Below are 56421 nucleotides of genomic sequence, written 5' to 3'. Positions count from 1 at the left end.
AGCCACCATGCTGCACGATCGGCTTCAGATCCTCGAAATATCCGTCCAGCGCCGGATGGGCGAGGCGCGTTTCATGGCTGCGCATCCAGTTGACGTTGCCGATCACCGTGTTGATCTCGCCATTATGCGCGATCATGCGGAAAGGCTGCGCCAGCTTCCATGTCGGGAAGGTATTGGTGCTGTAACGCTGATGATAGATCGCAAAGCGGCTGACGAAACGCGCATCCAGCAGATCGGGATAGAAATCCGTCAGGTTCTCCGCCAGGAACATGCCCTTGTAGATGATCGAGCGCGTGGAGAGCGAGCACAGATACAGCTCGGAAATGCCATCGGCAGCCGCCTGCTTTTCAATACGGCGACGGATTACGTACAGATCGCGCTCGAACTCCTGCTCCGACACGCCACGGGCGTTCCAGATCATGATCTGCTCGATTTCCGGCCGGGTCTGGTTGGCCTTTTCACCGATGCAGGCATAGTTGATCGGCACCTGACGCCAGCCATACAGGCCATAACCGAAAGCAAGAATTTCGGTCTCCACGATCTGACGGCAACGTTCCTGCGCATTCAGATCGGATTTCGGCAGGAACACCTGACCGACCGCAATCTTGCCCGGATGCGGATCATGCCCGCCGCGGCGCACCGCCTCGGCAAAGAAGTCCTGCGGAATTTCAATATGGATACCGGCACCGTCACCGGTCTTGCCATCGGCATCCACCGCGCCGCGATGCCACACGGCCCGCAACGCCTCGATCCCTGCTTCCACGACATCACGGCGGCGCTTGCCGTCCAGCGCGGCCACCATGCCGACGCCGCAGGCATCATGCTCCTGAGCGGAAGAATAAGTGTCGCGCAGAGCGGCGACATTCGCATCCCACTCTGCGACAAAATTCGTGGAAACGACGTTCATGGGCCGGGTTTCCTTTGCGTTCTCGCTGTTCATACGCCGCCTCATTCCGCCGCCGCCGGGACGCCCTGCGGCTCGCTCTCATGCTCTTTCAGGGTGGCGGGTGCCTTGCCCTGCAGGAAACGGTGCATCTCCGCCGCTGCATCACGGCCATCGCGCACCGCCCAGACGACAAGACTCGCACCACGCACAATATCACCGGCCGCAAAGACACCCGGCAAACTGGTCATGAAGGTTTTGGGATCCACCTTCAGCGTGCCCCAGCGGGTTACCCCCAGCTCCGGCGTGCCGAACATCACCGGCATATCTTCCGGATCGAAGCCGAGTGCCTTGATCACCAGATCGGCCGGGATGGTGTAATGACTGCCCTCCAACGGCTCCACCGACTGGCGGCCGGACGCATCCGGCAGACCGAGATGCATCCGCACGGCCCGGACACCATGGACCCGATCCTCACCGAGGAATGCTTCCGGTGCGGAGAGCCACACGAATTCGACGCCCTCCTCTTCCGCGTTTTTCACTTCCCGCATCGAACCCGGCATGTTGGCTTTATCGCGGCGGTACAGACATTTTACCGATTTCGCACCCTGCCGGATGGAGGTGCGGACGCAATCCATCGCCGTATCACCGCCGCCGATGACAACGACATCCTTGCCAGCCGCATTCAGAACACCGTTGTCGAAATCCTCCACCTTGTCCCCAAGGCCAACGCGGTTGGAAGCGGTAAGGAAAGTCAGAGCGGGCACGATCCCCGGCAGGCCGGAGCCGGGGCCACCCAGTTCGCGGGACTTATACACACCTGTCGCCACCAGAACCGCATCATGCTTTTCCTGCAACGAGGCCATGGAGACCGCACCGGCACCGTTGCCGATCTCCACGCCGCAATGGAACACGACACCAGCGTCTTCCAGCAGCTTCCAGCGACGCAGCACGATGTCCTTTTCCAGCTTGAAGCCGGGGATGCCGTAGATCAGCAGACCGCCAACACGGTCATAGCGATCATAGACATGCACCTGATAACCCAGCCGGCGCAGTTGCTCCGCCGCGGCCAGACCAGCCGGGCCGGCACCGATGATCGCCACTGACTGTTCAAGCTCATGAGACGGACGGGGCGGCTTCACCCACCCTTTTTCCCATGCCGTGTCCGTGATGTAGCGTTCAACCGAGCCGATAGTGACCGAGTTGAAATCCTTCTCAATCACGCAATTGCCTTCACACAGGCGATCCTGCGGGCAGATACGACCGCAAATCTCAGGGAAGTTGTTGGTGGCGCTGCTGACTTCGTAAGCTTCTTCCAGCCGGCCTTCAGCGGTGAGTTTCAGCCAGTCGGGAATGTTGTTGGAAAGCGGGCAATGGATTGAGCAGAACGGAACCCCGCACTGGCTGCACCGCGATGCCTGCGCCGCCGCCTGTTCAGGCTGGAAATCGGCATAGATCTCGTCGAAATCCTCCACACGCTGCTCTGCCGCGCGTTTGTCGGGATAGGCCTGCGCACGACGGACGAACTGGAGCATGCGTTCAGCCATAAGCAATCTCCTCAAGGGGCGGCAGGCCGACCATGGGGATGGAAACGGCACAGCCTTTGCATGGGCGGTGTGGAGCCGGACGCGCAAGCGCGACTATCCCGGCCGAAAGGGGTATTCGACCCGGGAAAGCTGCTTATAAACAAGGCTGCATCATTTGACGAGCCTATTTTTCAGTCATAGGTCAATAGATATGACCAAATAATTTGGATATTTGATTTTAATCAAAAAAAATTCCAGGGCCTATCCTATAAAAGGGCCATTTCGGGCCTATTCAGGGTGTGGTCGTTTTTCTCACCCGCGGCGCTACCAGCCCGCCTGCCCGAAAGCGGGAGAGATAGTGGGGCACCACAAGATCAATCGGGGTCGGCACAATCCCCAACGTCTCCAGCGTCAAGGCCTGCGGCGATACGACACTGCCGGACCCGAGCATGGCAAGTTGATCGGTGGTCAGCGGACGGCCCGGCATTTTCTCCGCGATCATCGCCAATGCCATCGCTACCTTGTCGGGAATATCGATCAACGGCTTTTTCCGACCAATCATGGTCAGGATACGGTGCTGAATATCACGCATCGTCAGGACCTCTGGCCCGCCCAGTTCGATGACATTTCCAGCCGCCTGCGTGGCAGCCGCCAGAATCGCCCGGGCTACATCTTCTACATAGACGGGCTGCATCCGACTGTTGCCATAGATCACCGGCACAACCGGCAAGCTCACCGCCATAGCGGCAAAGCGGTTGAAAAAATGATCCTCGGCCCCGAAAACAACGGACGGGCGCAGAATGGCGGCCTGTGGCACAGCAGAGCGCACAGCCTCTTCACCCTCTGCCTTGCTGCGTCCATAGGCGGAGGGGCTGGCGGGATCAGCCCCCAGAGCCGATATATGCATAAAGGACAAAACGCCTGCCTGGGCAGACAGGGATGCAATCAACCCGGCCGCCTGTACATGGACGCGCTGAAAATCTCCTTTCCGCGCTTCCGCCAGCAGCCCCACCAGGTTGACGACCAGTGATGCCCCCTGCACTGCCCGGGCAATGCCCGCCTCTGCATCCCGGCTTCCCAGCGACACACCCAACGGCACGATCTGCCCGACACTCCCTGCGCTCTTCAGCTTCAGAACCTGCTCAGGATCACGCACCGGAACCCTTACCTGATACCCCTCCCGCGCCAGCAGCCGGATCAGCGACTGCCCCAGAAATCCGGAACCTCCGAAAACCGTGGCGATCCGGCCCGCCATAGTGGATTGCGTGACCGGCACCGATTCCGTGGTGGTCATGACTGAATTCTCCCTGATGAGCGTGCGCCTCCCATCCCGTAACACGCACCGGAACCACGACAGGGGCGACCTGTGGCTGTCTGGCGGAGCAGGGTTCGTGATTTTTCAGCGTTTCGCAACGCGCCTAACGCTTCAGGACGAGGGTTTTTCCATGACTGACAGATATCACGAGATGAGGTCTGTCACGTTTTTTTAAAAAACCTGTCCGGCGGTCATTGACGCCCCATGCTGCGAACGCTAAATGCCGCTCCACACAACGCCCCGATGCCCAGGTGGCGGAATTGGTAGACGCGCAGGTTTCAGGTACCTGTGGCCGCAAGGTCGTGGAAGTTCGAGTCTTCTCCTGGGCACCATCTTCCCTCGGTTATGAGGGAGGCAGTCGTGATTAAATCACCGGCGTTGTCTCCATACACTGACATGACAGTTTGCCCGATGCAACGTTTTCCGTTGCCGTCTTTTCAGTTCGCTTATTCTTATCTGTCTGGCAGGATAACCCCAATGCAGCATGCTTGGATTTTATCCCCCATCTTTCATCTTTCGTAAGTCTCAGCCCGGTGATCACACAGTTCATGGCCGATAAAACCATTCATCTCCATCGGCACGACCTTCCCCCTTCATTGGATATCGGCCCCATTATCGCCATTGATACTGAAACGATGGGGCTGAATCATCACCGGGACCGGCTGTGCCTGATCCAGATTTCCGCCGGAGATGGTCATGCACACCTTGTGCAGATTGTGCCGGAGCGATTGGGCGGCAAAGGCGCCGATTGCCCCAATCTCAAACGGTTGCTCAGCAATCCTGGCTGCGTAAAGCTGATGCATTACGCACGGTTCGATGTCGGCATTTTGCAGAACGCACTGGGCATCGCGATGTCCAACGTCAAATGTACCAAGATCGCCGCCAAGCTGGTCCGTACCTTTACAGATCGCCATGGCCTGAAAGATCTGTGCCGCGATCTTCTGGGGGTAGAGATCAGCAAGCAGCAGCAGAGCTCCGATTGGGGCGCACCTGAACTGACGCCAGAGCAGATGGCCTATGCCGCCTCCGATGTTCTGTATCTGCATGCACTATGGAACCGGCTGGAAGGATTACTGATCCGGGAGGACAGGCTTGCTCTGGCTGAAGCATGTTTTGCCTTTCTGCCTGCCAGAGCACGGCTGGACTATCTGGGTTATGATGAGCCGGATATTTTTTCACACTGAATGAAACAGGGATAGATAACAGGATCATAGCAGAGGCAAGGCCGCCGTATTTCTGACAAACTATGATCCGATTTTCATGAAATGTCTGAATGGCCTATTGTGGATTGTAGCCCGACGCCCCCTGGATCAAAGCAACTGCGGTATGGCTGTTGGTCAGTCTCTGTGAATCCCCGGTCTCGTGACGATATGTCACATAATCTGTTTCGCCAATCTCTGGACTTTTACTTATGTTTGCCACCATTCGGGTTTCCGAGCATAAGATGACCGATCGGTCATTCCACTGCTGCCGTGCTGGTGCCATGCCACCGTGGCATGAACATGATTCTGATATGAGGATCGCCTTGTCATGACTGCGCAAACGGTCACCATGACCGTCGAGTCTGCTTCAAAACCTGCTTTTTCCGACACAGATAAAGCCAGGCTTGCCGTGGCACGCGAAGTGCTGCTGACAGAGGCAGACGCGCTGAAGGTTCTGGCAGACGCGCTGGACGAGCAGTTTTTGCACGCAGTGGAGATGATCGCTGCCAGCACAGGACGGGTCGTGGTCAGCGGAATCGGCAAGTCCGGGCATGTGGGGCGAAAAATGGCCGCCACCCTGTCCTCCACCGGCACCCCTGCCCTGTTCGTGCATCCGGCCGAGGCCTCTCATGGGGATCTCGGCATGATTGTGAATGGTGATATCGTACTGGCCCTGTCCAATTCCGGCGAGACATCGGAACTGGCTGATCTGGTGGCCCATACACGCCGTTTCGGCCTTCCCCTGATCGGCGTGACCGGTCGCTCCGGCAGTGCCCTGGCGCGAGCCGCCGATATTGTGTTGCTGCTTCCCCCGGTGGCAGAGGCATGCCCGATGGGCCTTGCTCCCACGACTTCCACCACCTTGCAAATGGCGCTCGGGGATGCGCTGGCCGTGGCGCTGCTCAAGCGGCGTGGCTTCACCGCCCGGGATTTCGGCGCCTTTCATCCCGGTGGCCGTCTGGGGGCGCAATTACGAACCGTAGGCGATATCATGCGCAGCGGGGATGACATGCCACTCGTCCTTCCCGACATGCGGATGGATGAAGCGGTTCTGCTGATCAGCAGTAAAAGTCTGGGGTGCGTTGGGGTGGTAGATAAGGAAGGCAGGCTGATCGGCATCGTCACCGACGGCGATCTGCGCCGGCATATGGCCCCCGATCTTTGGCAACGACCGGTGGCAGACATCATGACCCGCGATCCGCGCACCATTGCCCCCTCCGTTCTGGCCGCCGAGGCCCTGCACACCATGACCGGCCCGGCCGGAAAAGGCCTCCAAAACAGCGGCCAGACGGCACGGCCAATCAATACTTTATTCGTCGTCGACGAAACACATACCCCGATCGGGGTCGTTCATATTCATGACCTGTTACGCGCAGGAGTGGCTTAATGAATACCAGCCAACCCCTTACTATGCAGGACAAACCTCGCCTCACCCAGACCGCTCCGCTCAAAAGGGCCAAGGTGCCTTCCCCCCGAAGGATTGCGCAACGCCACCGCATGGTCATGGCTGTCAAATATCTTCTCCCAGCAACGGCCGCCCTGCTGTTGACGATGCTGGCAATCTGGCCGGAAATAGACCGGGAAGTTGATGCCGCCCGCGTCACCTATCGACGCCTTACGGCCACCGCTTCCAGCGGAACGCGGCTCACCGGCGCCACCTATCGCGGCGTGGATGAGCAGAACCGCCCCTATACCGTGACCGCTCATGCAGCCGAACAGGTTGATCAGGAGCGGATCAATCTGGCCCAGCCAAAGGCAGACGCCACATTGCAGAACGGCAACTGGCTGATGGTGCAGTCGAAAAAAGGCGTTTATCTGCAACATCTGGGTATGCTGGACATGACCGGTGACGTCACGTTGTACCGGGATGACGGGACAGTCATGACATCCCAGACTGCCTCCCTCAACATGCATCATGGCGCCGTTTCCTCCAGCGACAAGGTCAGCGTCGAAGGGCCGTTCGGCACACTTGATGCCAGCCATGGCTTCACCTTACTGGATCGGGGCAATATCATGCAGTTTCATGGCCCTTCCCGCATGGTACTGAATGCGGCCAGATCATCCGGCACAACGCAGGCGAAAACAGCCCCATGACCATTCGTGCGGCTCTTCTGACCACCGCGCTGGCAATCGGCCTGCCCTGCATTGCCTTGGCCCCCGTCATCGCCTTGGCCCAGAGTCTTGACCTGTCTCATGGCGGGCCGGTGCAGGTCACGGCGCAGGACGGAATCGACTGGAGGCAACAGGAAAAGGAAGTGGTAGCCCGCGGCAATGCCGTGGCAATCCGTGACAATGTGACGGTCCGCGCCGACACGCTGATCGCCCATTACAGAAAAAAAGAAACTCCCGATCAGAAGCCTGCGACCCCTACGCCCGCCAAAGCCTCTGCCAATGCGGCTGATGAGAGCGGTGCCAACGAGATCTATCGGCTTGAAGCGGTTGGCAATGTTCACATCTACACCGACACTGATCAGGCATGGGGCGATCGTGCGATCTACGACATGGACCAGGCCATTCTGCTGTTGACCGGGAAGAAGCTGAAACTCACGACGCCGCAGGATGTGCTGACTGCCCGCGATAGTCTGGAATATTGGGCGCAAAAGCGCATGTCCGTTGCGCGCGGCGACGCCGTGCTGACAACCAACGATGGTAAACGCATCAAGGCTGATACCCTGGTAGGCTACAGCACAGAGCAATCCCCGGATGCGAAAACGGCCTCACAGCCAAAACCGGCAGCCCCGGATGCGCAAAAAAGCACCGATCCCGCTTCCGCAGCCGGCAAGCTCCAGCGCGCCGAGGCCTACGGCAATGTCGAGATCCGCACCCCTACGGAGACAGCTTATGGCGATCGCGGTGTCTATGTGCCAGATACCGGCATTGCCCGTCTGATCGGCCATGTGCGCATTACCCGCGGCCAGAATCAGGTCAATGGAGCTGCTGCGGATGTGAATTTGAAGACGGGCATTTCAACCCTGCTCTCCGCCCGGGACAGCCGCGTGCAAGGCATGATCGTCCCCAGCGAAACGGGCAGTGAAAAGCCCGCATCCTCAGCAGCGCCAAAAAAAGACAAGACGCGATGAGTATGAACGAGCAACCTTCCGCCTCCAGCCTTGCCGCAGAACCTACTTCCGCCTCCGGACATGATCACGGGGCGCAGGGGAGCGGATACAAACCCCGGATCGATCCAGCTAAAATCACGCATGGCCTTGCAGCCATCGGCGTTGGCAAGACCTATAAGAAACGCCCTGTCGTGCGGAACGTCTCGGTCTTCGTCCAGCGCGGCGAGGCTGTGGGGCTGCTGGGACCGAATGGGGCCGGCAAAACGACCACCTTTTATATGATTGTCGGCCTGGTGCGACCTGATACCGGCTCAATCCAGCTTGACGGCAGTGATATTACCGGCCTGCCCATGTATCGCCGTGCCCGTCTGGGTATCGGCTATCTTCCGCAGGAAGCCAGTATCTTTCGTGGGCTGAATGTTGAGCAGAATATCATGGCCGCTCTGGAGGTCGTCGAAAGCAACCGCACGACACGGGAGCACATGCTCGCGGAGTTGCTGTCCGAGTTCGGCATCGGCCATCTGCGCCGTACCCCCGCCCTCGCCCTGTCGGGCGGAGAACGACGCCGACTGGAAATTGCCCGTGCCCTGGCGACCCAGCCCGGCTATATCCTGCTGGATGAGCCGCTTGCAGGCATTGATCCCATCGCAGTGGGTGAAATCCGTGACCTGGTCGGTCATCTGAAGCAACGCGGCATTGGCGTGTTGATCACGGACCACAATGTGCGTGAAACTTTGGAAGTCATTGATCGCGCCTATATCCTGCATGGGGGACAGTTGCTGATGGAAGGCGCCCCCCATGAGGTGGTGCAGCATGAAGGCGTCCGCCGCGTCTATCTGGGTGAAAGTTTCTCTCTCTGATCTGATCACGCCTTCACCCCGGAACAGATCCTTTTTGGCACGGTGACATTTTCGCCGCCTCCAATGCAAATCTCAGGCCATCTCCTTGGCAACCCGGACAATCTTGCGATATTTTGATATCGTTCTGTTCGGGAAAAGGCATTCGCCGCATGGCGCTTGGCTCAGCTTACGGTACGGGCATCGGCCCTCGGCTTGACCTTCGCCAGTCCCAATCGCTGGTGATGACGCCCCAGCTGCGTCAAGCCATCAAGCTGCTCCAGTTCAACAATATGGAAGTAGCCGCTTTTATCGAGGAGGAGCTGGAGCGCAATCCCTTGCTGGAGCGCGATGAAAGCACGGAACTGATACAGGAACGACCAGCCCCTGATCAGACCGGACCGGAACCGGATTTTCTCGATAGTGCCGACGCCGCCAGTTCAGACCACATGATATCAGAGGCCGGCCCCTTGGATGTCGATCCCGGCTCCCTCTACGATGAACCGGGAGAAACCGCGTCTTTTCTTTCCAGCCAGCCAACCGGCAACCACGCGAATTCTTTCGATAATAGCCCGTTCGACGTCATCAGCCAGCGGCTTGAATACCGGCCAAGCCTGAGGGAGCAACTGGCCGAACAACTACGCCTGTGTTTTGCAAGCCCACAGGACCGTCTGATCGGTGCCCATCTGATAGCCCAGCTTGATGCGGCGGGCCGACTGACCATGCCCCCTGCCGCGATTGCCAAGGCCCTGAACTGCCCACTGCCTCATCTGGAAAACATTCGCACGGCGATGCGCTATTTCGATCCGCCGGGACTGTTCTGTCTGGATCTGAAAGAATGTCTGACAACACAATTGCAGGCCTTCAACCGCTATGACCCTGCCATGGCCATTCTGCTGGAGCATCTCGATCTGCTGGCCCAGCGGAATCACAGGCGATTGATGAGCCTGTGCGGGGTAGATGCGGAAGATCTGGCAGGCATGATCGACGATATCAAGCGTTGTAACCCCAAACCGGGTGCTGGTTTCGACTCCGATCTGCCACAGACCATCATCCCGGACGTGCTAATGTCCCGCCGCCCTGCCACTGCCCACAACGAAGATGACGATCCGCTCTCCTCCCCGCTGCTGCTTGATGTGGCGATTGCCGGCGAATGGCTGATTGAGCTGAATCCGGAAACCATGCCCCGCGTGCTGGTGAATATGGGCGGCCTTACCAGATTCGCACGCCGGTCGATGAGCCGGGATGATCGCTCCTTTATCAAGGAAAAATTAAATACGGCTCACTGGCTGGTGAAATCTCTGCAACAAAGGTCGCAGACCATTCTGCGCGTATCGGCGGAGATCGTCCGACAGCAGCAAGCTTTTTTCCGCCATGGCGTCAGTCATCTCAAGCCCCTGATCCTGCGCGATATTGCAGAGGCGGTGGACATGCATGAAAGCACCATCAGCCGTGTCACCGCGAATAAATACATCGCCACCCCTCGTGGAACACTGGAATTGAAATATTTCTTTACCACCGCCATCAGCGGCGCAGACGGGGAGAATTTCAGTGCGGAAGCCATTCGCCACCGGATCAGAACGCTGATCGATCAGGAGCCGGCCAGCGATGTTCTCTCCGATGACGCCCTGGTCACACATTTGAAACAGGAGGGTATAGACATCGCCCGCAGAACAGTGGCCAAATACCGGGAAGCGCTGCGCATCCCCAGTTCGGTGCAGCGCAAAAGGGAGAAAGCGATACTGGCCTGATTGGGTTGATTGCTATTTCTTGAGGCGGAACACAACCGACCACGGTTTCGCCAGCCCATTGGCCAGAGCTCGCCAATTCCGGAGACGGAACTGGAGACACTGGCTGATCGAGGTTAGAAACATGCATATTACGGTTTCCGGCAAGCAGATCGATCTATCCGACGCCCTGCAGGAGCGCGTTGCCAGTCAGCTCGATACCATCAGCCGAAAATACTTCGATCAGGCACTGGAGGCTCAGGTCACCTTCAGTCGCCTGCGCAGTTTTTTCATCTGTGATATCAATCTGCATGCAGGACGAGGCTTGATCCTGCGTGGCGAAGGCGAAGCCGCTGACGCAAATGGTGCTTTCGATGATGCCGCCGAACATATTGCCAAACGCCTGCGCCGTTATCGCCGCCGTATGAACGCACATGCGCGGGATATGACTCATCGCAAAAAACCCGAGCTGGCGCGTGAATATATTCTGCGCGAGGAAGACGAGAGCACTGTTCCAGAAGCTCTGGCCAAGCATGATGACGCTCTTTCAGAAACCTACGCCACAGTGGTGGCTGAGGCCCCCACCGACATCAATATCCTTTCGGTACGGGATGCCGTAATGCATATGGACCTTGCGGATCAGCCGGTTATGATGTTCCGTAACAGCGCCACTGGTACTCTCAACGTTGTCTACCGACGTACGGATGGGCATGTCGGCTGGATTGATACGCAGTCGGGCAGCAGCCTGGGCTGAAGATATTATTTCCTACACTCATGAAGATGCCCCGCGTCTGGCGCGGGGCTTTTTTCATCAACGCACCAGATCAAATCCACAGCACCATGTGCATGCGTGAAAAAGGGCGCCCTTGCAGGAGCGCCCTTTTTTTTGAAATCGGATTGCAAATCAATCCGATGGAGTATGGTCAATGAATGTAAGCCGGCACCATATCGTGATCCTGAATGGCTTCAACAGCGGCCGCGCATTCATCTGCCAGTGCCATGGCGGTTCCATCCGCCGCATGGATCGCAAAGAGAGAATTTCCATCGACAATAACAGGCTTGATATAGGCAACCTGGGAAACGCCAAGCATGGCGAATTCCTTGGGTGAAATACGGCGAATATCGAACATGCCAGTGGCGTCCGACATCATGGAATCTGCCGGAATATCGCGGCTGGGACGAAAACTGGGATGAGCCATTTGAATGCTCCTGAATATTCTGCCAACACAGCAGACAGATCAGTCAATCCGATTTAAAGACATTTTGCACGGAATCATTTTTCAACCAACTGTACAGTGAATAAAATAGCTGGTTTTCAAGATCATTCCGGATCACCTTTATTGTCCGTTCGAAATACGCTCGACAATAGGGGCGACGGGTGCACTGGGACTACGGATAGGAATGGTGCGGATTTTTGTCTCCGGCTGAGGTCTCGCAATGTCAATATGCAGCAACCCGTTATCCATCCACGCGCCTTTAATCTCAATTCCCTCGGCGAGGACGAAGGCACGCTGGAACTGTCTGGCCGCGATGCCGCGATGAAGAAAAACCCGGCCCTGACTGTCATCAGCCTGACGTCCGCGAATAACAAGCTGATTATCTTCCTGGGTAATCTGCAACTCGTCCATGCTGAACCCGGCCACTGCAAGAGTGATGCGGAGTTCTGACTGGCTGAACTGCTCGATATTATAAGGTGGATAGCCGTCTGACGTGTTTTTGGACGCACGTTCCAGCATTTGTTCCAGATGATCGAACCCCAGAAACATGGGGGAAGTAAACAGTCGGGTTGACACACCGGCCTCCTCTGAAGTGAGCGAAGCATTAAAAGCAGCCCATTGCGGCACTGCCCGCTGATAGTATGTCGGCAGGATGAGGCCGTCTTGCAAGAGGCAACTTTTTTCCAAGGCTTACCAGCAGGACCAAGCTTGCCGAGAGGGGCATGGCATCGCTACATCATCTTCATGTCAGAGACCCGCACGGCAGAGCTGCTGCCCATCCTTATTGCCCCGCACAAGACGCTGAAAACACGCGCCCGTCCCGTCACGGCCGGAGACGCCTCGCTCATACGTGATCTGGTGCCACGCATGTTCGCGACGATGTACAAAGCTCCCGGCATCGGCCTTGCAGCACCGCAGATTGATAGTCTGTTACGGCTGGCAGTGGTGGATGTGTCCCCGGATGATCAGAAAGCACCCCTGGTGCTGATTAATCCGGACATCATTGCCCGCAGCGAGGAAATGGCCACCCGTGAAGAAGGATGCCTGTCCCTGCCCAACCAGTATGCGGATGTCACCCGCCCGGCGCGGATCAAGCTGCGCTATGAGGATCTGGATGGCAGCAGACGAGAAATGGAGGCTGACGACCTCCTCGCCACCTGCATCCAGCATGAAATCGACCATCTGGACGGCATCCTGTTCGTGGATCATCTCTCCACCCTGAAACGCAACATGCTAATGCGCCGCCTTGCCAAGGAGCAGCGCCAGAACAGCGGGGGCTGAGCCGGCGCCATGGCGGAACGCCTGACCCTCGCCTTTATGGGCAGTCCGGATTTCTCGGTCCCCGCATTGCATGCCCTGCATCAGGCCGGACACCATATTGCCGCCGTCTATACCCAGCCCCCCCGTCCGGCAGGGCGGGGCCACCGTTTGACCCCCTGCCCGGTTCATCGCGCGGCGGAGGCGCTCGGGCTGGAAGTCCGCCACCCGGCCCTGCTGAAAAACGCAGCTGATGAGCATGAGGCTTTCCGGGCGCTGAACCTCGACGCTGCCGTGGTAGCAGCCTATGGTTTAATCCTGCCGCGGGTGATGCTGGATACGCCGCAGCGCGGCTGCCTGAACATTCATGCCAGCCTGCTGCCCCGCTGGCGTGGCGCTTCCCCGATACAGAACGCTATTCTCGCGGGCGACACCGAAAGCGGCGTTACCATCATGCGCATGGAAGAAGGTCTCGATACCGGCCCGATGCTGCTGAAGCGTGCCGTACCGATCACTGAAACCACAACCACGCCAGAGCTGCATGATGCCCTTGCAACAGCGGGAGCCGAAGCAATCCTGCATGTGCTGGAGACCCAGCCGGACGGCGAGAATCAGGATGACGCTCTTGCCTGCTATGCCCCCAAGCTGAGCCGCGCTGATGGCTTGCTGGACTGGTCCCAGCCTGCCGCCCTGCTGGCAAGGCGCGTGCGGGCGCTCAATCCTTGGCCGGGAACATTCAGTGGCAGCCTCAAGATTCTCGCGGCCCATGCAGTAACAGAGGCATCCGGTATACCCGGCACCGTGATCGGCATCGGAGATGACACCCTGTTGATTGCTTGTGGGGATGGTGCACTTTGCCTGGACAAGGTGCAGAAACCGGGCCGCCCGGCACTGGATGCCGCCGCGTTCCTGCGGGGCCATAAGCTGCCGGCAGGCACCAGGCTGGATGAGCATGGGTTTTCCTGACCCCCAACCCGGCTGGACCCGTTACGCGCTGCGGATCGAGTATGACGGCACCCCCTTTATCGGCTGGCAGCGACAGGGTACGGATGACAGCGCAACGGCTCAGGGGCGGGCTGTTTCCGTGCAATGGGTGCTGGAACAGGCCGCTGCCAGACTGGCGCGGGGGGAGGCCGTTTCCAGTATTGTGGCGGGCCGCACCGATGCGGGGGTGCATGCGCAGGCTCAGGTTGCACAGATCGACCTTCCCACCGCCTTCCACCCTGAGCGCGTGCGGGAAGCTCTGAACTTCCACATGAAGCCTTATCCGGTGGCGATTCTGGAGGCTGCTTACGCACCGGACGGCTGGAATGCCCGTTTTTCAGCGATTGGCCGGTCCTATCGTTATTTGATTCTCAACCGTCGTGCGCGGCCTGCCCTGATGGAAGGGCGCGTCTGGCATGTGGCCCAGCCGTTGGATGCCGATACCATGGATGGAGCAGCCAAGCATCTGCTGGGGCGTCACGATTTCACCTCGTTCCGTGCCGCAGCCTGTCAGGCCAAAAGTCCGCTGCGCACTCTCGACCGGCTGGATGTGCGCCGGGATGGTGATCTCATCACAATCATCGCAGAAGCCCGCAGCTTTCTGCATCATCAGGTACGCAACATGGTGGGAACGCTGAAACTGGTCGGCGATGGACGCTGGACAGCAGAGCATGTTGCCGCCGCGCTCGCCGCCCGCGACCGCGCCAAAGCCGGACCAACCGCACCACCGGACGGGCTGGCCCTGACCGGAGTGATTTATGAACAGGATCCGTTTCTGTAAATCAGCCGGGCGCCATAGCCACAAGGCCGAGAGACAGCATCGTATCCAGCGCCACAAGCCCGGCGGCGGCCAGTCCTGACAGGGCCAGAGTATTGCGGGTCGCGAACCATTCAATCCAAAGCGCCCAGCCACTGAAGCAGAGCTGAGCCAACTGTATGAGCAAAGACGGACCGTGCAGAAGCTGCGGCACATAGCTGATGGCTGTCATGACATACTGGATCAGAAACACCCAGTTGATGACCATAACGAAACGCGGCCATTGTGCCCGCCGCTCCGCCACGCCTGCCAGTTCGTAGGACAGGGCCAGATAACCCAGCCACGCCAGCGTCAGCAGCAGCGCATGCACCGCCAGCATATGCCCTGTCGAAATGCCCGGCGGAAGCGTGACGGCTCCTGACCTCAGATCATACAGTCTGAGCAATCCACCAATGATCAGACAAAGCGGTAACACCGCAAAACTGACCAACAGTTCCGCCCGACGGACCGGACCGGTAATCTTGTCAGGAGCATGCCCTACTGCCATGTCGCATGCTATCCGGGCGGGAAGCAGACAATTCCAGCCGCTCACCCTGCTTTCTCCGCATGAGCAGGTGTGGAATGCGGAGGGTGCAGCATGCGGGCCAGCTGCGCCGGACCGAACGCCAGCACCGCAGTTCCCAGATTGGTCAGCACGATCAGGACGATGATACGGAGCGCGGAGATATTCAGGCTCACCCGCGCCAGAAAACATTGCAGGGCGATACCGTAAACGGCCAGCAGCACCACCAGCACAGCCACGGCATCTTCCTGCTGCAATCCGGCACTGACCATCACCTGCGCCGCGAGCAACAGAAGCATGCCCGCGAATAATGCGATCCACTGGCTCCAGATCAGCACGGTTGCATACAGCCCCCATTCCTGCCGCCTGTTCCAGAAATGCGCCAGAATGTCCGACACCAGCAGAGGGGTCAGCAGCAGAACAATGCTTTGCAGCATATAGGCAAGTCCTGCCCGACTGGCGTGATTGAACACCAGCAGCAGGGATACCGCCAGAGCGCAGCCGATGACGGGAGCCAGAGCACCGAGCAGGGCTTCGATCCCCGATCCGAAATCACTTAAGCCACGCCGGTCAAAACGCGCCAATCGCACCAGACCACGCAGCACGATACGCTGACGCGACTCTCCGGAGGGTGCGTCACCTTGCCTGAAACGGTTCGGGCCGTTCATGCGCTGTCCTTTCCGAGATAGAAATCCAGCAGGGCCTCATAAATTCCGGTCAGGTCCTGCAGATCCCGCACCGCAACCGCCTCATCCCGCTGATGCATGGTGGCCCCGACCAGACCGAACTCCACGACAGGGCACAGATGAGTAATGAACCGCGCATCCGATGTCCCCCCCCCCGTATCCAGCCGGGGCGACAGGCCGGTGATTCGCTGAATCGCCATCCGTAACGCCGCGATACCATGGCTGGCGCCTGGGCGGGGATCACGATCTGGGTCCGTGACGAAAGCCTCACCGGAAATGGCGATATCGATCACCGCATCCGGCGCATGATCCTGCACGATTCCGCGCAGCCATCTCGCCAGATCATCACCGCGATGCAACGGATTGAAGCGGATATTTAATCGTGCCTGGGCCTGCTCCGGAATGACATTGGTGGCCGGATTACCGACATCCACCGTCGTCAGTTGCAATGAAGAAGGCTCAAACCCCTCCATGCCGTCATCCAGCCGCGTGGTGGTCAGGGCGTGCAGTGCCGCCACCAGACGGGGCAGCGGATTATCGGCCCGATGCGGATAGGCGACATGACCCTGCCGTCCGCGCACAGTCAGCGTGGCATTCAGACTGCCGCGCCGGCCGATCTTGATGACCTCACCAAGACGGCCCGGGTTGGTCGGCTCCCCCACCACACAGAAATCCGGGATTTCTCCGGCCTGCCGCATCCAGTCGAGCACACGCACGGTGCCATCGGTGGCAACCCCCTCCTCATCCCCGGTGATCAGCAGGCTGATCGTGCCGGGATGATCCGGGCGGGCAGCGCAAGCGGCGACAAAACTGGCGATCGCACCTTTCATGTCGCAGGCGCCACGACCGATCAGAACACCGTCATGCACCTCACCGGCGAAGGCATCCACGCTCCATGGTGCATCACCGGGCGGCACAACATCCGTATGCCCGGCAAAGCAGAGATGCGGGCCGGACCGTGGGCCGACCCGTTTGGCATAGAAATTGGCGATATCCCCGAATGGCAACTGGGTAACCGTAAAGCCCTGCGCCGTCAGAGCCTCTGCCAGCACGGACTGCGCCCCTGCATCAAGCGGCGTGACGGAAGGACAACGCAGCAGCGCCTGCGCCAACGCCAAAGGATCAGACATCAGAGGATCGGACAAAGGAGCGGGCACAGGGTTATCCTTCTTCATCCTCTCTCTTCGTCTTCTTTGGACATGATGACAAAGCCACATCCGGTCCCATTACGAGAGAGACGCAACGGGACCGGAAGCGCCTTTAACAACCACGTATCAGGCGCGCAGCAGCTCGTTGATCGAGGTCTTGGAACGGGTCCGCTCATCCACCCGCTTCACGATCACCGCACAGGCCAGAGAAGGACCGGGCGTGCCATCCGGCAGCGGCTTGCCAGGGAGGGAGCCGGGAACAACCACGGAATAGGCCGGAACACGGCCATACAGCACCTCACCGGTCGCACGGTCGATGATCTTGGTGGACGCGCCGATAAACACGCCCATTGAAATCACGCTGCCCTGCTCCACAACCACGCCTTCCGCAACCTCGGAGCGTGCACCGATGAACACGTTGTCCTCGATCACCACCGGACCGGCCTGCAAAGGCTCCAGCACGCCGCCGATACCGGTGCCACCGCTGATATGGCAGTTTTTACCCACCTGGGCGCAGCTTCCGACCGTTGCCCAGGTATCGATCATCGTGCCGCTGTCGACATAGGCGCCGACATTCACAAAGCTCGGCATCAGCACGACGCCCGGTGCGATATACGCACTGCGGCGCACGACTGCGCCAGGGACGACGCGGAAGCCGCCCTGAGCGAAGCGAGCCTGATCCCAGCCTTCGAACTTCAGCGGCACCTTGTCATAGGAGGCCACCGGACCGAATCCCGGAGCCGGGGTAGAATCGGTCAGACGGAAAGACAACAGTACCGCCTTCTTCAGCCACTGATTGACCGACCAGCCACCCTCTGCCTTCGGTTCCGCGACGCGCACCTGGCCGGAATCGAGCAAACGCAGAGCTTCTTCAACCGCGTCCCGTGCCTCACCTGTCGTGGCGGAGGACAGACCCTCCCGGTTTTCCCAAAGACGATCAATACTGTCCCGCAGGCTGTCGATGCTCATTCCCGTCTCCCCGGCTTGTCATTCAGTCATGTTCCGGGCCGGACCATGCTCAGGGCATGCCCGCCCTGTCAACGCACCATCATCGTCCTGGGTGTCAGAACAGCGGAGCAGACGCCCGTATTCCTATGCCTTTATTCTCATAGGAGCCTTACGCAGGGCGGGAATGTCGAAACCAAAGGGAAACGCTTATCCTGTCCCTCGCGTTGGGCACAAAACGCCTTCCAGCACGGAAGGCCGTAACCCGCACCAAGCATTGAGGAGAGAGGCATGCCGGATTCCAACATCACGAAGGCGAAAAGCCACGCCGCCCCAACTCACAAAAATCACGTCGACCTTCAGTCCAATGCGCGCAAAGTCTCCATTGAGCTGCTGAACGCTCGTCTGGCGGATGCCATTGATACCGCGCTGATCCTGAAACAGGCTCATTGGAACATCAAAGGCCCGCAATTCATCGGCGTACATGAACTGCTTGATACCCTGCGTACCCAGGTGGATGATCTGGTAGACAAATTCGCTGAACGCGTCGCAGCCCTCGGCGGCACCGCCTTTGGCACCCTTCAGACAGTCAGCGCCGCAACCTCCCTGCCGCCCTATCCAACGGATATCTATACGATCAAAGACCACGTGGTCGCGCTGGTGGAACGGTTCGGTCTGTTGGCCAATGCGGTCCGCAAGAATATCGACGATACCGATGAAGCCGGTGATGCCGGCACCTCCGACCTGTTTACCGAGGCATCGCGCGCCTTCGACAAGTCTCTGTGGTTCCTGGAAGCCCATATTCAGGAGCCAAACGGCTTCTGATCGGATCCCGAGTCGACGCTGAAGGCAGTTTCGGCCTGATCATAACGCCGGGGGTGGAAACGTCCCCGGCGTTATTGATGACCGCACCACGCTTGCCCCACCTGCCCCGGACCGTTAAACGACATGGGGCAGCGGCACGGGAACACACCATGAACGATCTTTTTGGCGGCGCGAAATCCCCCCCTCCATCTCAACGCGGTGCAAAGCAGCGGACGGAGATGAACGAGGATGATTACTCCGCCAAGGATATCGAAGTTCTGGAGGGTCTTGAGCCAGTTCGTCGCCGTCCCGGCATGTATATCGGTGGCACGGATGAAAATGCCCTGCACCACCTTGTTGCCGAAATTCTGGATAACGCGATGGACGAAGCCGTAGCAGGACATGCCACGGTCATTGATCTGACGCTCGATCCCGGCAACACCGTCACCATCCGGGATAACGGGCGTGGTATTCCGATCGATCCGCATCCGAAATTCAAAAATCTCAGTGCTCTGGAAGTCATTCTGACGACCTTGCACTCCGGCGGAAAATTCGCCGGCAAGGCATATGCTACCTCCGGCGGCCTGCATGGGGTCGGCAGTTCCGTAGTCAATGCGCTGTCGGCAACGATGGAAGTCGAGGTCGCCCGTAACCGGGTGCTGTGGCGGCAAAGCTATGCACGCGGCAAGCCGATGACGCCGTTGATCGAGGTCGGCGCCGCCCCAAACCGTAGGGGAACGCAAATTCGCTTTACCCCGGACGAAGAGATTTTCGGACGCCTCAACTTCTCACCCGCGCGGCTTTACAGGCTGTGTCGCTCCAAAGCCTATCTGTTCCGCGGTGTGCAAATCCGCTGGAAGTGCGATCCATCCCTGCTGAAAAACAGCGGCAAGGAAGACATTCCCGCCGAAGCGACCCTGCATTTTCCCGGTGGCCTCCGTGACAGTCTCGCTGATGATATTGGCGAGACCACCCTCGCCATCCCCCAGATCTGGTCCGGTGAAGCGGATATGAAGGGAGACGGCCAAAAGGAAACCCAGACCGGCGGGCGGGTCGAATGGGCGCTGGCCTGGCTGGATGGCGCAGATGGCTTTGTTCACTCCTACTGCAACACGGTTCCGACCCCGCTTGGCGGCACCCATGAGCAGGGATTTCGCGCGGCACTGCTGAAAGGATTACGTGCATGGGGAGAACAGCGCGGCAATAAACGCGCAGCCGCCATTACCGCGGAAGATATTATGGGATCTCTGGCGGCCAAGCTGTCAGCCTTTGTCCGGGAGCCACAGTTTCAGGGCCAGACCAAGGAAAAACTGACCAGCCCGGAAGCGGTACGACTGGTTGAATCCGCGATGCGGGACCGCTTCGATCATTTCATGGCAGGCGATCCGGCCGGTGCGGATAATCTTCTTGCTTACGTCATCGAACGGGCAGAAGAGCGAATCCGCCGACGTGAACAGAAAGATACGCCTCGCAAATCAGCTACAAGACGGCTGCGTCTGCCCGGCAAACTGGCCGATTGTTCCAGCGAAAATGCCGCCGAAACCGAACTGTTTCTGGTCGAGGGTGACAGCGCAGGTGGATCAGCCAAGCAGGCGCGGCGCCGCGAAAACCAGGCTGTGCTGCCTCTGCGCGGCAAAATTCTCAACGTCGCCAGCGCATCTGCCGACAAGTTACGACAGAATCAGGAACTTAAGGATCTGATCGAGGCACTTGGCTGTGGGGTCGGGGAACGGTTTGACATTGCGAGGCTCCGCTATGGCCGCGTGATCATCATGACGGATGCGGATGTCGATGGCGCGCATATCGCCAGCCTGCTGATGACATTTTTCTACCGGGAATTGCCGGAACTGGTCCGTCGTGGACACCTCTATCTGGCACAGCCGCCACTATACCGTCTGACGCAAGGCGCCACTTCCCGCTATGCAATGGATGATGCGGAACTCGACAGGCTCATGAAATCCGGCTTCAAGAAAACCGGAAAAATCGAAGTCAGCCGCTTCAAGGGTCTCGGCGAAATGCCTCCGGCCATTCTGAAGGACACGACCATGGATCCCGCACGCCGGGTTCTGCTGAAAGTTCTGACGCCACCGGAAGATCGGGTACGGACGGGGGAACTGGTGGAAAGCCTGATGGGCAAGAAACCAGAGCTGCGGTTTCAATTTATTCAGGACAACGCCCCCCGCGCAGGCGATCTGGATATTTGAGGCCTCAGAACAAAAAAGCACAACACCAGACTATATAACAAAAACGGCCGCTGTCTCAGCGGCCGTTTTGCTTCAGTCAGACAGATTTTTTCAGATTCGGAGAGGCCTTGAAACGAACTGTCTTTCCAGCCTTGACCTTGATCTGCTCCCCTGTCCGCGGATTCAAACCCTTGCGCGCCTTGGTCTTTCTGACAGTAAAGGTGCCGAAGCTCGGTAGTGTAAACTTGCCGTTCTTCTTCATTTCCTTCACGATCGCCGTGATAAGATCGTTCGCCGTGCGGTTTGCCGCCACCCCAGTCAGCTCGGCGCTGTCCTGAATAACCTGGGCAATAAAAGCCTTAGACATCAAAATCCCCTTATTTGTCGCAAGCGTTGGCAAAACGCCCCCCGAGGCCGATCATGCTTATAGTGATCGAGAATCGCTTTTCGCTTCTAGTCAAAGCTTTTCTGCTTTGCCAGCATCAGTGAAAAAATAAATAACGATTTTATAAGGATTATTGCAGCGATAACACGCGCAATGTGTTGTGCAGGCACCTGACAGGCTCCTGCCAGTCCATTGGGGTGGTTTGGCGGAACAGCTGCATTGACGGATACCATCGCGTTTTCAACCCGCCGGTTTCAGTATCCGTCTCGGCGGGCATCAGTTCACAGGGGTCCGACCAGCGCCAGCAATGATCCATCCGATCAAGCATCAGCACCGGCACCCCCAATGCACCTGCAAGATGAGCAATGGATGTATCCACAGTCACCAGTGCATCAAGCATACTCAGAATAGCAGCACTGTCAGCAAAATCCCTGATCTGACCAGTCATGTCGGGAGCAAAGCGAAAGGCGTGCTTCTCCTGCGCCTGAATAGATGGAGGCCCCATCTGTAGATTGACGAAAACCATATCCGGAATGTCTGCCAGCAATGCCATATCCTGCAAAGACATGCTGCGACGTCGATCAATGGCGGTTGCATCAGGATGATTGCGTGAGGCCCCGGCCCAGACCAGACCGATCCGCCCACGCGCCGGCCGGGGAGGGAGCAGCGTTTGCCAGTGCCGGACACGCGATTCCGAAACCGCAAGATATGGTTCGTGCATCGGAACAAAAGCGGCATCCAGCAGATAAGGCAAACTCATCATCGGCACATGACGGTCAAAAGCGGGCGCAATGCCATCCATACCCGCCACGCTTTCCACCCCCGCCACTGTCTCCGCCACAGTCACCAGTTCAGGAGGTACAAACAGCCGCACCCGTGCGCCACGGGCCGCAAGGAGAGGAATATAGCGGAGAAACTGGATGGTATCGCCAAAACCCTGCTCAGAAACGACCAGGATGCGCACACCATTCAGCCCGGATCGGCATTCTTCTTTCCGCAGCAGAGAAGAAACCGGAAACATGAGGCGATCTCCGATTGCCAGCCGGGCTTCGTAATCTGCCCATCCCTCCGCATAACGGCCTGCTTTCAACAGGGTCAAAGCCCGGTTCATCCGCATGCGTGGATCGTTGGGGGCACAGGCGGCCGCCCGGTCATGAGCCTGCTGAGCAGCCGGAAAGTCTTTCAGCGCTGTCAGAATATTCGCCAGATTGGTCCATCCGGCGGCATGGTTCGGCTCCAGACTGGTGGCACGCTTCATCGCCTCCCCTGCTGCCGGCAGAGCGTTACGCCCTGCCAGCAGCAGGGCATAAGCACGCAGGATGGCAGCTTCTCCGGCTGGTTCTTTGATGGTCTCCTGTGTCAGAAACTGCACCAGACGGGCTTCAGCCGCCTGCTTACGACCTCGCAGTTCCAGCCATTCCGCGTGAAAAATGGCAAGGTTTGCATCCTCCGGCGCATGCTCCCCTCCGGCGATCAGCAGTGCCTCCATGGCGTCGTCACGGCCATGCATCAATCCGGCAAGATCACGAAAGGGATGCGCCGCCCGTGGATGAGTGCGGGCCACGCTCAACAGAAGCGCCAGCGATTCAGCTTTTTCCTCCCGTACTGCCAGAGCCAGCCCCAGCAATAGACGGGCCTGATCAGCAGGGGCCGTCCTGTTGGCCAGTATGCGGCGACAGATGGTTTCGCATAGAGCGGCCTGTCCCGACCGCAGGGCGATCAAAGCCTGCTGCAGACTCAAAACCCCGCCGCCTCCCGCAGCAGCGATGCCATACCGAGATAATCGGCACCGCGCGGTGCATTATGCCGCCAGGCAAGCCCCAGTTCCCGCCATGCGCCATCCCCTTCAAGCGGTCGCAGCACCAGCGACGTACCCGCCATCACCCCGGCATCCACCGCGATTTGCGGGAGCAATGTGATGCCAAGCCCGCCTGCCACCATCTGCACCAGCGTATGCAGGCTGGTCGCTGCAAACTGGTCAGCCAGCCCATCTCCGGTCTGCATATCGCGGCTGCGTGTTGCGACATTCCTGACAGGGCCAGCCTCACTTTCCTCCTTATGGGCACTTTCCTCCTCACTGGCATTTTTCTCATACGCCATCAGCAGTCCGCAGACGGCCAGCGCGTGCTCACGCAGGCAATGTCCGTCTTCCAGCAGCAATAAATTCTCCATGCTGAGGGCTTCGATAGGAATAACCTCCCGCTCCGCCAGCCTGTGCCCCTGTGGCAGGGCAACCAGAAACGAATCCCTCCCGATCACTACCGTATCCATTCCCCGGCAGTCGCAGGGCATCGCCAGCAACAGCAGGTCCAGCCGTCCATCCCGCAGCCTCGCCATAAGACGGTCAGTGGTATCTTCCCTCAGATAGAGCCTGAGATTGGGATATTCCCGCCGCAGGGCCGGCATCAAACGCGGCAGCAGAAACGGCCCGATCGTTGGAATCACCCCCACCCTCAGCGGTCCACTCATCGGTGCCCGGGCGGCGGAAGCTGCCTCCGACATCGCTTCCAGCGCATGCATGGCATCCCGGGCACGCTCCACCAGATCCCGTCCCAGCGCCGTAAAAATCACACGTTTCCCGCCCACACGGTCGAGAATCTGCACATCCAGCTGCCGCTCCAGCGCCAGAATACCAGCCGACAAAGTGGATTGCGTGACCGCACAAGCCTGAGCCGCCCGACCGAAATGCTGGTATTCGGCCAATGCCATCAGATACCGGAGCTGTTGGGGAGTGGGCAGAGGCGTCATCGTTTCATTCGATCAAAAATTCAGGAATTATTCATTGGCGTGAAATTCCGGGGCCGCTTATCGTGCAGTGCAGCATCAAAACGCCCCTTTTGTGCAACGTTATCGCTGTGGCCTTACTCCCGCAGCAACGTCGCCTTATATAGGGGCGCGACGTGCCTGTCATAACGACTTCGTATGAAGGATATTCTGCATGCTCTCAGTGGGCGATAAATTTCCGTCTTTCAAGCTGACCGCCGTCAAGCCGGGTAAGGAAGGTCTGGATCTGAAGGATCCGTTCTTCGAGGTGACGGAGAACAGTGCCGAAGGCAAATGGAAGGTCGTTTTCTTCTGGCCGAAGGATTTTACCTTTGTCTGCCCGACCGAGATCGTTGCTTTCGCCAAGCTGAACAGCGATTTCGCCGATCGTGACGCCGTGCTGTATGGCGTCTCCACCGACAATGAGTTCGTTCATGTCAACTGGCGCCTGCACCACGATGATCTGCGTGAGCTGCAGATCCCCATGGTCTCCGACATCCGGCGTGAGCTGTCGGAAGCCCTCGGCATTCTGGATCAGGCGGAAGGCGTGGCACAACGTGCGACCTTCATTGTAGATCCGCAGAACATCATCCGCTTTGCCTATGTGACCGACCTGTCCGTCGGCCGCAATCCGGCGGAAGTACTGCGCGTCCTTGATGCGTTGCAGAGCGATGAGCTTTGCCCGTGCAACTGGTCCAAAGGCGACGAGTTCATCAAGGTCGGCTGAACCAGCCCCCAGAACTGCACCTCCTTCATCTAACGCTTCCGGCAGGGATGAAGGCCGGTGCTCCAGCAGCGGCCCGGCCCTGCCGGGCCGTTTCTGCGTCTGGTGCCCCTTCATGACAGGAACAAACACCATGTCCATCGAAAATCTGAAAAACGCACTGCCCGAATACGCCAAGGATCTGAAGCTGAATCTCGGCTCGCTGGCCAATGAAGACGTGCTGAATCAGCAGCAGAAAGCAGGCACTTTCATCGCCTCCGCCCTCGCCTCCCGCAGCAACCTCGTGACCAGCGCCATCCTGGCCGAATTCGGGCCGCAACTCAGTGCCGAAGCCCTTGCCGCTGCCAAGGCGGCCGCTGCCATTATGGGCATGAACAATGTCTATTACCGCTTCGTGCATCTGGTGGGTGGTGATTACGCAAACCTGCCTGCCCGGTTGCGGATGAACGTTATGGCCAAGCCCGGTGTCGACAAGGTCGATTTCGAGCTGTGGTCTCTGGCCGTCTCTGCCATCAACGGATGCGGCATGTGCATGGAAAGCCACGAGAAAATCGTGCGCCAGAACGGTTTAACGCAGGAACAGGTGCAGGCAGCAATCCGTATTGCCGCCACTGTGCATGCCGTTGCCGCTACCCTGGATGGTGAAGCCGCCCTCTCCTAAGAAAGGCTTCCAGCAAGAGGATGTGAAGGCCGCCTGCATTTTTTTAATGGAGATTGTATGCAGCCACTGGCTATCTTGAGCGTTGGGAATGTCAGAATGGAATGAACCATCGACGGTTGCTACGCATGAGGATTAGCCATGGCTGGATCAATTACCCGGCAGGATGAAAGGGTACGCGTTCGTGCGTACCTTCTATGGGAAAAGGCAGGCCGTCCTCACGGGCGAAACGAGGAATTCTGGGAAGAGGCGCTGATTGAAATCCTGCAGGAAACCGAATCGCCTCCTCCCTCACCTCCTCCATCATCCTTTGTGATCACGGCCCGATAAAAATTGGCTTGTGACCGGCCTGCTAGAACAGGAGGCGCAGGCCGACGATCGTCAGTATGCTGCCTAACAGGGCACGCAAAATATCTGCAGGCATACGGGGTGACAGTAAGCTGCCAACGATCACTCCCGGCAGTGAGCCGGCCAGCAGGGATAGAAGTAGTATTCCGTTCACTGATCCCAGCATCCAATGTCCCAAGCCCGCAATCATCGTCAGTGGAACTGCATGGGCAACATCGGATCCGACAATCCGTGCCATAGACAGTTCAGGATACAGGGCAATCAGCACCGTCACGCCAATGGCACCGGCCCCGACGGAGGAGAGCGACACCAGCACACCAAGGCATATGCCGAACAACACGGTCAGACTGGACACGCGCGCTGGTGACAGAGGCTTTCTTCTGGCCCCGGCAATCCTGTGCAGCCAGGGACGGAAAAAGAGGCTGCCTGCGGTCAGCAATAATGCTCCACCCAGAATATTTCCCATGATACGGGATATTTCAGGCTCCAGCCCACCATGGCCATGCAGCCATAGCAGCGTCAACGCAGAAGCCGGGATGCTGCCGGATGCCAGACGCCTTACAACAGCCCAGTCGATATTACGGGAGAACCCGTGAACCGACGTGCCAACCGATTTCGTAATAGCGGCAAATAAAAGATCGGTCCCAATCGCCGTTTGCGGATGCACTCCCAACACCAGAACCAGCAAAGGTGTCATCAGGGAGCCGCCACCAACGCCGGTCATGCCGACAAGGCAACCCACTCCAAGACCGGAAAGCGCATAAGCGGGATCGATATGTGTAAACCAATCCAAAACAGAAACCGCCCGTTGCCCATGATCATTCAATGATCATGCGGTGTACGGCCCCCCTGATGATCCGGCAAGAGGCCACACGGGGAATAGAGAAACAACGACACTAAAGCGTGTTACCCCATTACAAACGGGCGGCGTCATGCCCTGCACAACGCCGCCCGTTTATTGATCAATCTGTGGTCAATCAGCCGTGGCAGGCACAACCCGCATGGTGGCAGCCAGAACCGTCCTTGTGGTGAGACGCACAGGCTTCATCGCAATAGGTCTGGCCATCACGCTGGATGCCCTTGCCCTGCTCGACTTCGCACACACAATCGGGGCAGGCACATTTAAGGGTGGTGGCGCTCATGGGTTCATTCCTCGATCATTATTGATGTGACCGCAGGGAGTAATTTTGATGACCGCTGCGGCAGAACCATTCCCTACTCCAACATTATCAATATATCAATACGTATAGATATGTTTGATACGAATTTGTAACCTGACTGCGCGTCAGCGAAGACTACGATCAACGATCTCCCTTACATTCCCGGACAGGTTCGGCCTGGCTGCAATGCGCCGCAACTGGGCCTGCATCATCTCCGCACGGGCCTGATCCTGCCGCCGCCATGCCCCCAGAGGCGCCGTCATCCGGGCCGCGATCTGGCCGTTAATGCCATCCAGATGCAGAATCGCGTCCGCCAGAAACGCATAGCCTGCCCCCGACGCATCATGGAAGCGGACCTGATTACCGGACGCAAAACTGGTCAGCACCGCCCGCACCCGGTTCGGGTTACGCCAGTCGAACTCAGGATGACTGATCAACCGCCTCACCTGCTCCAGTGCGTCCGGACGAGAGGACATGGCCTGGATGGCAAACCATTTATCCAGCACCAACGCATCCCCCCGCCAGCGATCATAGAACAGCACCAGCGCTTGCTCCCGCTCCGGCACGTCGGTATCCGCCAGCACCGACAAGGCAGCCAGTACATCCGTCATGCAGCGATTGGCCTGAAACTGTTTCCAGGCCAGTGTCACACCCTCACCGGCTTTCCCATCATCGGCTGCGGCCAGATAGCCGAGACAGGCATTGCGGAAAGCCCGGCCGCCCATTGCCCTGCCATCTAGCGCGGTCACATCGCCCGTGCTCCATGCCTCATATCCTGCCCGTAACGCGGCCCGCAGATGCTGGCCGATCGCAGCGCGCGCGGTACGGCGCACGGCATGAATACCTTCGACATCCACCACCTCCATCGCATCCGCCAATGTGGTTTCCGCCGGCAGTGCCATCGCCTCCGCCGCCAATGCCGGGTCTTCCGGCGCACGGGCGATGGAGGCAGCCACACTCTCCATAATACCCTCATCCAGCGATGGAGCCGCGCCATCCCGGGAAGCCGCTACCTGCTGCAACAGTTTCTGCGTGGCGTATTGCTGCCCGGAATCCCAGCGCACAAACGGATCGGAATCATAGGCCGCGAGAAAACGCAGCCTGTCCGCAGGCGTATCGGCCAATTTTACCGGTGCAGAGAAATCCCGCAGCAGGGAAGGCTGCGGTGCCCGTGCAACATCATGGAATACGAAGCTCTGTGTTTCCTGTTCCAGACGGAGAATTCTTGTGTCGGAATGGGCTTTTTCCTCCCCCTCCAACCGGAATGACAGGGCCGCGCCGGTTTCATCCAGCAACCCGACCGCAATGGGAATCAGCAAAGGCTGCTTTTCCTCCTGCCCCGGTGTTGGCGGCGTATACTGGGTCACGTGCAGTACATAACGATGCGCCGAGGCATCATACTCATCCGTGATCCGCAGGACCGGCGTACCCGCCTGCCCGTACCAGCGCCGGAACAGGGACAAATCAATCCCGGAGGCATCCTGCATGGCAGCAGCGAAATCCTCCAGCGTCACGGCATGGTTGTCGTGGCGCTGGAAATACAGATCCATCCCCTGCCGGAATTTCTCCCGCCCGATCAGGGTGCGGATCATGCGGACAAGCTCGGCCCCTTTCTGATAAACAGTCGCCGTATAGAAATTATCGATCTTTATATAAGTTTCAGGGCGCACCGGATGAGCCAGCGGCCCGGCATCCTCCCGGAATTGCGCTGCCCGCAAGGTGCGCACATCGGAGATGCGCTTGACCGCCCGGCTGCCCATATCGGCGCTGAATTCCTGATCCCGGAAAACCGTCAGCCCCTCCTTCAGGGTCAGCTGAAACCAGTCCCGGCAGGTCACCCGATTGCCTGTCCAGTTATGGAAATACTCATGGGCGATGACGGTCTCGATACCCTGATAATCGCTGTCCGTCGCAGTATCGGGGCGGGCCAGCACATATTTGGTATTGAAGACATTCAGCCCCTTATTCTCCATCGCCCCCATATTGAAATCGCTGACGGCGGCGATATTGAAGACATCAAGGTCATATTCGAGGCCAAACACGTCCTCGTCCCAGCGCATCGAACGTTTCAGGCTGTCCATCGCATGGGCACAGCGGTCCTGATCCCCCTCCCTCACCCATATTGCCAGAGCAACTCTCCGGCCTGAGCGTGTGACGAAACTGTCCCGTACGGCAGCCAGATCACCAGCCACCAGCGCAAACAGATAACAGGGCTTCGGGTGCGGATCCTCCCACTTCGCCCAGTGCAGTCCGCCTTCAGCCTCCCCCGCATCAACCGGATTGCCGTTTGACAACAACACCGGCACCGTACGCGGCGCGACGATGGTGGTGGTATAGCGTGCCATGACATCCGGGCGATCCGGGAAATAGGTGATCCGCCGGAAGCCTTCCGCCTCGCACTGCGTGAAGAACGCTCCCTGTGAGACATACAGTCCGCTGAGTTCGGTATTCTGCTCCGGTGCAATGGCGGTATCGATCTCCAGCACGCTTTCGGCAGGCAGGCCGGATATGTCCAGCCCATGCCGGGTGAGGTGATATTCTTCTGCGCCGACCTCCCTGCCATCGATGCGGAGGGACAGCAGTTCCAGCGCCTCGCCGTCCAGGTGGAAAACGGCCCCTTCCGGCGTACCGGGCTGGCGGATCACATGCAGCCGCGATTGCACCACGGTTCGGGCGGGATCCAGACGGAACACCAGATCGACCTGTTCTACCCCGTAGGCGGGCGGCGTGTAATCACTCAGCCGGACCGGCACCGAAGCAAGGGTGGAAGACGGTGCGGAGCTGGCATCTGCGGACATGATGTCTGTGTCTTTCATCCGGAATGGGCATCAACAGCAAAAAAGGCGCGATGCCGTGCAGGATGGAGGGCATTCCCGACCGGCTCAACCACCCATCCACACAGGCCATGTATCAGTCAGATGCATCAGCCTCATGCATTTTCACGGCTTCCCTCTGCCATTGCGAAATGATATGCCGAAAATGAGGGGAGATTATGATATGAAATTGCTTAGACTTGGCCCTTCCGGGCAAGAAAAACCTGCCATTCTGGATTCTGCCGGTCGTCCGCGCGATGTCTCGCATTATGTCAATGACTTCGCAGGCAGCGTATTGTCGCCGGAAGGGCTGGCCAGACTCGGTCGTCTGGACCCGGAAACCCTGCCGCTGGTCGAAGGTTCCCCCAGAATCGGACCATGCGTGCCGTTGCCGCTCAATTTTATCTGTATCGGCCTCAATTATGCCGACCATGCCGCCGAAACCGGTGGTAAAATCCCGCGCGAGCCGATCCTGTTTCTGAAATCGCTGGGGGCATTCTGCGGTCCCTATGACGATGTCCGCATTCCTCCCGGCTCGACCAGCACGGACTGGGAAGTGGAGTTGGGGATCGTCATCGGCAGCCTCGCCCGGAATGTCAGCGAGGAAGATGCCATGAAGCATGTCGCCGGCTACTGCATCATCAACGATGTCAGCGAGCGCGAATACCAGACCAAACGCGCAGGCACCTGGGACAAGGGCAAGGGCTGCGACACGTTCGGACCGGTCGGTCCATGGCTGGTGACACAGGACGAAATTCCCGATCCTCAAAACCTCGATCTGTGGACCGATGTGGATGGTGAGCGGATGCAGACCGGCAATACACGCACCATGATCTTCGGCGTGCGGACCCTGGTCAGCTATGTCAGCCAGTTCATCACCCTGCATCCTGGGGATCTGATTGCCACCGGCACCCCTCCGGGCGTCGGCATGGGCAAAAAACCGGAGCCGATCTATCTGCGCCCCGGCCAGACCATGACGCTGGGCGTCTCCGGTCTCGGCGAACAACGACAGACCACCTATCAGGGCTGAAGAGCGACTCTTCCTGTTTGCGCCGTCAGCATCCTCGCGGGCGGCGCGGCAGGTAGGGGCCGAGCATACGCGCCACCGCACAGGGGCTCTGCCTGCGATGGAGGCGGGCAGGTTGACGGCGGACATTGATCGCCAGTGATCCTCCCCCCGCCAATGCCATATGCAGTGTCCCGGCCCGCTTCGCCGACAGGAAAGTCGGCGGAAAGGCAATCACCGTCGAGACCACTCCCGCCCCTACAGCCGCCACCCTGTTGCGATAGTCAGCCGCCAGCGCCGGGGTCGAGGAATGATAGAGTCCCGCCGCCAATCCCCAATCGCTATTGGCCGGGCCATCATACAGTGCTGTCAGAAACCGGGCAGCGTAGGTCACATTTGTGTGAGGATCAAACGCATCCTCCACGGTTTTGAAGGCAGCAGGATGCATCTGCAAATCCACCTGCATGCATCCGATATCCATAAATTGAACACGTTTCTGAGCGAGCGCCTGCTTTGCCCATGCGACAGCCGCAGCCTTGCTGTCAAAAAAATAGCCCTGCCCATCCGCATTGATGGTCCATGGCCAAGGCTCCAGTGACTGGGCGAGTCTACTGGCCTCAATCTGGACAGGGCGACCGCTTTCAACCCGGGAAATGGCCAGCAATAATCCTTTTTTGACCGGGAAAAGGCGCTCGGCCTCCTCAATCGCGTTCCGGCACAGTCTCGACTGCTCACGCGCCCATGTTTCGGGAGATACCCTTTGCTCCCGCACCGGCTCCTCCACGGACGCAGCCCTCAAGGTTGGCTCTCCGATGAAGAGGGAGATAAAACATAAAACCAGTGTGAAACAGCGCGTCTGAACGGTCATGGCAGCGATGAACATGCGGCATGTCGGCCGGAAGGCCAAATATGACGCCACCAAGACAGAACAGTATAATTTGTCATCAACGATTGACCGTTCCGTACCTGCGTCACTATTGGTTGACCAATCGGTCAGATGACATGCTGACCGGCAATGGCAAGGCAGGATCCTACTTCCATGCATGATCGCTTCGTTCATATCCCTCCCTCATCCGCATCGACGCATCGCTCCGATGGGGTGAAGCGCCCATCGTATGCAGGGGGAAGTTTTCTGAAAGCGACTTCTCTGGCCGCCTGCCTGGCTGTTGCACTCCTGACCGGCACAGCTCAAACAGCGCTGGCGCAGGGACGGCCAGGTGGAGGGCCGCCGCCGGTTGGGGTCATTAAGGCCGAGAAGCTTCCCTACACCCAGACCAATGAGTTTGTCGGACGTATTCAGGCCACTGACCGCGTTAATCTGGTGCCCCGCGTCACGGCCTTTCTTGAGCAGCAGCTGTTCAAGGAAGGGGCCGAGGTCAAAAAGGGGGATCTGCTTTATACGCTGGAAAAGCCGCCTTTCGAGGCGGATGTGCAGGCGAAAGCCGCATCGGTTCAGCAGGCGCAGGCCACGCTGAACAATGCCCAGCTGACCATGGGCCGTGCCAAGGCGCTGTTGAACACGCCGGCAGGCCAACGCTCGATCTATGATGACAGCCGCGCCGCTGTGCTGGCCGATGAGGCACAGGTCATGGCCAATCAGGCCCAATTGCGTTCAGCCCAGATCAATCTGGCCTATACGGATATCCGCGCCCCGATTGCAGGCAAGATCGGTCGCACCAGTCTGACCATCGGTAACGTGGTCACACCGAATACCGGCACGCTGGCAACCATCGTCAGTCAGGATCCGATGTGGATCCTGTTCCCGGTGCCAGTGCCGGAGGCGCTGGAGCTGCGGAACCGCTACGACAAAAAAGGCGGCCTGAAAGCCGTCAAAATCAAGCTACGCCTGCCGGATGGGCGTATCTACGACCAGACAGGCGATTTGAACTTCACCGACAACACCATCAGCAGCACGACGGATACGATCTTGCTGCGCGCCACCGTTGCCAATCCCATGATCAGCAAGGACGGCGATCATGCGGTACGGGAGCTGATTGATGGTGAATTCGTGCAGGTCATCATGGAAGGTGTCCAGCCGGTCGAGGCCCTGACCATCCCGCGCGCTGCCGTTCTGTCCGACCAGGAGGGCAATTACGTTTATACCGTCAATGCCCAGAACGAGGCCATCCGCACCAATGTCGAGCTCGGCGCCTCTGATCAGAAAAACGCCGTGGTGCTGAAAGGGCTGACACCCGGCCAGACAGTGATTGTGGAGGGTGTGCAACGCGTCATGAAACCGGGCCAGAAAGTGGCACCCGGCCCGGCCTCCCCCAATCCGGCGACCACTCCTCCCCCTCCGGCGCGCGGGTAAGCCCCGATGATCTCAGCCGTATTTGTCCGACGCCCGCGACTGGCGATTGTCATCGCGATCGTCACCACGATTGCAGGATTAATTTCGCTCACGCGGATCTCGGTGGCCCAGTTCCCCGATATCGTGCCGCCACAGGTTCAGGTTACCGCATCTTATCCGGGTGCCTCTGCCGCCGTGGTCGAAAGCTCCGTCGCCCAGCCGATCGAGGCTCAGGTCGTCGGTGTGGACCAGATGCTCTACATGAAGAGTACCGCGGGCAATGATGGCAGCTATAACCTGACCGTCAGTTTCGCGCTGGGCACCAACCCCGATATCGACACGGTCAATACCAACAACCGTGTTCAGACAGCCACATCACGCCTGCCGGAAATTGTGCAGCGGCAAGGGCTGACGGTGCAGAAGCGATCCTCCGCCATTCTGGAGTTCATCAGCTTCTACAGCAGTGACGGCACCAAGAATCCTCTGTTCATCACCAACTATCTCCAGATTTCAGTCATGGATGCGATCAGTCGCACCCCCGGCGTGGGGCAGGCGATGCTGTTCAGCCAGCAGATGTATTCCATGCGGGTGTGGTTCGACATTCACCGCCTGACCAGCCTCAATCTTTCTCCATCCGACATTGCCGCAGCCATTCAGTCGCAGAACACCGTCGCCCCGGTGGGACGCATCGGCGCACGCCCGATCGGGCCTGATCAGCAGTTTCAGTTCAATGTCCAGACTCAGGGCCGCCTGATCACCAAGGAGCAATTCGGCAATATCATTGTTCGTGCCAATCCTGACGGCTCGATCCTGCGGGTTCGGGACGTGGCGCGTGTCGAGCTTGGCGGTCAGAATGAGGACAGCGAAACCCGTCTGAACGGAAAGCCATCCGTCACCGTTGCGGTCTATCTGTCCCCCGGTGCCAATGCGGTGAACACGGCAGAGGCCGTCAATAAAAGACTGGCCGGGCTGGCGGAGCGTTTCCCGCCAGGCATGAAATATCAGGTCAGCTATGACAGCACGACCTTCGTGACCGATACGATTCACGAAGTGTTGCGCACATTGGCCGAAGCTTTCGTGCTGGTCGTGCTGGTGGTGTTTCTGTTCCTTGGCAGCCTGCGCGCCACCATCATCCCCAGCGTGGCGGTGCCTGTCAGCCTGATTGGTGCCTTCGCCGGTCTGCTGGCCATGGGATATTCCGCTAACACGGTCTCGCTGCTCGCGATGGTGTTGGCGATCGGTATCGTCGTCGATGACGCCATTGTGGTGGTCGAGAATGTCGAGCGCGTGATGGAAGAGGAGCCGGAGCTTTCACCACAGGATGCTACCATCAAGGCGATGGAACAGATCACAGCGCCCATCATCGCCATCACACTGGTGCTGCTGTCGGTGTTCGTCCCGGTCGCCTTTATTCCGGGTATTTCCGGCCAGTTGTTCCGGCAGTTTGCCGTCACCATCAGTATTTCGATGCTGATTTCAGCGATCAATGCGCTGACGCTGTCACCGGCGCTCTGCGCAGTGTTTCTGCGTCATACCGGTGAAAAGCGAGGCATTCTCGGCTTCATATCGCGCGGAATCGACAAAGTGCGGGACGGATATGCCGCCATCGTGCTGCGTCTGTTGCGTATTTCCGTCCTGTCGATCTTGCTGGTCGGGGTGTGCGGCGGCGGGATCTTCATGATTTCCCGCATGACCCCTACCGGCTTCCTGCCGGAAGAAGATCAGGGTGGCTTCTTCGTCATCGTCCAGTTGCCGGATGGAGCCTCCGTCAATCGAACCGCCGCCGTGATGGAGAAACTGAACGATATCATCCATCCCATTCCCGGCGTCCGGGACGTAGTGCAGATCATCGGCCGCTCCATTCTGGACAGTGCACAGGAACCGAATGCCGGCTTCATGTTTGTGAAGCTGAAAAATTTTGATCAGCGTACCGATCCTTCCATGTCGGCGCAGGCGATTATCGGCCGCATCGCAGGCGCGGCACAGCAGATCAGGGAAGCCATCGTTTTTCCATTGAACCTGCCGCCCATCATCGGCCTGTCGACAACAGGCGGGTTTGAATATCAGCTGGAAGGTCTGGAAGGCCAGGATCCGGCCTCCCTCGGCAGTGTGGCACGGGGGCTGATCGCTGCCGCCAACCAGAATCCGGCCCTCTCCCGTGTTTTCACCACCTTCACCAGCACCAATCCGTCCCTGTACCTGGATATCGACCGGGACAAGGCAACAGCACTGGGATTGTCAATCAGTGATGTGTTCACTGCGCTACAGGCAACCCTGGGCGGACTTTACGTGAACGATTTCAACCTGTTCGGACGAGTCTGGCAGGTCAATATCGAAGGTGAGGCCGTCAACCGTAATGAGGTACAGGATCTGTGGCAGATCTATGTCCGCAACAAGAACGGTGAAAGCGTACCACTGCGCTCCATCGCGACCGTACACTTCGTGGTCGGTCCGCAGGTCATCACGCGGTATAACAACTATCGTTCGATCACCATCAATGGCGGCCCTGCCCCCGGTGTGTCCTCCGGTACCGCGCTGAACACCATGGCAGAGGTATCGAGAAAAACTCTGCCACCAGGATATGATTTCGAATGGACCGGCACGGCCTATCAGGAAGTGGCTGCATCGGGACAGACCGGTGCCATCCTCGGGCTGGCCCTGTTGTTTGCGTATCTGTTCCTGGTCGGACTTTATGAAAGCTGGATGATCCCGGTTCCGGTGCTGATGTCTGTTAGCGTTGGCGTGCTCGGTTCTTTTGCCGGTATTCTGATCGCGCATCTCTCGCTGGATATTTACGCTCAGATCGGGCTGGTGGTGCTGATCGCTCTTGCCGCCAAGAACGGCATTCTGATTGTCGAGTTCGCCAAGGAAAGACGCGAACACGGTGACAGCATCAAGGAAGCCGCCATGCAGGGCGCGAAAACCCGATTCCGGGCCGTGATGATGACATCCATCGCCTTCATTCTCGGTCTGCTGCCTCTGGTCGTCGCACATGGTGCCGCCGCCATCAGCCGCCGGGATGTCGGCACATCCGTCATGGCCGGCATGCTGGCCGCCAGCTGTATCGGTATCTTCATGATCCCGATGCTGTATGTGACGTTCCAGAGCCTGCGTGAACGACTCAAAAGCCTCTTCTCCCGCAAGGAGAAGCTGCAACACTGAAAACAGAAAGGCCGGCGTTCATCCCCCGGCCTTTTTCATTTCAGCCAATGTTCAACCGCAGACCATAGTCAGAAAGGCAGCACAGACAGCACATTGCTCTGTCGCGCCCAGCACGTCCCCTGTGAAGCCACCAAGCGTCCTTCGTGCATGGCGCCCGACCAGCCATGTGCTCAGCAAAGCCGTCAGAAAGGCGAGCCAGCCATGGATGCCTGCCAAAGAAGCCAGCACCACAGTCGGAATTGCAGCCATGGCGAGCTGCACAAGACCGATCCCTGCCATCATCGCCCCTGATCCTTCCGGGCGGGCAGAATGCATGAAACAAGGGATCAACAGAATACAGAAGCGCGAGATTGCCATTGAGGAGATGATCGCTACCATCGCATCCCCATCAGGAGGCAATGAAGCGATACAGGCCGTCCGTATCATCAAGGACAGCATAAGGGAGACAGCCCCAAAACTTCCGATCCGGCTGTCACGCATGATCATCAGCTTTTTTTCTGTCGTATGACCACCCGCAGCATCGGTAAAATCGGCCAGACCATCCTCATGCAAGGCACCGGTCATGATGACACCCAGCGCCACACAGATAACCGCGGCAGGCCATGGCGGCATCCCGCACAGGTCGATCAGCATGATCTGTAAGCAACCGATCAACAGGCCCAGCATCCCCCCCACGAGCGGAAACGCCCATGCCGCCGATGCCATAGCGGGAAAAGAATGTTCAAAATGCAGGATGGGTAAGCGCGTCAGCACCATGGCTGCCGCCGCAATCTCCCGGAAACGGTCACTCAGCCAGCCCATCAACGGATAGCCGCTGAAGCCCTTGCCACACTGGCTTCGGCGAAGGTGGCCATTCCGTTATAACAGGCCAGCGCGGCCCTCAGAACAGGCAGTGCAATGGCAGCACCGGAGGCTTCTCCCAGCCTCATGCCGAGATCGAGCAATGGTTTTTTCCCCAGCCGCTCCAGAATGCGCCGATGCCCCGGTTCGGCCGACAGATGCCCGACCAGAGTATGATCCAGCCCACCTTCGGCCAACACGGCCAGCGGAGCAGCCGCGGAAGTACAGACAAAGCCGTCCAGCAGTACCGGAATACCAAGCCGTCTGGCCTGCCACACAGCCCCCAGTATCGCCGCCAGTTCTCTTCCGCCCAGTGCCGCCATCACGGCCAACGGCGTAGAAGCATCACGATGCAGCGACAGGGCACGGTCGATCACCCTGCGTTTCACACTTAGCCCCTCATCATCAAGACCGGTTCCCCTCCCGGCCCAGTCTGTTCCATCTCCCCCGAACAAACCCGCAGACAGGGTCGCAGCAATAGTGGTGTTACCGATTCCCATCTCCCCCAGACACAAAAGGTCACAAGCCTTCACGGCCTGTGCGCCCACGCGCATTGCATTCAGAAGAGCAGACTCATCCATGGCGGGTGCCTGCGTGATATCTGCCGTCGGTCGATGGATATCCAGCGCAATCACCCTCAATCCGGCCTGTCCCGCCCGGGCGAGCTGATTGATCGCAGCGCCACCATTGGCAAAATTCGCCACCATCTGTTCCGTCACCTCAGCCGGGTAAGGTGACACCCCCTGATTCACAACACCGTGATTGCCGGCAAAAACCAGAATATCGACATTATCCAGCCTTGGTCTGGAAGATCCCTGCCACCGCGCCAGCCATCCCACCGCGTCTTCCAACCGCCCGAGACTGCCCTCCGGCTTGGTCAGTTCGGCCATTCTGATGGCTACATCCCGCTCGGCCTGAGCATCTCCCCCCTGAAAAGCGCGTGCATCAGAAACGAAGGCATCAAGGTCATCGATCAGGATTTTCGATTGCTGCGGCAACGGTTCTTTCCTTTTGAATGCCCTGTCAATCATCATGGACGTACACCAGATTGAACAGATCCATCCCACAGGAGAGGGGTAACCATACCACATCCTGCAAGACTCCATTTAGTGTTTGATGCCGGGGGCGAACCTTTGCAACCATGCCCCGAGTAGTTATTCCGTTAGCACAGCAGGATACAGAACCGGCATGACGGCAGTTCCGGCCCCTTCAATCTCCTCCCCCCATAGCTCCCCCCTTGGCGACCCACTGCCCCGCAACTGTACCTTTGAGGCAGCAGACTGGCAGAAACTGGCCCGGTTCTGGTATCCGGTGGCCCTGGCGCGGGACGTAGGGGAACAGCCTCTCTCTGCCCGATTGCTGGATGAGGAACTGGTGATCTACCGCGCCGGGCAACAGATCGTCATCGCTGGTGATCTCTGCCCGCATCGCGGCGTTCCTCTCAGCATGGGACATGGGGATGGACAGTCGATCGCCTGTGCCTATCACGGATTCCGGTTCGGTGCGGAAGGACGCTGCATCAAGGTACCCGCCCATCCGGGCAGCGCCATTCCCGGAAAACTGCATCTGCGCACCTATCCAGCCACAGAGCGCTATGGTCTGATCTGGACCTGTCTGCGGCCTGATGAAACGGGATCAGCCTCTATTCCGCCTATGCCACATTGGGATGATGCCGGATTCCAGCAGATCACCTGTCCGTGGATCGATATTTTCGGCTTTGCCGGACGTCAGATGGAAGGGTTTCTGGATGTCGCCCATTTCGGCTTCGTTCATACCGGCACATTCGGCGATCCCGAGAATACCACAGTACCTTCCTATATTCCCGTCCCAACCCGGGATGGATTTGAAGTCGAGTACCGCAGCTCTCTCAGCAATTACCCGCATGGTTCAGATCAGCCTGTGCCGGAAGACTTTGTATGGCTCAGGCATTTCCGCGTTCATCTGCCTTTTACCGCAACACTCAGCATTGATTTCCCGGATCATGGCAGGTTGGTGATCATGAATGCAGCCTCCCCCGTTTCGGCCCGCATCACCCGACTGTTCGTGCCGATTGCACGGAATTTCGATACAGACCGGCCCATTCAGGAAGTCTATGATTTCAACCGCCGTGTGTTTGAGGAAGACAAAGCCATCGTGGAAGCCCAGAAACCGGAATGCCTGCCGCTTGATCCGACGCTCGAAGCGCATGTCATGGCAGACCGCAGCTCGATCGCCTATCGCCGCGCCCTGCGGGAACGTGGATTCAGCCACTTCTTTACGGCATGATCGAAAAAATCATGTCGAAACAAGGATTTTTACACGCCGTTCGTGGTGAGATCATCTCTGTTCCTCATCACCCCCAACACCATGGCAATGCCGCCATCCGACATGATCCTGATGGCATGCTGGTGTTTGAGAACGGTATCATCATTGCACGTGGTCCCTATGCCATCGTTGCAGAACAATTTTCTGATGTTCCGGTCACGCATTATCCGGGAAAGCTCATTATTCCGGGACTCATCGACACCCATGTTCACTACCCGCAGACAGGGTGCATTGCTTCCCATGGATCGCAGCTTCTGGAATGGCTCAACCGCTATGTTTTTCCAGAGGAAATGAAATTTTCAGATCCTGCCTACGCACAATCCTCGGCAGAATTTTTTCTGGATGAGCTTCTGCGCAACGGCACCACCACGGCACTGGTTTTTGCCACGGTGCATACGACCTCAGTCGACGCCCTGTTTGCAGCCGCCAGTACACGCAACATGCGGATCATTTCCGGCAAAGTTCTGATGGATCTCGGCCCGGAGCATCTGCATGATACGGTCGAAACCGCCCATGATGACACGCACAGGTTGATCAAACGGTGGCATGGCTGCAATCGGCTCGGCTACGCCATCGTGCCGCGTTATGCATTGTCCTGCACGGATGCCCAGTTGCACCTTGCTGCCGATTTGCTTGGTGCCTATCCCGATACACTGTTTCATACGCATCTGGCCGAGAGCGTGGCCGAATGCTCCGCTGTAGCAGAGCGGTTTCCGCCGCAGGCAGGGTATCGGGACTATCTCGACGTGTATGCGCGGTTCGGCCTGCTGACGGCCCGATCCGTTTTCGCGCATGGTGTACAACTTGATGCACGCGCCTTTCAGGCGCTGGCCGAGGCACAGGCCGGCATTGCCTTCTGCCCGACATCCAACAGTTTTCTCGGCTCCGGCCTGTTCGATCTGCAACAGGCTGAACAGCACGGTGTCGGCATTGGTCTCGGCACGGATATCGGAGCGGGAACGAGCTTCTCCCTGCTGCATACGATGGGTGCGGCCTATCAGACCGGCCAGTTGCGCGGAACCAGTCTCGATCCTTTCACTGCACTTTATCTGGCGACGGCTGGCGGTGCATCCATTCTCGGCCTGCGCGACAGGATTGGTGCGCTGGAAGAAGGGCAGGAGGCCGATTTCGTGGTGCTTGATCCTGCCGCAACCCCTCTGCTGGCCCGCCGCACGCAAGGCCACTCACCGGGCGGACATTCACTGGCGGATCGTCTGTTCGCCCTGCAAATTCTGGGCGATGACCGTGCCGTGGTGGAAACATATATTGCCGGATGCCCCTCACGGCCCGGTCAGGCGGCCTCGCGGGCCAGCACGTGAAAAAAGCTGCCGCTGACCCGCCCGCGTATTCCGCCTGAAAGGCCGAGCGCACACCCTTCCGCATCTGACAAACGTGCCAGAGGCGCATCGCTGCCGGGGTCGATCACCCGCGCATAATGGAATTCATGCCCGCGCAGTATCGCTCCCTGCGCCCCCAGCACGGAAGCAGCCTCCAGAATGGCCTGCCTGTATCCAAGATTGAGTCGCCGTTGCCGGAAACTGGTGACATGGGACAACAGGGAGAGCATGGGATGGATGACGCCCTCCGCATCTTCCAGACCGGCCCCGAGCGCCATATAGCCGCCACACTCGCCATGCACCGCACCCTGCTCCGCCGCCCGGAGCATTCCGGACCTGAAACGGGATGCAGTCGCAAGCCGTGCGGCATGCAGCTCCGGGTAGCCGCCGGGCAGCCAGACCGCATCACAATCCTCAGAAGGAGGCTGATCGGCCAGCGGTGAGAAACAAACGATCTCTGCCCCTTCCCTGCGCCAACCGGCCAGCATATGCGGGTAGGCAAAGCTGAACGCATCATCCCAGGCCAGTGCGATCCTCTGTCCCGGAGGCGGAAGCAGGGGGGCGGAATCCTCTCGGGGGGGCAAAACAACCGGAACGGCTGCGGACAGGATCGCATCAAGATCAAACGATGCCTCCGCAACATTGGCCAGCGCCTCGAACAGAGCCGGTAATGTGCCATGCTCCCGTGCCTGCACCAGCCCCAGATGCCGCTCGGGCAGGGAGGGCACTGCCCCGCGCCTCACGGTTCCCAACAGCGGCAGCCCGGCACGCTGCATGGCATGGGCCACGCCCCCTGCATGGCGGTCACTGGCGAGGTTATTGGCAATCACCCCCGCCAGATGCACCGCGGGATCGTGGGTGGCAAATCCCCGTGCCACCGCCGCAGCACTTTGCGACTGACCGCTGACATCCAGCACCAGCAGAACCGGCACTCCGAAACGGTCAGCAAGATCAGATGCCGCCCCCATCCGTCCCGGCTGACTGCCGCCGCCATCGAACAACCCCATGGAGGCCTCGATCAGGATCAGGTCAGTCTCTGCGGCCAGTTCCGTCCAGATTGCATCCAGCGCAGCAGGCGGCATCGCCCAGCTATCCAGATTAAAGCAGGGCAACCCCACCGCTTCGGCATGAAAGGCCGGGTCGATATAGTCGGGACCGTTCTTCGCGATCCGCACCCGTACCCCACGCTGACGCAAGGCCAGAGCAAGGGCCAGCGTTACGGTCGTCTTGCCGGAGCCCGATTTCGGAGCGGACACCATCAGTGCTTTCACCGCCGTCATGAAAGCCGCTCCCGGCCCGGTCTGTCCTGCACGTCCTGATCCTTTTTCATCGCGCCGACCTTCTGACACGTCATGACGATGTGCAAGGCGCTGTTTCGCGTTACAATCGGTGCCGTGACCTCATCCCCTTCCCTCCGGCGCGGATGGACCACCGGCGCCTGCGCTACCGCGGCAGCCCGTGCGGCCTTCTCGGCGCTTCATACCGGGCATTTTCCCGATCCGGTGGAAATAGCCCTGCCAGGAGGAGCGCGGCCGCTTTTTGCGCTGGCCGATCATCGGATCATGACGGAAGCCCCCGATGGCATCGCCGCCATGGCCGGGGTGATCAAGGATGCCGGAGATGATCCGGATGTGACGCATGGCGCCATGATCCGCGCCACCGTGCGCAGCCTGCCCGACAAGGCCGGGCTGGTGTTCCGCGCCGGAGCGGGCGTCGGCACCATCACCCGACCCGGTCTGCCACTGCCCCCCGGCGAACCCGCCATCAATCCGGTTCCCCGCCAGATGATGGCTCAGGCCATTACCGAGGAAGCCGCGAGGCTGGGATGCGCACCCTCCGCCAGTATCGAGATTTCCATTGACCACGGCAGTACTCTCGCAGAGCGCACCTTGAACGGGCGTCTCGGCATCGTCGGTGGCTTATCAGTGTTGGGAACGACCGGGATCGTGGTGCCATTTTCCTGCTCGGCCTGGATCGACAGCATCCATCGCGGCATCGACGTGGCCCGTGCCAGCGGTCTCCGTCATATTGCGGGCAGCACGGGCCATGCCTCGGAACAGGCAGTGAAAAAATTGTACGCCCTGCCCGATACTGCGCTGATCGAAATGGGAGATTTCGTCGGTGGTATGCTGAAATATCTGCGTCGCCATCCTCTGCCCCGTCTGTCCATTGCGGGAGGGATCGCGAAAATCACCAAGCTGGCACAGGGAAGGCTCGACCTGCACTCCCGGCGAGGACATGTGGATATGGAGGCGCTGGGCAGTCTGGTCAGCACCATGGGTGGCAGTCCCGCACTCGCCGCACAGCTTGCCGCCGCGAACACCACACCTGAAGCATTTGCCATCGCCGCCCGTGAAGGCTTCCCGCTGGGCGATACGATGGCATGTCGCGCATGGGAAACCGCGGCCCGTCAGTTGCAAGGCACCGGGATCATGCTGGATGTGCTTATCTTCAGCCGTAACGGCCAGTTGATGGGCCGCCACGAACAGGAAAGTTGAGCCTGTTACGGCTGTCCGCCCCGGAAACGCCGGCGATAATCGGTGTCATACAGCGCGCTGTTCTGAAAATCGCCTTCTCCCACTGCCGGCCCGACCAGAATCAGGGCGGTACGTTCCTCCGCCCCCGCCTCCACCAGCGCCACGATGTCGGCGAGCGTGCCGCGATAAAGGGCTTCCTCCGGCCAGCTTGCCCGCGCCGCCACGCAGACCGGACAGTCCGCACCGTAAAACGGCAGTAACCGCGCGACGACATCCCGCAAAGCATGTACGGCCAGATGGATCGCCAGTGTTGCTCCCGTCGCAGCAAAGGCTTCCAGCGTTTCCCGAGACGGCATGGCGGAGGCACGGCCAGAGACACGGGTCAGCACCACGCTCTGCGCTATCCCCGGCAAAGTCAGCTCCCGCCCGATCGCCGCCGATACAGCGGCAAAGGCAGGAACGCCCGGGGTGAAACTGGTGGGAATACCCATCCCTTCCAGTCGCCTGCGCTGCTCGGCCACCGCGCTGTAGATCGACAGATCGCCGGAATGCAGACGCGCAACATCCAGCCCACGCTCATGGGCGGAGCGGCAATGCGCCATGATTCCCTCCAGATCGAGCGCTGCCGTATCAATAATCTCCGCTCCGGGCGGACAATGTTGCAACAAAGCGGGAGGAATGATCGATCCGGCATAGAGACAGACCGGGCAGGCAGCGATCAGATCACGCCCGCGCACTGTCATCAGATCAGCCGCCCCCGGTCCCGCACCGATGAAATGAACCGTCATGTCATATCCTCTATTGTCGGCCCTCTATTGCCGGTGCCGCCGCCAGCGCACAGGACACGCCCTCAGCCGCGATACGCGGCAGGATCAATTGTGCCTGTGGTCCCGCTGCCGCCAGTGCGGCCGCCTCCGCCACCGAGGTCAGACCGGTTGCCCGTAATGCCGCCGCCGAGGGCGTTACGCAGCGATGCTGCACGGTCTGCAAATCCGCCATGGTCATCACCCGTACCGGATAAGCAAGGCGCGTCAGCGCTTTCATCAATCCTTCTGCTCCGGTGCGGAATTCCGGGATCGCCACGATACTGAAAGGGGCCCTCTGTGCAGCCTGATGCAGCAGCGCGACCACCGCCTCTGCTGCACAGAGGGGGCGGCAGCCGATCCCTGCCACAATCAGCCTTCCCTCAGTCATAAAGGGGCTTCCGCCAGGCCCATTGCGTCACCGTCATGGCGGGGCGGAACGCATGCAGGCGTCCCACCTCACTCACCGTCGCAACCGAAAGCCGCGTCAATCTGCCGCCATGGGTCTGATATATCCCGGCCAGCAAAGCCTCCGTCTCCAGCGTCACGGCATTGACCACCAGCCGCCCGCCTGGGCGCAGTTCTGCCTGACAACGGCTGATCATAACCCCGGAACAGCCTCCACCAATGAAAACCGCATCCGGCACAGGCAGACCATCCAATGCCTCCGGCGCATGCCCTTCGATCATGTTCAGACGGGGCACGCCAAGCTGATGGGCATTCTGCCGCCCACGCTGCGCCCGCACCGTATCAGCCTCGATACCGATCGCCCGCATGGATGGATGATGCCGCAACCACTCAATCGCGATCGAGCCGGACCCGCATCCGATATCCCATAGCAATTCTCCCCGATGTGGAGACAATGCCGCCAGTGTCGCCGCACGCACATCCTGCTTGGTAATCTGCCCGTCATGCGCAAAGCATGCATCCGGCAATCCGGCACTCAATGGAAGCATACGTGCCGTCTGGTCTGCGACCACCTCAACCGCCAGCATGTTCAGCGGCATGATATCAGAAAAGCTGAAGGTCTTCGCTTCACTGTGACGAATACGCTCCGCCTCCCCCCCCAGCGCCTCCATCAGCCAGAGTGTGCTGGAACCAAAGCCGAGCCGTGTCATCTCCCCGGCCACCAGCGCCGGTGTTGAAGCGTCTGCAGACAAAATCAGAACCCGCCCGTCCGGCTGAAGAAACGGATACAATGTCTCCAGAGGACGTCCGCATAAAGAGACTGTTTCCGTCTCCACCTCTGCCCAGCCGAGCGCTGACCGCGCCAAGGACAGGCAGGATGGCACGGGAATACAGAACCATTCCTCCCGCGACAAAGTATCCGTTAGCCATGGACCAATCCCGTAGGAAAACGGATCCCCCGAGGCCAGCACAGCCACCTTCCGTCCCCGTTTCTCCATCAAGGCAGGCAGGGAAGAGGATAGCGGGCTGGACCATGGAATACCGGCTTCCCCGATCAGCGAAGCCGCCAATGTCAGATGACGGGTGCCACCATAGACATGATCAGCCTCCACCAGCCATTGCCTGGCCCGTTGACTTAACCCCTCGACACCATTCTCGCCGATGCCCAGTATGCCGAGCCATGCTGTCCTGCCTGCGGGCGCACTCACGGCGAATTCTCTTGATGCATACACCATCCGATCCGACACGCTGCCTGATACTGGGTGGCACCAGCGAAGCCTCCGCCCTCGCACGCTTGCTGGCAGGCGATGAGCGGTTCGCTCCCCTGCTTTCCTTCGCCGGACGCACACGCTCCCCTGTTCTGCCACCGATCCCCTGCCGCACCGGAGGATTCGGGGGTGCCAGCGGACTGGCCGCGATGCTGGAACAGGAAGGAATGCATGCGCTGATCGACGCGACCCATCCTTTCGCCGCCCGCATCTCCACCAATGCGGCTCAGGCAATCGCGATGTGGCCTTTGCCGTTTCTCGGCATCGTCAGACCGGCATGGCAGCCGGTTGCGGGCGATCGCTGGCAAATGGTGGACTCCCTTGAAGAAGCCGCCGCTGCGCTCGGCATGAGACCACGCCGGATTTTTCTGACCATTGGTCGGCAGGAACTGGCTCCGTTTCGTGCCTGCCCTTGGCATCACTACGTCATTCGCAGCGTCGATGCGCCGGAGCCGCATCACCTGCCGCCACAGGCCACGGTTCTGACGGCGCGCGGCCCGTTTGCAACGGATGATGAAATTGCCCTGCTGCGCTCTCATCGGATTGACGGCATCGTGACCAAAAACGCCGGTGGCAGCGCAACAGAAGCAAAACTCGCCGCATGTCGCGCGCTCGGTCTGCCCGTCTGGATGGTGCGCAGGCCGGTGATTGCACTCCCTTCCAATATCGTCACCACCGCGCAGGAAGCCATGCGCTGGCTGGAGATGCTGCATCATGAACGCGTGACCGAACGTGGGGCATAAACCCAGCACTCATCAGAAGATTTCGCAATCAGGCGCGTTGCCTCCGTGCAGATCAGCACCAGCGTACGCATATCGGCCAACGCCGCTTTCGCTTCCCGCAAGGGGCACACAAGCAGTTTTTCATCGGGACGCGTGACGGCACGGGCAAAAATCACCGGAACCTCGCCCGGTAATAACGCCCGCAGCACATCGAACGCTTCATCCAGTTGCCATGGACGCGCGGCGGATACCGGGTTGTAGAGAGCCATGGCAAACCCTGCCTCTGCCGCCGCACGCAGGCGGTGCAGCAGCAGATCCCACGGCTTCAGATTATCCGACAAAGACAGGACGCAAAAATCATGCCCGAGCGGAGCACCGGCCCGTGCCGCCGCGGCGAGACAGGCGGAAATACCGGGGACAACTTCGATATCCAGGCCGGCCCAGGCCGGATCGCCACTTTCCACCGCCTCGAACACCGCGCTGGCCATACCGAATACGCCCGCATCACCGCCGGAGACCACCGCCACATATCTTCCCGCCTGTGCCATGCTCAGCGCATGACGAGCACGGACCAGTTCTTCACGGTTATCGCTGGGATGAAGGCTCAGGCCCGGCCTTGCCGGCACACGCGACACATAAGGATGATAGCCAACGACATCTGTCGCCAGTTCCAGCCATCGCAGGGCATCGGGCGTCAACAGTCCGTCACTGCCTGGCCCCAGCCCGATAATCCTGATCCAGCCCGCCATTGACGTTTTCCTAACGCGGTCCCTGCCGTCCCGGCACCAGAACGATGGAAAAATACGGAGCCTCTTCCTGCGTCAGGGCGTGGAGCGCACAAATCCGCTCCCCTTCCATCGTGCCGCGCTCGACATAGAGGGCACGTCCAGACAAGCCCGCCCGTTCTAGCGCCATCCGGATTTTCGGCAGGTTACGGCCTACTTTCATGATCACTGCTGCATCGCAACTGCGCAGCCGTGCCGTGAGCGTTTCCATATCCAGCGTGCCGGGCAGCACAGAGAGCACGTCATCCCCATGCAGCATCGGCACGCCTGCCTGCGTCCAGCAGCCGCTCATTCCCGTCACGCCGGGAATCACCCGTGTGGGATACACGCCACCCAACCGGTCGAACAGATACATGGAAGAACCATAGAAAAACGGATCGCCCTCGCAGAGCAGCGCAACATCCCGCCCGGAATCGAGAACATTGGCAACACGCCTAGCAGACTCATCATAGAATTGCGTGATGCCTTCCGCATAACGTGGATCACGCAGTGCGATCTCGGTCGTGTAGGGGTAGTCGAGCCGTATTTCCTCAATAGCAGGATGCAGATGCGGCCCGGCAATGCTGCGTGCATGGCCGTTGCGTCCGCGTTTCGCGAAAAAGGCAATCGCATCCACGCATCCCAGCAACCGGGCCGCTTTGAGCGTAATCAGTTCCGGGTCGCCCGGCCCCATGCCAACGGTGTAGAGTGTACCCACATGCCCGGTTACCACACTGGCCGTATCATGGAGCCGAATCATTCGATTTCGCTCGCCAGCGCATTGAGCGCGGCTGCCGTCATGGCGCTGCCCCCGCGCCGCCCATGGACCGTCACAAAAGGAATCTTCTCTCCAGAGGAGAAACGATACGCTGCCAATGCCTGCTTGGATTCCACGGCCCCCACAAAACCCACCGGAATACCGATGATCGCTGCAGGCTTCGGCGCCCCTGCATCCAGCAATTCCAGCAGCCGGAACAAAGCGGTCGGCGCATTCCCGATGGCGACGACCGACCCACCCATCTTCTCAACCCATAAATCCAGCGCCGCGGCGGAACGTGTATTGCCGATCCGCCGCGCCAGTTCAGGAATACCCGGCGCATCCAGCAGGCAAAGCACCTCATTCTCCGCTGGCAGGCGCGAGCGGGTCACACCCTGTGCCACCATCTTGGCATCGCACAGGATAGGCGCTCCCCCCCGCAAGGCCTGACGCGCCACAGGGACAAGATCACCGCCAAACACGACATCCTTCGCGACATCGACCATGCCGCTGGCATGAATCATCCTCACCACGATCTGCGCCTGATCCTGCGTAAAGCCGGACAGATCGGCCTCGGCACGAATGGTGGCGAAAGACTGCGCATAGATTGCAGCGCCCTCTTTCTCATAATGATAGCGGGACGTCATGGCTCGGCCTTCGTCTGTAACGCGGCCAACACCTGCCGCAAGCTCAGCCCCCGCGCAACCGGCTTATCCAGAGGGCCGCCATCCCGAATGAGATCATAGCCCTGCATGGTTCCAACCAGCGTGATGCTGCGCGGCCCCCGCCCCGCACAGCCTTTGGCACAACCGGAAACATGGATATCCGCCCTGCCGAGCGCACCGAACAGACGAAGCGCATCTTCCTGCGTGCGCGCCAGCGTGGCGGCACAGGATGGCGCGCCCGGACAGGCCAGCAGGGTGCGCCGCTGATCCCCGGCCGAGACAATCAGGCCTAAACCGGAATCGGTGGCCTGTTCCAAAGCTTCCATGCGCGTGATTCCAGCCAGCAGCAGGCAGCGGAACGGGGAAAGGTAAAGCAGCCCATCCCCTTCCCCGGCAGCCATGGCGGCGATCCGTTCCAGCGTCTCCGCATCCATCTGTCCGAACAGAGGTTGGAGTGACAGCACGCCGTTTTCTTTATCGTACCCCGCCCCCCGAGCGGGTGGCGCAAGCGGAGCGAGTGTGAGCTCCGTCATTCCAGCGCGACGCAGTATTTCCCCCGAATCGTGCCCGCCCAGAGCCGTGCGCATACGGCCGTGAGTCTGTGTCATCAACCATGAGGTCAGGGCGGCGATTCGCTCCGGCACAGCATCGACCGACACCAGCGCGGCCATGCGGCCACCATCCAGCGCCACCATGACGGCATCATCCCGCCATGTCAGACGTATATCGGCCGGCATGGCGGCAATCGGATAGGCAGCCTGCACCTCATCCAGACAAAGCCCGTATTTGGGGGGCAAACGGGGAGCCAACGGTAGCAAAGCGGCCTCTATCGCATCCGCCAGATGCCGCAACGCCTCCCCACAAAGCGGGGGCACCGTGACGATCCGCGCAGCCTCCCTCAGCGGATCGGCAGAGGCCAGACCAGCCTCCACCATGGCATCGGCAAAAGGTTTTACCGTCTCCGGCTTGAAGCCACGCAGTTGCACATTCCCCCGCGAGGTCAACTGGATGATGCCACTCCCCCAAAGCCGGGCAGCCTGCGCCAGAGCACGCGCCGCGGCTACATCCAGACGCGCATAGGGCACCCGGACCCGGAGCAACAGGCCATCTCCCGATTCCATCGGTCGATAAAGGGAGGGGCACCAGCCGCGCCGCATCACGTCTCCAGAGCCTCCGTGCTGTCAGCAGCCAGACTGTTGCGGCGCGGACGCCACAGATCACGCCGGATGGCTTCCGCAAAGCGTGCTTTCATGGCCGCATGGGCCGATTCATTGGCCTGAGCCATGAAGGCATTGACCTGATTGTCCTCGATAATGGCGGCATGCAGTGCCTCGAACTGTGCATCCAGCCGCTGCGGCAGCATGGCGGCAAAGGCGAACAGCCCTTCCACACCCCTCGCAATTTCCGCGGCGCCGCGAAAACCGTGCCGCATCATGCCGCGCAGCCATACCGGATTGGCGGCACGGCCCCGGACCACGCGCGCCAGTTCCTCACTCAACAACCGCATGCGCGGAGTTCCGGCGGTAGACAGATCAGCATGATATAAAGTCGGAGAAGCCCCCAGCATGGCAGAAGCCGCCGCGAAGCCGCCCTCATGCGCCGCAACTTCGGTGGTATCCAGCAAATCGGTTTCGGCATTGTCCTGCTGGTGCAGGAAGATATCGGCCCCCGCCACACGGGTGGCGAGACCATCCCGATCCAGCCCCGCCGCATGCTGGCCATAGGAATAGGAAGAGGCATCGAGATAGGCCGCGCCGAGTTCATCCCGGCTCTGCCATGCGCTCCGGTCGGTCAGAGCCGTCGCCCCTGCGCCATAGCTGCCCGGAGGGGCCCCATAAATACGGACCGGACGCACCTCCCCGCTTTCCGCCAGAGGATTCCAGCCCTCCGGCTCCTCCAGCGCCGCCACCAGACCAACCGCCATATCGAACAACGTCATCTGATCGGCGAAAACATCCCGGAACAAACCGGAGACACGCAGCGTCACATCCACACGTGGACGGTCCAGCACGGCCAGCGGCACGGTCTCGACCCCCGAGACCCGTGCCGAGCCTTCATGCCAGACCGGGCGCACCCCCATCAGCACCAGTCCAAGCGCCAGATCTTCCCCGCCCGTGCGCATCGTGGCGCTGCCCCAGAGATCCAGCACCAGAGTACGTGGAGACAGCCCATGATCCCGCATATGGCGTTCCAGCAGAGCAGCCGCATTCCGCTCCGCCAGCACCCAGGCGGAGCGCGTGGGAACGGCCCGCGGATCAATCGCCGTCAGATTGCGCCCTGTGGGCAGCACATCGGCGCGTCCCCGGCTCGGTGCTCCGGCCGGACCGGGAGGGATGAAGCGCCCGTCCAGGGCGGCCAGCAGAGCATGCCGCTCCGCTCCGGCGCAGGCATCCAGCCGCACGGCAAGACCGTCCTTATCCTGCCCGCCTGCCGCATCGGCAATAGAGGTGAACAGCGCAGCACGACGCGCCTCATCCGGTGGCCGCCCGAACACATGCAGCCCGTCGCGAATCTGCATGTCCTTCACATCACACAAAAAAGCATCAAGGCGCGCCAATGCGGTCTCTTCATCCTCCCCGGCACTGACACCGCTTTCGGCCAGCAGCCCTGCCGCAGCGGCCCGATCCAGAATCTCCCGCTTCAGCAAAGCCGTACGGGCGCGATCCATACCATCAGCTGCCGCATATTCATCGAGCAATCGCTCAAGCATGCGTGCGTCTCCATGCAGTCCGGCCCGGCCCAAAGGTGGTGTCAGATGGCCGATCAGCGCCGCGCCCAGCCGCCGTTTTGCCGCCGCTGCCTCCCCGGGATTATTGACAATGAACGGGTAGACCACCGGCAGCCCACGCAGCAGCGCCACGGGATAGCACGCCTCCGACAGCGCCACGGCCTTGCCCGGCAGCCATTCCAGCGTGCCATGCGCGCCCAGATGGATCATCGCATGCACATCCATCCGGCCGCGCAGCCACAGATAGAAGGCCGCATAAGCATGGCGCGGCGGTAAATCCGGATCGTGGTAACCGGCCTTGCGATCCAACCGCTCCCCACGATCCGGCTGCACCGCCATCAGGATATGGCCGCACTGCATGACCCGAAGATGGAAATGCCCGTTTATGACGGACGGATCATCCTCCGGTGCGCCCCATGCCTGTTCCATACGAAGGCGGGTCACCTCAGGCAGCGTCATGAACAGAGATTGATACTCTGACAGGCTCATGATCGGGTCAGGCAGTGCCAGACAGAGCCTCTCTGCCAGCATGACCTTGTCGGGCAGTGTTTCTCCCGTCCGATATCCGGCCTGCTTCAGGTCATCGAGCATAGCCCGCAAGCTGGCAATGCTGTCGAGACCGACCGCATGCGCCGACTGCCCCTCCGCCCCCGGATAATCAGACAGAACCACCGCGATGCGTCGATCCTGCCGCCCCGTCCGCGCCAGACGCGCCCAGCCCAGTGCCCGGTCCGCCGCCATAGCGATACCGGCCTCGTAAGGCATATGCGCCGCCAGAGCCGCGCCATCCTCTGGCACGGTCAGGCCGGTATCCTGCTTGAATGACACCACGCCGCCCAGCAATCGGCCATCATATTCCGGCAGCACGACCTGCATCGCCAGATCGGACTGGCTCAACCCCCGCGTCGATTCCTGCCAGGCCGGACAGGTGGACGCGGACAGAACCAGCTGAATCACCGGCACATCGGCTGCGTCGAGTGGCGATGTCCCGTCCTCCCCGATCCGGGCTGAGAAACCGGTTGCATTCAACACGACATGAGGACGCCACAGCCGCAGATGCTCCGCTACGGAACGGGCGCAAGCGGGATTTTTCAGGCTGTCGATAAACACCGCGCTGACGCTGAAGCCTCGTGCATGCAGGGCTTCCATCATGGCTTCGACCGGCGCCATGTCTCCCGCCAGCCAGTAGGAGCGGTAGAACACCAGAACCGCCCTCAGCCCATCGGCCACATGATCCCGGTCCTCCCGCCAGATGCCGAAGGACGGTACCTGCCGGACCGGCCATGCCTCATCAACTCCCTTGCCCGCCAGCGACGCCATCACGCGCAGGGCCGAGCCGAGATTCTCCGGACCACCATGCCGGCAATACATGTCCAGACGGGTCCAGACCTCTTCCGGCACGGTGCTGAGAGCAAGCCATACGGCTTTCGCCTCCCGGTCCGCCGGCCTGCCATCGCCCGGAATGACTGCAAACGGAATCGCGCGGTTCCGGCACAGCGCAGCCAGTTCCTCCAGCCCGTAGCGCCAGTATTCCGCCCCGCCCAGCAGACGCAGCAGCACGGCACCCGACCCGGCTACGGTCTGCTCCAGATAGAGATCAACCGACATCGGATGACGCAGCCGGGCCAGATTGGCGAGGCGCAGCGTCATCCCTTCCGCAGAGGCATCCGCCCATCCGGTCCGGGCCGCGCCGAGATCACTGTCGGAGAAGGACAGAAACACGACATCGCCCGGACTCTGGCCCAGCTCCTGCGCCTGATCCGCCTGCTCCAGCGACCGCGTTTCCCGGACCAGCAGATGCATCAGGCAGGCACCGGAGCGCCCAGACCGCTATTGATCAGCGATGCTTCGATAGCAGCACGGTCCAGACCAGTACGACCGATGATGACAAGCTGCCCCTGCCGCACCTCATCCGGCTTCCACAGACGATCGAAAGACTGGCGGAACCGTGTGCCAACCCCCTGCACCACGCCGCGCATGGGCCTGCCCTGCACCGGGACGAAGCCTTTCATACGCAGGATGTCATGCGCCTCCGCCAACGGACGCAGCAGGACGGCCACATGATCCAGATCGTCCTGTTCCTTCAAAGGAACGACGAAGCTCTCGAAATCATCGTGTTCATGTTCGCCATCCACGCTGTCATGATGCGATGGCCGTGCTGAAAGATCGTTCTCAGCCGCGGCATGCAGACCCAGCAGCACGGCGGGGTCCAGCTGCCCCTCTCTGGTCGCGATCACCTTGACCGCACGCGGCAGATGCCGTTCCACCTCTTCCCGCACTGAAGCGAGCGCCGCATCATCCAATTGGTCAGCCTTGTTCAGCAGCACGAGATCAGCGGCGGAAAGCTGATCCTCGAACACCTCGGCCAGCGGATTGTCGTGATCGAGGTTCGGATCCTCCGCACGCTGCCGCGCCACTTCATCCGGATCATCGGCAAAGCGGCCTGATGCCACGGCAGGGGCGTCCAGCACCGTCACCACCCCATCCACCGTCACCCGGCCTTTTACACCCGGCCAGTTGAACGCTTTCAGCAGAGGCTTCGGCAGAGCAAGGCCGGAGGTCTCGATCAGGATATGCTCGGGTGGCTGGGCGCGGCCCAGCAACGCCTCAATGGTCGGCAGGAAATCATCGGCGACCGTGCAGCACAGACAGCCATTGGCCAGTTCGACGATATTATCCTCCGTGCAGCCCTCGATGCCGCAGCTTTTCAGGAGATCACCATCAATTCCGAGAGAACCGAACTCATTGACGATGATGGCAATACGACGCCCGCGCGCAGCACTCAGCACATGCCGCACCAAAGTCGTTTTGCCCGCGCCGAGAAATCCGGTCACGATGGTCGCGGGAACGGGGGAGGCAATGGCCATGGCTGTTCTTCCTCGCACAGAATACGGTCGTCCAGAGACCGGTCAGGGTGCGCGAACAGATAATCGCCTCCAGACCACCGGCCTGAAGCGGAAAGACGATCCCGGCGCACCCCGCGCGGTTTCGCGATCCGGACGATGGCAGGTCTCCTGGCTCACGGATCAGACGTATTCCACCTGCCTTCCCAGTCCCGGATCCGGGATCAGTGGCGATACGGTGCTCCGGGTTTATTCTCCGGAGCAGACCGGGCAAAATACTCTCCGCCTACAGTTGCGGGGGCAGCCGCGACATCGCACAACCAACGGACTGGCCGGCGCATGTGCTGGATCGCGTTCCCTTTTCATTTTCCGGCACGGAGATCGATCCGCACGGAAAAACCATCGTGCAGGGATTTAGGAGCCGCCGCCTGATGAAGTCAAACATGATCATGCCGAATGCGGCGGCAACAACGCGCTGGCCGCACGCAACCCTGATCATCGGCGGCGCACGATCCGGAAAAAGCCGTCATGCCGAGGCGCTGATCACCTCTCTGCCTTCTCCCTGGCGCTATATCGCCACCGCACAGGCCTTCGATGCGGAGATGCGGACCCGGATTGAGGCACATCGCGCCGCACGGGTCGCTGGCTGGGAAACCGTCGAGGCCCCGCTGGATATCGCCACAGCCCTGATCGAGCATCCGGCACGCCCTGTGCTGGTGGACTGCCTGACCCTGTGGCTGAGCAATCTCATTCTGGGCGAACATGATCTGCCAGCCGCTATGGAAGCACTTGAAAACGCGCTGGCACGCCGCAGCGCCTGCACCATTCTGGTTGCCAATGAGGTCGGGCTGGGCATAGTCCCCGACAATGCGCTGGCACGCCGCTTTCGCGATGAGGCCGGATTGCTGAACCAGAGGATCGCGGCAGGCGCGGGCCGCGTGCTGCTGATCGCGGCAGGGTGCGCCCTGCCGCTCAAACAGCCTGAGGGGGGAAGCCTGCGATGACGGAAGCACCGGGAACCGGGACGGAAGAAGAACGCCGCCACCGCGACAAGATGGCCCATCGCAAGGCGGTGCAGGATGCCGAAGTTGCTTCCAAGACACAGGAAAAAGGGCTGCTGATCGTCCATACCGGGCCTGGCAAGGGCAAATCGACCGCCGCCTTCGGTCTGATGCTGCGCAGCCTGGGCCGAGGCAAACGATGTGCCGTTGTGCAGTTCATCAAGGGGGCCTGGTCAACCGGAGAGCGCGACGCCCTGACCGTGTTCGGAGACCGCATCGAATGGCACACCATGGGCGAGGGCTTTACGTGGGAAACGCAGGACAAGGCGCGCGACATCGCCGCCTGCCGCCGGGCCTGGGATCAGGCACTCAGCCTGTTGCAACGCCCCGACATCGACCTGCTGGTCCTGGATGAGCTGAATATCGCCCTGCGCTACGACTATCTCACGCTGGAAGAAGTGTTACAGGGGCTTTCCACACGCCCACACATGCAGCATGTCGTCATTACCGGGCGCAATGCAAAACCCGGTCTGATCGAGGCCGCCGACCTCGTCACCGAAATGACCGCTGTGAAGCATCATTTCTCCGCCGGGGTAAAGGCGCAGGAAGGAATCGAGTTCTGAGCCGGACCCTCATGATACAGGGAACCGGCTCCTCGGTCGGGAAGTCCCTGCTGGTGGCCGGGGTGAGCCGTGCACTCACACGGCGTGGGCTGGTCGTGCGCCCTTTCAAGCCGCAGAACATGTCCAACAATGCCGCCATTGCCGCTGACGGTGGTGAAATCGGGCGGGCACAGGCTCTCCAGGCCCGCGCCTGCCGGATCAGCCCTTCCCATCACATGAATCCCGTCCTGCTGAAGCCGCAAAGCGAGATCGGCGCACAGATCGTGGTGCAGGGAAAAGTCCATGGTCAGGCCACAGCCCGGGCCTATCAGGCCATGAAGCCACAGCTTCTGGGGACCGTGCTGGAAAGTTTCGGCATCTTGCGGAAACAGGCCGACATCGTACTGGTGGAAGGGGCCGGCAGCGCCTCTGAAATCAATCTGCGTGCAGGCGACATCGCCAATATGGGCTTTGCCCGCGCCGCCAATGTTCCGGTGGTCAT

The 56421-nt window shown here is 59.9% G+C and carries 53 protein-coding genes, 1 tRNA gene and 1 riboswitch (2 of these 55 running past the window's edge); of the genes, 26 read left to right on the top strand and 28 right to left on the bottom strand.

Going from position 1 to position 56421, the window contains the following annotated elements; all coding sequences use genetic code 11:
• From gltB to GBCGDNIH1_RS15950, 3 genes are all read right to left on the bottom strand, one after another.
• A protein-coding gene (gene gltB / locus GBCGDNIH1_RS15960) for a glutamate synthase large subunit (RefSeq protein ID WP_025318330.1) crosses the window boundary here: on the bottom strand, nucleotides 1–907 show its 5' portion. The gene continues 3623 nt to the left of window position 1, outside the view; only the first 907 of its 4530 coding nucleotides appear in the window; the start codon lies at nucleotides 905–907; its stop codon lies beyond the left edge, outside the window.
• A gap of 41 nt (nucleotides 908–948) precedes the next feature.
• Nucleotides 949–2430 (bottom strand): NAD(P)-dependent oxidoreductase, encoded by a 1482-nt coding sequence (locus GBCGDNIH1_RS15955; RefSeq protein WP_050748401.1) that lies wholly within the window; start codon nucleotides 2428–2430, stop codon nucleotides 949–951.
• A 271-nt stretch (nucleotides 2431–2701) separates the two neighbouring features.
• Nucleotides 2702–3703, bottom strand: a complete 1002-nt coding sequence (locus tag GBCGDNIH1_RS15950; RefSeq protein ID WP_011631409.1) for a complex I NDUFA9 subunit family protein — start codon at nucleotides 3701–3703, stop codon at nucleotides 2702–2704.
• Nucleotides 3704–3969: 266 nt separating this feature from the next.
• Here GBCGDNIH1_RS15950 and GBCGDNIH1_RS15940 point away from each other — a divergent pair.
• From GBCGDNIH1_RS15940 to hpf, 8 genes are all read left to right on the top strand, one after another.
• Nucleotides 3970–4056 (top strand) — tRNA-Leu (locus GBCGDNIH1_RS15940).
• A 216-nt stretch (nucleotides 4057–4272) separates the two neighbouring features.
• Nucleotides 4273–4908 carry a ribonuclease D gene (locus GBCGDNIH1_RS15935; RefSeq protein ID WP_038512120.1) on the top strand — a complete coding sequence of 212 codons (636 nt, stop codon included), beginning with the start codon at nucleotides 4273–4275 and terminating at the stop codon, nucleotides 4906–4908.
• Between the two features lie 346 nt (nucleotides 4909–5254).
• Entirely contained in the window at nucleotides 5255–6313 is a 1059-nt protein-coding gene (locus GBCGDNIH1_RS15930; protein ID WP_011631407.1) for a KpsF/GutQ family sugar-phosphate isomerase, read from the top strand.
• The gene (gene lptC / locus GBCGDNIH1_RS15925) at nucleotides 6313–7020 is read left to right on the top strand and encodes an LPS export ABC transporter periplasmic protein LptC (protein ID WP_011631406.1); all 708 of its coding nucleotides are present in this window, start codon (nucleotides 6313–6315) and stop codon (nucleotides 7018–7020) included. Before GBCGDNIH1_RS15930 ends, lptC begins: the two co-directional genes overlap by 1 nt.
• Nucleotides 7017–8006, top strand: coding sequence for an LptA/OstA family protein (locus tag GBCGDNIH1_RS15920; protein WP_011631405.1), 990 nt, complete (start codon nucleotides 7017–7019; stop codon nucleotides 8004–8006). The genes lptC and GBCGDNIH1_RS15920 overlap by 4 nt, the downstream gene beginning before the upstream one ends.
• Nucleotides 8003–8845, top strand: a complete 843-nt coding sequence (lptB, locus tag GBCGDNIH1_RS15915) for an LPS export ABC transporter ATP-binding protein (protein WP_011631404.1) — start codon at nucleotides 8003–8005, stop codon at nucleotides 8843–8845. Before GBCGDNIH1_RS15920 ends, lptB begins: the two co-directional genes overlap by 4 nt.
• Nucleotides 8846–8994: 149 nt before the next feature.
• Nucleotides 8995–10572, top strand: coding sequence for an RNA polymerase factor sigma-54 (locus GBCGDNIH1_RS15910; protein WP_043452723.1), 1578 nt, complete (start codon nucleotides 8995–8997; stop codon nucleotides 10570–10572).
• Nucleotides 10573–10693: 121 nt separating this feature from the next.
• Entirely contained in the window at nucleotides 10694–11302 is a 609-nt protein-coding gene (gene hpf / locus GBCGDNIH1_RS15905; protein ID WP_025318326.1) for a ribosome hibernation-promoting factor, HPF/YfiA family, read from the top strand.
• A gap of 169 nt (nucleotides 11303–11471) precedes the next feature.
• On the opposite strand, the gene GBCGDNIH1_RS15900 is transcribed toward hpf, so the two are convergent.
• Both GBCGDNIH1_RS15900 and GBCGDNIH1_RS15895 read right to left on the bottom strand, forming a co-directional pair.
• The gene (locus tag GBCGDNIH1_RS15900; protein ID WP_011631401.1) at nucleotides 11472–11747 is read right to left on the bottom strand and encodes a DUF1150 family protein; all 276 of its coding nucleotides are present in this window, start codon (nucleotides 11745–11747) and stop codon (nucleotides 11472–11474) included.
• Between the two features lie 138 nt (nucleotides 11748–11885).
• The gene (locus GBCGDNIH1_RS15895; protein ID WP_025319800.1) at nucleotides 11886–12341 is read right to left on the bottom strand and encodes an Hsp20 family protein; all 456 of its coding nucleotides are present in this window, start codon (nucleotides 12339–12341) and stop codon (nucleotides 11886–11888) included.
• A 168-nt stretch (nucleotides 12342–12509) separates the two neighbouring features.
• Between GBCGDNIH1_RS15895 and def the strand changes: the two genes are divergently transcribed.
• Genes def through truA form a run of 3 tightly spaced genes read left to right on the top strand, consistent with a single transcriptional unit; the run spans nucleotide 12510 to nucleotide 14787 of the window.
• On the top strand, nucleotides 12510–13046 hold the full coding sequence (def, locus tag GBCGDNIH1_RS15890; RefSeq protein WP_043453650.1) for a peptide deformylase: 537 nt from the start codon (nucleotides 12510–12512) through the stop codon (nucleotides 13044–13046).
• 9 nt (nucleotides 13047–13055) lie between these two features.
• Complete coding sequence (fmt, locus tag GBCGDNIH1_RS15885; RefSeq protein ID WP_011631398.1) at nucleotides 13056–13988, top strand: methionyl-tRNA formyltransferase; 933 nt, start codon at nucleotides 13056–13058, stop codon at nucleotides 13986–13988.
• Nucleotides 13975–14787 (top strand): tRNA pseudouridine(38-40) synthase TruA, encoded by an 813-nt coding sequence (gene truA, locus GBCGDNIH1_RS15880; RefSeq protein WP_011631397.1) that lies wholly within the window; start codon nucleotides 13975–13977, stop codon nucleotides 14785–14787. The genes fmt and truA overlap by 14 nt, the downstream gene beginning before the upstream one ends.
• Before the next feature lies 1 nt (nucleotide 14788).
• Here the strand turns inward: truA and GBCGDNIH1_RS15875 are convergent, their stop codons facing one another.
• The 4 genes from GBCGDNIH1_RS15875 to dapD form a co-directional block, all read right to left on the bottom strand.
• Nucleotides 14789–15310: a hypothetical protein gene (locus GBCGDNIH1_RS15875; RefSeq protein ID WP_043452721.1), complete on the bottom strand. Its 522-nt coding sequence runs from the start codon at nucleotides 15308–15310 to the stop codon at nucleotides 14789–14791.
• A 41-nt stretch (nucleotides 15311–15351) separates the two neighbouring features.
• On the bottom strand, nucleotides 15352–15993 hold the full coding sequence (locus GBCGDNIH1_RS15870) for a hypothetical protein (RefSeq protein ID WP_011631395.1): 642 nt from the start codon (nucleotides 15991–15993) through the stop codon (nucleotides 15352–15354).
• A complete protein-coding gene (dapE, locus tag GBCGDNIH1_RS15865) occupies nucleotides 15990–17141 on the bottom strand; it encodes a succinyl-diaminopimelate desuccinylase (protein WP_025318321.1) in 1152 nt (383 codons plus the stop codon). Before dapE ends, GBCGDNIH1_RS15870 begins: the two co-directional genes overlap by 4 nt.
• Before the next feature lie 144 nt (nucleotides 17142–17285).
• Nucleotides 17286–18128: a 2,3,4,5-tetrahydropyridine-2,6-dicarboxylate N-succinyltransferase gene (gene dapD, locus GBCGDNIH1_RS15860; RefSeq protein ID WP_011631393.1), complete on the bottom strand. Its 843-nt coding sequence runs from the start codon at nucleotides 18126–18128 to the stop codon at nucleotides 17286–17288.
• Between the two features lie 267 nt (nucleotides 18129–18395).
• Here dapD and dps point away from each other — a divergent pair, with 267 nt between their 5' ends.
• Both dps and parE read left to right on the top strand, forming a co-directional pair.
• A complete protein-coding gene (dps, locus tag GBCGDNIH1_RS15855) occupies nucleotides 18396–18929 on the top strand; it encodes a DNA starvation/stationary phase protection protein Dps (protein WP_011631392.1) in 534 nt (177 codons plus the stop codon).
• 149 nt (nucleotides 18930–19078) lie between these two features.
• Nucleotides 19079–21112: a DNA topoisomerase IV subunit B gene (gene parE, locus GBCGDNIH1_RS15850; protein ID WP_011631391.1), complete on the top strand. Its 2034-nt coding sequence runs from the start codon at nucleotides 19079–19081 to the stop codon at nucleotides 21110–21112.
• A gap of 76 nt (nucleotides 21113–21188) precedes the next feature.
• Here parE and GBCGDNIH1_RS15845 read toward each other — a convergent pair whose 3' ends face one another.
• The 3 genes from GBCGDNIH1_RS15845 to GBCGDNIH1_RS15835 form a co-directional block, all read right to left on the bottom strand.
• Nucleotides 21189–21458 (bottom strand): HU family DNA-binding protein, encoded by a 270-nt coding sequence (locus GBCGDNIH1_RS15845; protein WP_025286192.1) that lies wholly within the window; start codon nucleotides 21456–21458, stop codon nucleotides 21189–21191.
• Nucleotides 21459–21606: 148 nt separating this feature from the next.
• On the bottom strand, nucleotides 21607–23217 hold the full coding sequence (locus GBCGDNIH1_RS15840) for a tetratricopeptide repeat protein (protein ID WP_011631389.1): 1611 nt from the start codon (nucleotides 23215–23217) through the stop codon (nucleotides 21607–21609).
• Nucleotides 23214–24224, bottom strand: coding sequence for a hydrogen peroxide-inducible genes activator (locus GBCGDNIH1_RS15835; protein ID WP_011631388.1), 1011 nt, complete (start codon nucleotides 24222–24224; stop codon nucleotides 23214–23216). The genes GBCGDNIH1_RS15840 and GBCGDNIH1_RS15835 overlap by 4 nt, the downstream gene beginning before the upstream one ends.
• 190 nt (nucleotides 24225–24414) lie before the next feature.
• Here GBCGDNIH1_RS15835 and GBCGDNIH1_RS15830 point away from each other — a divergent pair, with 190 nt between their 5' ends.
• The 3 genes from GBCGDNIH1_RS15830 (at nucleotide 24415) to GBCGDNIH1_RS25120 (ending at nucleotide 25951) form a co-directional block, all read left to right on the top strand.
• Complete coding sequence (locus GBCGDNIH1_RS15830; RefSeq protein ID WP_011631387.1) at nucleotides 24415–24966, top strand: peroxiredoxin; 552 nt, start codon at nucleotides 24415–24417, stop codon at nucleotides 24964–24966.
• 130 nt (nucleotides 24967–25096) lie between these two features.
• Entirely contained in the window at nucleotides 25097–25624 is a 528-nt protein-coding gene (locus GBCGDNIH1_RS15825) for a carboxymuconolactone decarboxylase family protein (protein ID WP_043452720.1), read from the top strand.
• Nucleotides 25625–25762: 138 nt separating this feature from the next.
• Nucleotides 25763–25951, top strand: coding sequence for a DUF2934 domain-containing protein (locus tag GBCGDNIH1_RS25120; RefSeq protein ID WP_011631385.1), 189 nt, complete (start codon nucleotides 25763–25765; stop codon nucleotides 25949–25951).
• Nucleotides 25952–25973: 22 nt separating this feature from the next.
• Here the strand turns inward: GBCGDNIH1_RS25120 and GBCGDNIH1_RS15815 are convergent, their stop codons facing one another.
• The 3 genes from GBCGDNIH1_RS15815 to pepN form a co-directional block, all read right to left on the bottom strand.
• Nucleotides 25974–26762: a sulfite exporter TauE/SafE family protein gene (locus tag GBCGDNIH1_RS15815; RefSeq protein ID WP_043453639.1), complete on the bottom strand. Its 789-nt coding sequence runs from the start codon at nucleotides 26760–26762 to the stop codon at nucleotides 25974–25976.
• A 184-nt stretch (nucleotides 26763–26946) separates the two neighbouring features.
• Nucleotides 26947–27111, bottom strand: coding sequence for a metallothionein (locus GBCGDNIH1_RS15810; protein WP_072490529.1), 165 nt, complete (start codon nucleotides 27109–27111; stop codon nucleotides 26947–26949).
• Nucleotides 27112–27254: 143 nt separating this feature from the next.
• A complete protein-coding gene (gene pepN / locus GBCGDNIH1_RS15805; RefSeq protein WP_050748399.1) occupies nucleotides 27255–29927 on the bottom strand; it encodes an aminopeptidase N in 2673 nt (890 codons plus the stop codon).
• A gap of 199 nt (nucleotides 29928–30126) precedes the next feature.
• Between pepN and GBCGDNIH1_RS15800 the strand changes: the two genes are divergently transcribed.
• Nucleotides 30127–30972 carry a fumarylacetoacetate hydrolase family protein gene (locus GBCGDNIH1_RS15800; RefSeq protein WP_011631381.1) on the top strand — a complete coding sequence of 282 codons (846 nt, stop codon included), beginning with the start codon at nucleotides 30127–30129 and terminating at the stop codon, nucleotides 30970–30972.
• Nucleotides 30973–30997: 25 nt separating this feature from the next.
• Here GBCGDNIH1_RS15800 and GBCGDNIH1_RS15795 read toward each other — a convergent pair whose 3' ends face one another.
• Nucleotides 30998–31747 (bottom strand): transglycosylase SLT domain-containing protein, encoded by a 750-nt coding sequence (locus GBCGDNIH1_RS15795; RefSeq protein WP_157691976.1) that lies wholly within the window; start codon nucleotides 31745–31747, stop codon nucleotides 30998–31000.
• A gap of 240 nt (nucleotides 31748–31987) precedes the next feature.
• Here GBCGDNIH1_RS15795 and GBCGDNIH1_RS15790 point away from each other — a divergent pair, with 240 nt between their 5' ends.
• Both GBCGDNIH1_RS15790 and GBCGDNIH1_RS15785 read left to right on the top strand, forming a co-directional pair.
• Nucleotides 31988–33259 (top strand): efflux RND transporter periplasmic adaptor subunit, encoded by a 1272-nt coding sequence (locus tag GBCGDNIH1_RS15790; RefSeq protein WP_011631379.1) that lies wholly within the window; start codon nucleotides 31988–31990, stop codon nucleotides 33257–33259.
• 6 nt (nucleotides 33260–33265) lie between these two features.
• Entirely contained in the window at nucleotides 33266–36400 is a 3135-nt protein-coding gene (locus tag GBCGDNIH1_RS15785; RefSeq protein ID WP_011631378.1) for an efflux RND transporter permease subunit, read from the top strand.
• Between the two features lie 51 nt (nucleotides 36401–36451).
• On the opposite strand, the gene cobS is transcribed toward GBCGDNIH1_RS15785, so the two are convergent.
• Nucleotides 36452–37201 carry an adenosylcobinamide-GDP ribazoletransferase gene (cobS, locus tag GBCGDNIH1_RS15780; protein ID WP_050748398.1) on the bottom strand — a complete coding sequence of 250 codons (750 nt, stop codon included), beginning with the start codon at nucleotides 37199–37201 and terminating at the stop codon, nucleotides 36452–36454.
• Nucleotides 37201–38346, bottom strand: coding sequence for a nicotinate-nucleotide--dimethylbenzimidazole phosphoribosyltransferase (cobT, locus tag GBCGDNIH1_RS15775; protein WP_011631376.1), 1146 nt, complete (start codon nucleotides 38344–38346; stop codon nucleotides 37201–37203). Before cobT ends, cobS begins: the two co-directional genes overlap by 1 nt.
• An 82-nt stretch (nucleotides 38347–38428) precedes the next feature.
• Here cobT and GBCGDNIH1_RS15770 point away from each other — a divergent pair, with 82 nt between their 5' ends.
• Together GBCGDNIH1_RS15770 and guaD are read left to right on the top strand one after the other, a co-directional pair.
• Nucleotides 38429–39505: an aromatic ring-hydroxylating oxygenase subunit alpha gene (locus GBCGDNIH1_RS15770; RefSeq protein WP_025318314.1), complete on the top strand. Its 1077-nt coding sequence runs from the start codon at nucleotides 38429–38431 to the stop codon at nucleotides 39503–39505.
• A gap of 11 nt (nucleotides 39506–39516) precedes the next feature.
• Nucleotides 39517–40863, top strand: coding sequence for a guanine deaminase (guaD, locus tag GBCGDNIH1_RS15765; protein WP_025318313.1), 1347 nt, complete (start codon nucleotides 39517–39519; stop codon nucleotides 40861–40863).
• On the opposite strand, the gene GBCGDNIH1_RS15760 is transcribed toward guaD, so the two are convergent.
• Entirely contained in the window at nucleotides 40836–42161 is a 1326-nt protein-coding gene (locus GBCGDNIH1_RS15760; RefSeq protein ID WP_043453629.1) for a cobyrinate a,c-diamide synthase, read from the bottom strand. The genes guaD and GBCGDNIH1_RS15760 overlap by 28 nt on opposite strands.
• A 72-nt stretch (nucleotides 42162–42233) precedes the next feature.
• Between GBCGDNIH1_RS15760 and GBCGDNIH1_RS15755 the strand changes: the two genes are divergently transcribed.
• Entirely contained in the window at nucleotides 42234–43379 is a 1146-nt protein-coding gene (locus tag GBCGDNIH1_RS15755) for a cobalt-precorrin-5B (C(1))-methyltransferase (protein ID WP_011631373.1), read from the top strand.
• 5 nt (nucleotides 43380–43384) lie between these two features.
• Here GBCGDNIH1_RS15755 and cobM read toward each other — a convergent pair whose 3' ends face one another.
• The 3 genes from cobM to GBCGDNIH1_RS15740 are packed head-to-tail and all read right to left on the bottom strand — an operon-like array spanning nucleotide 43385 to nucleotide 45777.
• On the bottom strand, nucleotides 43385–44146 hold the full coding sequence (gene cobM, locus GBCGDNIH1_RS15750) for a precorrin-4 C(11)-methyltransferase (protein WP_011631372.1): 762 nt from the start codon (nucleotides 44144–44146) through the stop codon (nucleotides 43385–43387).
• Between the two features lie 10 nt (nucleotides 44147–44156).
• Complete coding sequence (locus tag GBCGDNIH1_RS15745; protein WP_011631371.1) at nucleotides 44157–44552, bottom strand: cobalamin biosynthesis protein; 396 nt, start codon at nucleotides 44550–44552, stop codon at nucleotides 44157–44159.
• Complete coding sequence (locus tag GBCGDNIH1_RS15740) at nucleotides 44545–45777, bottom strand: bifunctional cobalt-precorrin-7 (C(5))-methyltransferase/cobalt-precorrin-6B (C(15))-methyltransferase (RefSeq protein ID WP_043452719.1); 1233 nt, start codon at nucleotides 45775–45777, stop codon at nucleotides 44545–44547. Before GBCGDNIH1_RS15740 ends, GBCGDNIH1_RS15745 begins: the two co-directional genes overlap by 8 nt.
• A 14-nt stretch (nucleotides 45778–45791) precedes the next feature.
• Between GBCGDNIH1_RS15740 and GBCGDNIH1_RS15735 the strand changes: the two genes are divergently transcribed.
• Nucleotides 45792–46580 (top strand): cobalt-precorrin-6A reductase, encoded by a 789-nt coding sequence (locus GBCGDNIH1_RS15735; RefSeq protein WP_025318308.1) that lies wholly within the window; start codon nucleotides 45792–45794, stop codon nucleotides 46578–46580.
• Here GBCGDNIH1_RS15735 and cobJ read toward each other — a convergent pair.
• Genes cobJ through cobW form a run of 6 tightly spaced genes read right to left on the bottom strand, consistent with a single transcriptional unit; the run spans nucleotide 46550 to nucleotide 54340 of the window.
• Nucleotides 46550–47308 (bottom strand): precorrin-3B C(17)-methyltransferase, encoded by a 759-nt coding sequence (gene cobJ / locus GBCGDNIH1_RS15730; protein WP_011631369.1) that lies wholly within the window; start codon nucleotides 47306–47308, stop codon nucleotides 46550–46552. The two genes, GBCGDNIH1_RS15735 and cobJ, sit on opposite strands and share 31 nt — an antisense overlap.
• 10 nt (nucleotides 47309–47318) lie before the next feature.
• Complete coding sequence (locus GBCGDNIH1_RS15725) at nucleotides 47319–48083, bottom strand: precorrin-2 C(20)-methyltransferase (RefSeq protein ID WP_011631368.1); 765 nt, start codon at nucleotides 48081–48083, stop codon at nucleotides 47319–47321.
• On the bottom strand, nucleotides 48080–48727 hold the full coding sequence (locus tag GBCGDNIH1_RS15720; protein ID WP_011631367.1) for a precorrin-8X methylmutase: 648 nt from the start codon (nucleotides 48725–48727) through the stop codon (nucleotides 48080–48082). The genes GBCGDNIH1_RS15725 and GBCGDNIH1_RS15720 overlap by 4 nt, the downstream gene beginning before the upstream one ends.
• Nucleotides 48724–49902, bottom strand: coding sequence for a hypothetical protein (locus tag GBCGDNIH1_RS15715; protein WP_043452717.1), 1179 nt, complete (start codon nucleotides 49900–49902; stop codon nucleotides 48724–48726). The genes GBCGDNIH1_RS15720 and GBCGDNIH1_RS15715 overlap by 4 nt, the downstream gene beginning before the upstream one ends.
• Nucleotides 49902–53276 (bottom strand): cobaltochelatase subunit CobN, encoded by a 3375-nt coding sequence (gene cobN, locus GBCGDNIH1_RS15710; protein WP_011631365.1) that lies wholly within the window; start codon nucleotides 53274–53276, stop codon nucleotides 49902–49904. Before cobN ends, GBCGDNIH1_RS15715 begins: the two co-directional genes overlap by 1 nt.
• A complete protein-coding gene (gene cobW, locus GBCGDNIH1_RS15705) occupies nucleotides 53276–54340 on the bottom strand; it encodes a cobalamin biosynthesis protein CobW (RefSeq protein WP_025318302.1) in 1065 nt (354 codons plus the stop codon). Before cobW ends, cobN begins: the two co-directional genes overlap by 1 nt.
• A gap of 119 nt (nucleotides 54341–54459) precedes the next feature.
• Nucleotides 54460–54735: riboswitch (cobalamin riboswitch) on the bottom strand.
• A 12-nt stretch (nucleotides 54736–54747) separates the two neighbouring features.
• Here cobW and cobU point away from each other — a divergent pair.
• The 3 genes in view from cobU to GBCGDNIH1_RS15690 are tightly spaced (at most 11 nt apart) and all read left to right on the top strand, a layout consistent with a single transcriptional unit that may run on beyond the window.
• Nucleotides 54748–55320 carry a bifunctional adenosylcobinamide kinase/adenosylcobinamide-phosphate guanylyltransferase gene (gene cobU / locus GBCGDNIH1_RS15700; protein ID WP_095206533.1) on the top strand — a complete coding sequence of 191 codons (573 nt, stop codon included), beginning with the start codon at nucleotides 54748–54750 and terminating at the stop codon, nucleotides 55318–55320.
• On the top strand, nucleotides 55317–55940 hold the full coding sequence (cobO, locus tag GBCGDNIH1_RS15695) for a cob(I)yrinic acid a,c-diamide adenosyltransferase (protein ID WP_011631362.1): 624 nt from the start codon (nucleotides 55317–55319) through the stop codon (nucleotides 55938–55940). Before cobU ends, cobO begins: the two co-directional genes overlap by 4 nt.
• 11 nt (nucleotides 55941–55951) lie before the next feature.
• Nucleotides 55952–56421: the 5' portion of a cobyric acid synthase gene (locus GBCGDNIH1_RS15690; protein WP_011631361.1), read on the top strand. The gene runs 976 nt beyond the window's last position; only the first 470 of its 1446 coding nucleotides appear in the window; it begins with the start codon at nucleotides 55952–55954; its stop codon lies beyond the right edge, outside the window.

Origin of the sequence: Granulibacter bethesdensis CGDNIH1 (assembly GCF_000014285.2) — a bacterium.
In the GTDB taxonomy this organism is placed as follows: Bacteria; Pseudomonadota; Alphaproteobacteria; order Acetobacterales; family Acetobacteraceae; genus Granulibacter; species Granulibacter bethesdensis.
The sequence above is the reverse complement of the archived record's forward strand: the minus strand, read 5'-3'. Positions and strand labels throughout refer to the sequence as shown.

Excerpts from the sequence above, each read along its gene's own strand:
- GBCGDNIH1_RS15955 (WP_050748401.1), bottom strand. The coding sequence starts at position 2,430 with ATGGCTGAACGCATGCTCCAGTTCGTCCGTCGTGCGCAGGCCTATCCC.
- GBCGDNIH1_RS15950 (WP_011631409.1), bottom strand. The coding sequence starts at position 3,703 with ATGACCACCACGGAATCGGTGCCGGTCACGCAATCCACTATGGCGGGC.
- GBCGDNIH1_RS15935 (WP_038512120.1), top strand. The coding sequence starts at position 4,273 with ATGGCCGATAAAACCATTCATCTCCATCGGCACGACCTTCCCCCTTCA.
- GBCGDNIH1_RS15930 (WP_011631407.1), top strand. The coding sequence starts at position 5,255 with ATGACTGCGCAAACGGTCACCATGACCGTCGAGTCTGCTTCAAAACCT.
- lptC (WP_011631406.1), top strand. The coding sequence starts at position 6,313 with ATGAATACCAGCCAACCCCTTACTATGCAGGACAAACCTCGCCTCACC.
- GBCGDNIH1_RS15920 (WP_011631405.1), top strand. The coding sequence starts at position 7,017 with ATGACCATTCGTGCGGCTCTTCTGACCACCGCGCTGGCAATCGGCCTG.
- lptB (WP_011631404.1), top strand. The coding sequence starts at position 8,003 with ATGAGTATGAACGAGCAACCTTCCGCCTCCAGCCTTGCCGCAGAACCT.
- GBCGDNIH1_RS15910 (WP_043452723.1), top strand. The coding sequence starts at position 8,995 with ATGGCGCTTGGCTCAGCTTACGGTACGGGCATCGGCCCTCGGCTTGAC.
- hpf (WP_025318326.1), top strand. The coding sequence starts at position 10,694 with ATGCATATTACGGTTTCCGGCAAGCAGATCGATCTATCCGACGCCCTG.
- GBCGDNIH1_RS15900 (WP_011631401.1), bottom strand. The coding sequence starts at position 11,747 with ATGGCTCATCCCAGTTTTCGTCCCAGCCGCGATATTCCGGCAGATTCC.
- def (WP_043453650.1), top strand. The coding sequence starts at position 12,510 with ATGTCAGAGACCCGCACGGCAGAGCTGCTGCCCATCCTTATTGCCCCG.
- fmt (WP_011631398.1), top strand. The coding sequence starts at position 13,056 with ATGGCGGAACGCCTGACCCTCGCCTTTATGGGCAGTCCGGATTTCTCG.
- truA (WP_011631397.1), top strand. The coding sequence starts at position 13,975 with ATGGGTTTTCCTGACCCCCAACCCGGCTGGACCCGTTACGCGCTGCGG.
- GBCGDNIH1_RS15875 (WP_043452721.1), bottom strand. The coding sequence starts at position 15,310 with ATGGCAGTAGGGCATGCTCCTGACAAGATTACCGGTCCGGTCCGTCGG.
- GBCGDNIH1_RS15870 (WP_011631395.1), bottom strand. The coding sequence starts at position 15,993 with ATGAACGGCCCGAACCGTTTCAGGCAAGGTGACGCACCCTCCGGAGAG.
- dapE (WP_025318321.1), bottom strand. The coding sequence starts at position 17,141 with ATGTCTGATCCTTTGGCGTTGGCGCAGGCGCTGCTGCGTTGTCCTTCC.
- dapD (WP_011631393.1), bottom strand. The coding sequence starts at position 18,128 with ATGAGCATCGACAGCCTGCGGGACAGTATTGATCGTCTTTGGGAAAAC.
- dps (WP_011631392.1), top strand. The coding sequence starts at position 18,396 with ATGCCGGATTCCAACATCACGAAGGCGAAAAGCCACGCCGCCCCAACT.
- parE (WP_011631391.1), top strand. The coding sequence starts at position 19,079 with ATGAACGATCTTTTTGGCGGCGCGAAATCCCCCCCTCCATCTCAACGC.
- GBCGDNIH1_RS15845 (WP_025286192.1), bottom strand. The coding sequence starts at position 21,458 with ATGTCTAAGGCTTTTATTGCCCAGGTTATTCAGGACAGCGCCGAGCTG.
- GBCGDNIH1_RS15835 (WP_011631388.1), bottom strand. The coding sequence starts at position 24,224 with ATGACGCCTCTGCCCACTCCCCAACAGCTCCGGTATCTGATGGCATTG.
- GBCGDNIH1_RS15830 (WP_011631387.1), top strand. The coding sequence starts at position 24,415 with ATGCTCTCAGTGGGCGATAAATTTCCGTCTTTCAAGCTGACCGCCGTC.
- GBCGDNIH1_RS15825 (WP_043452720.1), top strand. The coding sequence starts at position 25,097 with ATGTCCATCGAAAATCTGAAAAACGCACTGCCCGAATACGCCAAGGAT.
- GBCGDNIH1_RS25120 (WP_011631385.1), top strand. The coding sequence starts at position 25,763 with ATGGCTGGATCAATTACCCGGCAGGATGAAAGGGTACGCGTTCGTGCG.
- GBCGDNIH1_RS15810 (WP_072490529.1), bottom strand. The coding sequence starts at position 27,111 with ATGAGCGCCACCACCCTTAAATGTGCCTGCCCCGATTGTGTGTGCGAA.
- pepN (WP_050748399.1), bottom strand. The coding sequence starts at position 29,927 with ATGTCCGCAGATGCCAGCTCCGCACCGTCTTCCACCCTTGCTTCGGTG.
- GBCGDNIH1_RS15800 (WP_011631381.1), top strand. The coding sequence starts at position 30,127 with ATGAAATTGCTTAGACTTGGCCCTTCCGGGCAAGAAAAACCTGCCATT.
- GBCGDNIH1_RS15790 (WP_011631379.1), top strand. The coding sequence starts at position 31,988 with ATGCATGATCGCTTCGTTCATATCCCTCCCTCATCCGCATCGACGCAT.
- GBCGDNIH1_RS15785 (WP_011631378.1), top strand. The coding sequence starts at position 33,266 with ATGATCTCAGCCGTATTTGTCCGACGCCCGCGACTGGCGATTGTCATC.
- cobS (WP_050748398.1), bottom strand. The coding sequence starts at position 37,201 with ATGGGCTGGCTGAGTGACCGTTTCCGGGAGATTGCGGCGGCAGCCATG.
- cobT (WP_011631376.1), bottom strand. The coding sequence starts at position 38,346 with ATGGAGTCTTGCAGGATGTGGTATGGTTACCCCTCTCCTGTGGGATGG.
- GBCGDNIH1_RS15770 (WP_025318314.1), top strand. The coding sequence starts at position 38,429 with ATGACGGCAGTTCCGGCCCCTTCAATCTCCTCCCCCCATAGCTCCCCC.
- guaD (WP_025318313.1), top strand. The coding sequence starts at position 39,517 with ATGTCGAAACAAGGATTTTTACACGCCGTTCGTGGTGAGATCATCTCT.
- GBCGDNIH1_RS15760 (WP_043453629.1), bottom strand. The coding sequence starts at position 42,161 with ATGACGGCGGTGAAAGCACTGATGGTGTCCGCTCCGAAATCGGGCTCC.
- GBCGDNIH1_RS15755 (WP_011631373.1), top strand. The coding sequence starts at position 42,234 with ATGACGATGTGCAAGGCGCTGTTTCGCGTTACAATCGGTGCCGTGACC.
- cobM (WP_011631372.1), bottom strand. The coding sequence starts at position 44,146 with ATGACGGTTCATTTCATCGGTGCGGGACCGGGGGCGGCTGATCTGATG.
- GBCGDNIH1_RS15745 (WP_011631371.1), bottom strand. The coding sequence starts at position 44,552 with ATGACTGAGGGAAGGCTGATTGTGGCAGGGATCGGCTGCCGCCCCCTC.
- GBCGDNIH1_RS15735 (WP_025318308.1), top strand. The coding sequence starts at position 45,792 with ATGCATACACCATCCGATCCGACACGCTGCCTGATACTGGGTGGCACC.
- cobJ (WP_011631369.1), bottom strand. The coding sequence starts at position 47,308 with ATGGCGGGCTGGATCAGGATTATCGGGCTGGGGCCAGGCAGTGACGGA.
- GBCGDNIH1_RS15725 (WP_011631368.1), bottom strand. The coding sequence starts at position 48,083 with ATGATTCGGCTCCATGATACGGCCAGTGTGGTAACCGGGCATGTGGGT.
- GBCGDNIH1_RS15720 (WP_011631367.1), bottom strand. The coding sequence starts at position 48,727 with ATGACGTCCCGCTATCATTATGAGAAAGAGGGCGCTGCAATCTATGCG.
- GBCGDNIH1_RS15715 (WP_043452717.1), bottom strand. The coding sequence starts at position 49,902 with ATGCGGCGCGGCTGGTGCCCCTCCCTTTATCGACCGATGGAATCGGGA.
- cobN (WP_011631365.1), bottom strand. The coding sequence starts at position 53,276 with ATGCATCTGCTGGTCCGGGAAACGCGGTCGCTGGAGCAGGCGGATCAG.
- cobW (WP_025318302.1), bottom strand. The coding sequence starts at position 54,340 with ATGGCCATTGCCTCCCCCGTTCCCGCGACCATCGTGACCGGATTTCTC.
- cobU (WP_095206533.1), top strand. The coding sequence starts at position 54,748 with ATGAAGTCAAACATGATCATGCCGAATGCGGCGGCAACAACGCGCTGG.
- cobO (WP_011631362.1), top strand. The coding sequence starts at position 55,317 with ATGACGGAAGCACCGGGAACCGGGACGGAAGAAGAACGCCGCCACCGC.